This window comes from Cupriavidus sp. USMAHM13, assembly GCF_001854285.1.
Taxonomy (GTDB): Bacteria; Pseudomonadota; Gammaproteobacteria; order Burkholderiales; family Burkholderiaceae; genus Cupriavidus; species Cupriavidus malaysiensis.
Genome location: NZ_CP017751.1, coordinates 4,133,953 through 4,181,780 on the forward strand (window position 1 = coordinate 4,133,953; position 47,828 = coordinate 4,181,780).

A 47,828-nucleotide genomic window follows, 5' to 3' on the forward strand; every position below is an offset into this window, starting at 1 on the left:
AACCGGGCACAGACTGGATTGGAGCCCGGCCGGCCCGGGCGGTTCCTGAGCGGCACGGCCGGTCCGTTCCGGTGGCTCCGGCGGCATGTGGCCGCGGGCGCCGGAGGGGCGCTAGGCCGTCATGCGCAGCACCGCGTTGGCCAGTCCGGCCAGCACCGCCAGGAACAAGGCCCACAGCAGCAGGCGCGGCACGCGGCTGGGCGGCAGTTCGCGGCGGCCGGGCCGCGCGCGGGAGGCGTCCTGGCGCACCTCGTGGCGCGGGCCGCGCGTATGCCACACCATGTCGGGATCCGGCCGGGGCGGCGGGTCCTTCGCCTGCTTGCTGGGCGCGGGGCGTCCCGCCGGTCCTTGCGTGGCCATCTGTGCTCCCCGGTGAAGCGAAAGGCTGCCATCCGGCGCGGGCGGCGCCGTCGCGCGCACCGGACAGTGCGCCGGCGCGGGCCCATGGTAAGGCATCCGCCCATGCCCGCAACGGGCGCGGCACACGCTGCCGGGCAGGTGTTTGAACGCCGCCACACCTGGGCGCAGCACGCTCCACCCGGCGCCCGCTCAAGCCGGCGCGGCCTTGCGCTCCAGCCCCACCGCCTCGCGCCGGAAGGCATGGCCGACGTGGTGGTAGAAGGGATGAGGGCAGAACTGGCGGGCCAGGAAGGAGGCCAGCAGCGAGGCGGCCAGCAGGAACAGGGTCAGGTCCTGCGAGCGGGTCATTTCCATCACGATCACGCTGGCGGTGATCGGCGCCTGCGTGGCCGCCGCCAGGAAGGCGGCCATCGATACCAGCGCCAGCACGCGCGGCTCGGCCATGCCGGTGATGAAATGCGCGACGTTGGCGCCGATGCCGGCGCCGATGGCCAGCGACGGCGTGAAGATACCGCCGGGGATACCGGCGAAATACGACACCACGGTGGACACCAGCTTGGCCACGCCGAACCACAGCGTGGTCTCGTGCGGCACGCCGTTGATCAGGCCGGCGGCCTGGCCGTAGCCGGTGCCGAAAGTAGCGCCACCGGTGGCCCAGCCGATCGCGGCGGCCACCAGGCCGCAGCCGAAGGCCACCTGCACCGGGTGGCGCCCCGGCCAGCCGCGCCAGCGCGCCGGCAGCAGCGCGGGCACGCCGCCGATCAGCGCCTTGGCGAACAGGCCACCCAGCACGCCGTTGAGCACCGCGCACAGCAGCACCGGGCCCCAGGCGCTGTGCAGCGCCAGGATCGGCGTGCGCACGGTGAAGTACGGGTTGTTGCCGAAGATGGCCAGCGACAGGAAGCCGGCGGTCAGCACGCCGGTGAGCACCAGCCGGTCCCAGCGCACGGCCGTGCCCTTGCCCAGTTCCTCGATGGCGAACACCACGCCGGCCAGCGGCGTGTTGAAGGCCGCGGCCAGCCCGCCGGCGGCGCCGGCGGCGATCAGCGCATTGGGATGGAAGCCGATGCGGAACTGCAGCCGTTCGTGGCACCAGCGCCCCCACGCCAGCATGGCGGCCGCCCCCACCTGCACCGAGGGCCCCTCGCGGCCGATCGATGCGCCGGCCATCAGGCCGCCGGCGGTGAGCACCACCTTCCACATCGACTGGCGGAACGACACCAGGATGTTCTGCGCGGTGCCCGCCTCGGGCAGGTTGACCGCGGCGATCACCTGCGGGATGCCGCTGCCGCGCGCCTGCGGCGCGAAGCGGATGGTGAGCCAGCGCAGCGCCGCCAGCCCGCAGGGCAGCAGCAGGAAGGCCAGCCACGGCCTGGCCGTGGTGATGCGCTCGTTCCACTGCAGCGCCCATTCAGCGAGCCAGGCGAACACCATCGAGAACAGCGCGACGCAGCCGGCACCGCACATGAAGACGGTGTAGCGCATGGTGGTGCGCGACAGGCGCCCGACCTGGCGCGACTTGCGCGTGGCGGCCGAACGCGCGCGGCGGCCCAGCGCGCGCAAAAGGTCAGGGTCGTCCACGGCGGGGGCATCGTCCGGGTCAGCGTGATCGGGCCCCGCGGCGCGCCGCGCGGCAGTTGCGCCGGGCGCCGCGGCAGGACCGGAGGCAGGGGATGAGGAAGGCGGGGCGGCGGCAGAACCGGCGGGTTCAGCCGAACCGGTCCCGGGCGGGGCGGCGCCGGGACGGGACGCCGGGTTGGTCTCTTGGTCGTTCATGGGGCGGCAGGCGGTTGCAGGGACACCGCAGCCGCTCCCGGGCGCCGGAAACGTCGCGGCATCCCCGGCACTATACGCCCCTCGACGCGGCTCGTGCCGCATGGAATCGCGTGGAATCGCGTGGAATCGCGTTGCGTCGCGTTCGCCCGCACCGAGCCGTGCCGAGCCGCATCAAGCCGTGCCCCCGCCGGCAGCCGCTCAGTCCAGCGCGATGTGGTTGGCCTGGATCACCGCGCCCCAGCGGGCCCGGTCGGCATCGACGTAGCGCTGGATCTCAGCGCTGTCGCGCGGGCGCTGGATCACCAGGCCAAGCTCGGCGAAGGTGCGGCGGAAGCCCGGGTCGGCGGTGACGTGCGCGGCGGCCGCCTGCAGCCGCGCCACCACCTCGGGCGGCGTCTGCGCGGGCACCGCCAGGCCGAACCAGGTCGCAGCCTGGTAGTCGGGATGGCCGCTCTCGGCCACGGTGGGCACGTTGGGCAGCACCTCCAGGCGTTCGCGGCCGGTCACCGCCAGCGCCTTGAGCTTGCCGGCCTTGATGTGCGGCAGCGAGGTGCTCACCACGTCGATCATCAGCTGCACGTCGTTGGCCAGCAGCGCCGACAGCGCCGGCGCGCTGCCGTTGTAGGGCACGTGGGTCAACTGGATGCCCAGCTCCGTCTTCAGCATCTCGGTGGCGAGCTGCAGCGGGTTGCCGAGCCCGACCGAGGCGTAGTTGAGCTTGCCGGCGTTGGCCTTGGCATAGCTGGCGAAGTCACGGATATTGCCGGCCGGCACCTGTGTGTTGGTGACCACCACCAGCGGGATCTCGGCCGCCACCGAGACCACCTTGAAGTCCCGCCTGGCGTCGTAGTTGACCTTCTTGTACAGCATGGGGTTGAGCACCATGCTGGCGTTGCTGGCCAGCAGCATCGTGTAGCCGTCGGCGGACGCGCGTGCCACGGCAGTGGCGGCGATCATGGTGTTGGCGCCGGGCCGGTTCTCCACCACCACCGGCTGCTTGAGGTCGCGGCCCATGCCGTCGGCCAGCGCGCGGGCGAGCTGGTCGGCGGAGCCGCCGGGGGCGTAGGGCACCACCAGCTTGACGGGCCGCTCGGGAAAGGCGGCGGCCCGGGCGGCCGGGATGCCGGCGGGAATGCAGAACGGGGCGGCGCACAGGGCGGCGGCCAGTCCGGCGCGCCAACCCGCGGGAATACGGTGCAGCATGGTGTCTCCTGTTGCTCGTCTTTTTGCTTGTCTTTTGGCTCGCCTGCCGGCGTCCGCTCCGCGCATAGCCGATGCGGGCGGCCCGGTGCCGGCGGCGTCAGACCCGGCGCGTGCGCCCGGCCCAGTACTTGTCGCGCAGGCGGCGCTTGGCCAGCTTGCCGGTCTCGTCGCGTGGCAACTGCGGCTCGATCACGATGGTGCGCGGCACCTTGAAGCCGGACAGCCGGCCGCGCAGCCATTCGACCATGGCGCCCTCCTCCAGCTGCGCGCCGGGCACCGGCTGCACCATGGCCAGCAGGCGCTCGCCGTATTCGTCGTCGGGCACGCCGAACACCACGCAGTCGGCCACGCCGGGATAGCGCACCAGTTCATGCTCGATCTCGGCCGGGTAGATGTTGACCCCGCCCGAGATCACCATGTCCGAGGCGCGGTCGCAGATGAACAGGTAGCCGTCGGCGTCGAGGTAACCCATGTCGCCCAGGCTGACCATGCCGTCGCGGTCGATGGCCTGCCGCGCGGCCGCGTTGTGGCGGTAGGTGAAGTCGGGGTAGGCGGGCTGGCGCACGTAGACCAGGCCGACCTCGCCGGGCGCGCAGGGGCGGCCGGACTCGTCGAGGATGCGTACCTGCGCGGCGTCGACCGGCCGGCCGGCGGTGCCCGGGCGGGCCGCCGCATCGGCCGGCGTGGCGACGGTGATCATGCCGGCCTCGCTGGAAGCGTAGGTCTCATGGATGACCGGGCCGAACCACTCGATCATGGCGCGCTTGACCTCGGGCGCGCACGGCGCGCCGGTGGAGGCGACGAAGCGCAGCGAAGAGAGGTCGTAGCGCGCGCGCACCTCCGGCGGCACCTTGAGCATGCGCACGTACATGATGGGCACCAGGTAGAGCACGTCGATGCGGTGCTCCTGCACCAGCGCCAGCACCTGCTCCGGATCGAAGCGCGGCGTCAGCACCAGGCGCTCGGCCACCTGCAGCGCGTTCTGGATGAAGACGCCGGGGGCGCTGTGATACAGCGGCGCCGACATCAGCGCGCGGCAGCCGGCCACCACGCCCATGGTCTGCTCGACCACCGAGCGCATCTGCGCCAGCTGCGCGTCGAGCCGCTCCAGCGGGATGGGCGCGCGCAGCACGCCCTTGGGCCGGCCGGTGGTGCCCGAGGTATAGGCCATGTGGCCGCGCGGCGCCACGCGCGGGCCGTCGTAGGGCGGCTGCGCGCGCAGCCAGCTCTCGTAGTCGCGCACGCCGGGCGCGCCCGCCGCGCCGGCCTCGCCGTGGCGCCCCGGCGCCAGCGCCAGCACGGTCACGCCGGCCGGCACCGCGTCGCGCGCGGCGTCGAGCAGGTCGGCATGGGCGATCAGCACCTTGGCGCCGCTGTCGCTCAGCAGGAAGCGGATCTCCTCGGTAGTGAAATGCCAGTTGATCGGGCAGTAGTAGCAGCCGGCCGTGCGGCAGGCATGCACGATGTCGGCATAGATGGGATCGTTGCGCAGCAGCACGGCGACCACGTCGCCTTCCTGCACGCCCAGCGCGCGCAGACCGCCGGCCAGGCGCGCGCCGCGCTCGGCGAGCTGCGCGCCGCTGTAGTGGGTGCCTTCGAAGTAGAGATCGGCGGACATCGGTGCTCCTCCTGTTTGCGGTTGGCCTTTGGCTGTTAGCGCCTGGCTGTTTGTCGTGTCTGTCATGCTTGTCATGCCTGCGGTGCTGGCGGCGCCTGGCCGGCATCGGCGTCGGGCGCGCCGACCGTGCGCGCCGCGCGGTCGGCGGCATTGCGTGCCTGGATGCGCTCGCGCGCGGCCTGCCACTCGGCGTCGCCCCAGTCCAGGTACTGCTTGAAATAGGCGCCGTTGGCCAGCCAGTCGCCGCCATCGAGGGCGATGGTCTGGCCGTTGATCCAGCTGTTTTCGCGCGCCAGCAGGAAGGCGGCCAGGTTGCCGATGTCTTGCGGGCGGCCGAGCCGGCCGGTCGGGTTCTGCCCGCTCATCTCCTCCTGGCGCGCATCGGTCGGCCGCAGCCGCGCGCCGGCGCCCTCGGTGGGAATCACACCCGGGGCGATGGCGTTGCAGCGGATGCCGTGGCGCCCCCACTCCACCGCCAGCGACTTGGTCATGGCATCGACGCCTGCCTTGGACATGGCCGAGGGCACCACGAAGGGGGAGCCGGTCCAGACCCAGGTGACGACGATGGACAGCACCGCGCCGGGCAGGCCGTCGCGGATCCAGCGCTTGCCGACCGCCTGGGTGGTGTAGAAGGTGCCGCGGAAGACGATGTCGGAGATGGCATGGAAACCGTTGGGCGACAGGTCCTCGGTGCGGCTGATGAAGTTGCCCGCCGCGTTGTTGACCAGGCCGTCGAGCGGGCCGTGCGCCTGCCAGATCGACTCGACCATGGCGTCGACGGCGGCAGCGTCGCGGATGTCCACCGCATGGGTGGCGACCATGCCGCCGTGGGCCGCGCGCAGCCGCGCCGCGGCCTCGTCCAGCACCGGCAGGCGCCGCCCGCACAAGTGAAGTTCGGCGCCCAGCGCCGCCAGCTGGTCGGCCATGGCGAATCCCAGGCCGGTGCCGCCGCCGGTGACCAGCACGCGCTGGCCGGCGAACAGATCGCTCTTGAACATCGCTTGTCTCCTGCCGTCTTGCGGTCGTCGTTATCGTGCCTCGCCCGCCCCGCACGAGCGCGGCAGGCAGAAGCAGCCCACTGTAGCGGCGTGGCACCGCATCGACAATTGCCCAGGTCGGAATCACAATGTTGCGCAAGACGCGACAATCCCGCTGGCAATCCCGGATGGACCGGCCAGCCCGCACCATTCCGACCACGATGGACCTCAACCTCATCCAGGCCTTCGCCGACATCGTCGAGGCCGGCAACCTGGCCGAAGCCGGCCGCCGGCGCGGCGTGACGCGCTCGCAGGTCAGCCGCCAGCTGCGCGAACTGGAAACGCAGGCCGGCGCGCAGCTGATGCGCCGCACCACGCGCCGCCTCGAACTGACCGAAGCGGGCCACGCGCTGTACCAGCACGGGCTGCGCATCCTGCGCGAAGTCGCCGCGGCCCAGGCCGAGATCGACAGCCTGGGCAAGACACTGCGCGGCCACGTGCGCATGAGCGTGCCGACCGGGCTGGGCGACAGCTTCGTGGCGCCGCTGCTGCTGCGCTTCGCGGCGCGGCACCCGGGCATCACGCTGCGCGTGTTCTTCGCCAACCGCGTGGTCGACCTGATCTCGGCCGAGATCGACGTGGCGCTCAAGGTCACCTCCGAACCGCCGCTCGACCACGTGGCGCGCGAGGTCTGCGAGATCGGCTGGCAGCTCTTTGCCTCGCCCGACTACCTGGCACGCGCCGGCACCCCGCTCACGCCGGCCGACCTGGCCAGCTGCCAGTTCCTGTGCCCGCCCTACCCCGGCCGGCGCTTCGCACTGCGGCTGGAACGCGACGGCCAGCGCGAAGAGGTCTCCCTGAGCCCGCACCTGCAGTCGGAGCACTTCCCCTTCCTGCTGCGCGCCGTGCGCGAACACCATGGCGTGGCCCTGCTGCCGGCCTATGCCGGCTGGGAAGACGTGCATGCCGGGCGCCTGGTGCGGGTGCTGCCGGCGTGGCAGCCCGAGGGGCTGGGCAGCCGGCTCTACCTGATCACCACACCCAGCGTCCACCCCACCCTGGCCACGCGCGCGCTGATCGGCTTCCTGCGCGAGGAGATCCCGGCGCTGGACGTGTTCCGGGAAGCGGCAGCGGACTGACGCCGCCCGGGCATGGCCCCGCAAGCCATGCGGCAATCGGCACGGCCACCGAACTTGCAAATTGCAAGCTAAGATGCGGGCTTGCAGATCGCAAGTCGGAACACCACAGCACAACAGGCCGAGCCGGAGGAGACGACGATGGGCCATACCGATTTTGCCGCCATGGCCTGCCCCGTGGCCCGCTCGATGGCGGTGCTGGGCGAGCGCTGGGCCATGCTGGTGCTGCGCGAGGCCTTCTACGGCAGCACCCGCTTCGACGAATTCCAGCGCCACCTGGGCATCGCCCCCAACATCCTCAGCGCGCGGCTGAAGTCGCTGGTCGAGCACGGCCTGATGGCCCGCGTGCCGGGCACGGATGGTGTGCGCCACGTCTACCGACTGACCGCCAAGGGGCGCGACTTCTTCCCCGCCTTCGTGGCGCTCAAGGCCTGGGCCGACCGCTGGATGACCGACGCCGCCGGCCCCTATGTGGTGCTGCAGGATCGCGCCACAGGGGCAGCCATCGAGCCGCCGGCGCTGGCGCGCGCGGATGGCTCGCCGATCACGCTCGACGACCTGCGCGTGCGGCCGGGCCCCGCGGCTGGCACCTACCTGCAACGGCACTTCGGTGACGAGGCGGCGCATGCCGATGCTGCCGCGACAAACGAGCCGGGCGGGCTGGCCGCCGGCGTACCGGCGCGGGAGGACGGCGATGCGTGAATCCCCGACCGCCGCCGCCGCGCTGCCCCGCGCCGGCGCCGCCCGCGCGGCGCTGCCCACCCCGCAGCTGCTGCGCGGCATCCTGCGCCTGGCCGCGCCCACCAGCCTGATCGCACTGCTGCAGGCCAGCGCCCAGCTGATCGAGACCTGGCTGGCGGCACGCCAGGGCACCGCCGCGCTGGCCGGCTGGGCGGTGGTGCTGCCCTTCGCGCTGCTGCTGCAGCAGATGTCCACCGGCGCCATGGGCGGCGGCGTGGTCTCGGCCATCGCGCGCGCCCTGGGCGCGGGCCGGCGCGAGGAGGCCTCTTCCCTGGTGCTGCACGCGCTGATCATCGCCATCACCGCCGGGCTGGCCTTCGCCGTGGCGCTGGCGGGCTTCCCGCGCGGCGTGCTGGGCGCGGTGGCCGGCGCCACCGCGGCGGAGGCCGCCACCACCTATGCGATCTGGCTGTTCGGCGCCGGCGCGGTGCCGGCCTGGCTGGCCAATACGCTGGCCTCGGTGCTGCGCGGCGGCGGCCGCCACGCGCTGGCCGCGCGCGTGCTGTCGCTGATGTGGATCGCCTTCCCGCTGCTGGCCTGGCTGCTGGCGGAGCCCGCCGGCATGGGCCTGGCCGGCATCGGCGCGGCGCTGGCGGCAGTGTCGTGGGCGGCCGCGCTGGCCATGGCCGTCGTGGTGGCGCACGGCGGCGCCGGCTTCACGCCGGTGCTGCGCATGCGGCCCTCGCGCGCGCTCTTCGCGCGCATCCTGTCGGTCGGGCTGGTGGCCTGCGCGCTGGCCTCGGTGGCCAACCTGACCACCATCCTGGTCACCGCCCAGCTGCGCCACCACGGCACCGCCGCGGTGGCGGCCTACGGCATCTCGGCGCGCCTGGAATTCCTGATGATCCCGCTTGCCTTCGGCGTGGGTTCGGCGCTGACCGCGCTGGTCGGCCGCGCGGTCGGCGCCGGCGACTGGGCCACGGCGCGGCGCACGGCCTGGGCCGGCGCGCTGCTGGCACTGGCCGTGGCCGGACTGGTCGGCGCGGCGGTGGGCCTGGCGCCAGCGCGCTTCGCAGCGCTCTTCACCCACGATGCACAGGTGGCCGCCATCGCCGCGCGCGCGCTGTCCTGGGTCGGCCCGGCCTTCGGCGGTTTCGGCCTCGGCATGGCGCTCTACTTCGCCTCGATGGGCGCCGGCCGCATGCGCTGGCCGGTGGCAGCCGGCCTGGCCCGCATCGGCCTGGCCGCCGGCGGCGGCTGGCTGCTGGCCAACGTGGCCGGCATGGGGCTGGACGGGCATTTCCTGGGGGTGGCGCTGGGCATCAGCGCCTACGGCCTGGTCACCGCGCTCGGGGTGCGGCCGGGGGCCTGGTCGGCACGCTGAGCCTGCCCGGCGGCCGGATGCGTGCACGACGCGGCATCCGCCCCTCTTGAACTCGGCGCGCCGGGCCCAAAGTAGACTAGAGCGGCCGCCGCGGCACGGGATCCACGGCGCCGCGCCCGCCTCCCGTCCCCAACCGAGAAGGTGCCATGCCCCCTCGCACCACCATATTCATCGCCGCCCTGCTGATCGGCCTGCTGCACGCCTACGTCGGCGCGCGCGTGCTGCCGGACCTGCCCGTGCCCCTGCTGGCGAAGCTGCTGGGCGGCGCCTGGCTGCTGCTGTCGTGGCCGCTGATCCCCGCCGCGCTGCTGGCGCGCCGCCTCAGCCACCCGTGGTCCGATGCCATCAACTGGGTCGGCATGCTGGCCATGGGCCTGTTCTCCTCCCTGCTGGTGCTGACCGCCGCGCGCGACCTCGTGCTGCTGGGCTGCCGCATCGCCGGCTGGCAGCCACCCTGGCTGCTGCCGGGCAGCGCCGCCGCCGTGCTGCTGCTGGCGCTGGCGGTGACGGCGCTGGGCTTCCTCAACGCGCGCCGGGTGGCGCGCGTGGTCGAGGTGCAGGTGCCGGTGGAGGGGCTGCCGGCCGCGCTGGACGGCTTCACCATCGTGCAGATCAGCGACATCCACGTCGGGCCGACCATCAAGCACAGCTACCTGGCGCGCATCGTCGAGCGCGTCAACAGCCTGCAGCCCGACGCGGTGGCCATCACCGGCGACCTGGTCGATGGCACGGTGCGCGAACTGGCGCCCCACACCGAGCCGCTGGCCCGGCTGCGCGCGGGGCACGGCAGCTTCTTCGTCACCGGCAACCACGAGTACTACTCCGGCGCCGATCCCTGGATCGCCGAGCTGCGCCGCCTCGGCGTGCGCGTGCTGATGAACGAGCACGTGGTGATCGAGCGCGACGGCCACGCGCTGGTACTGGCCGGGGTCACGGACTATTCGGCGCACCGCTTCGACGAGGCGCACCGCAGCGACCCCGCGCGCGCCATCGACGGCGCGCCGGACCGGGCCGGCGTGCGCGTGCTGCTGGCCCACCAGCCGCGCACCGCGCCCGCCGCCGCCGCGGCCGGCTTCCACCTGCAGCTGTCGGGCCATACCCACGGCGGCCAGTTCTGGCCCTGGAACCTCTTCGTGCCGATGCAGCAGCCCTATGTGGCGGGGCTGGACCGCCACCAGGACATGTGGATCTACACCAGCCGCGGCACCGGCTACTGGGGCCCGCCCAAGCGCTTCGGCGCACCGTCGGAGATCACGCGGATCCGGCTGGTGCGGGCGGGCGCCGGGGCAACGTGACGGGCATCGAGCCGGCGGGTGCCTGCCCTCTCCCACGGCCCCTCTCCCACCAGTGGGAAAGGGGAGCCAACCATCGCTGGGGCGTGCGCATGCCGGGCCCACATCCGCGCCCACAACCGCGCCCACAACCGCGCCGCCCAATGAAAAACGCCCTCGCGTGAGCGAGGGCGTTTCCCTTTCCGGCCGGGGCCGCGCTCAGCGCGCGATCGGCTTGTAGCGGATGCGCTTCGGCTTGGCGGCCTCTTCGCCCAGGCGCTTCTTCTTGTCGGCCTCGTACTCCTGGTAGTTGCCGGGGAAGAACTCGACGTGCGAGTCGCCCTCGAAGGCCAGGATGTGGGTGGCGATGCGGTCCAGGAACCAGCGGTCGTGGGAGATCACCATCACGCAGCCGGCGAACTCCAGCAGCGCGTCTTCCAGCGCGCGCAGCGTTTCCACGTCGAGGTCGTTGGACGGTTCGTCCAGCAGCAGCACGTTGCCGCCGGCGATCAGCGTCTTGGCCATGTGCAGGCGGCCGCGCTCGCCGCCGGACAGCGAGCCCACCTGCTTCTGCTGGTCGCCGCCCTTGAAGTTGAAGCGGCCGATGTAGGCGCGCGACGGGGTCTCGTAGCGGCCCACGGTCAGCACGTCGGCACCGCCCGAGATTTCCTCGAACACGGTCTTGCTGCCGTCCAGCGCGTCGCGGCTCTGGTCGACATAGGCCAGCTTCACGGTCGGCCCGACCTTGATCTCGCCGCTGTCAGGCTGCTCCTTGCCGGTCAGCATCTTGAAGAAGGTCGACTTGCCGGCGCCGTTCGGGCCGATGATGCCGACGATCGCGCCCGGCGGCACGGTGAAGCTGAGATCGTCGATCAGCAGGCGGTCGCCGAAGCCCTTGGTGACGTTCTTGAACTCGATGACCTCGTTGCCCAGGCGCTCACCCACCGGGATGAAGATTTCCTGGGTCTCGTTGCGCTTCTGGTATTCCTGGCTGTTGAGCTCGTCGAAACGGGCCAGGCGCGCCTTGGACTTGGCCTGGCGGCCCTTGGGGTTCTGGCGCACCCACTCCAGTTCCTTCTTCAGCGCCTTCTGCCGCGCCGATTCGGTCGACTCTTCCTGCTTCAGGCGGTTTTCCTTCTGGTCCAGCCAGGAGCTGTAGTTGCCCTTCCAGGGGATGCCCTGGCCGCGGTCCAGTTCGAGGATCCACTCGGCGGCGTTGTCGAGGAAGTAGCGGTCGTGGGTGACGGCCACCACGGTGCCGGGGAAGCGCGTCAGGAACTGCTCCAGCCAATCCACCGACTCGGCGTCCAGGTGGTTGGTGGGTTCGTCCAGCAGCAGCATGTCGGGGCGCGACAGCAGCAGGCGGCACAGCGCCACGCGGCGCTTCTCGCCGCCCGACAGGTGGCCGACCTTGGCGTCCCACGGCGGCAGGCGCAGTGCGTCGGCGGCGATCTCCAGCTGCAGCTCGGCGTTGTTGCCGTCGCTGGCGGCCAGGATGGCCTCGTACTTGGCCTGCTCGGCGGCCAGGACGTCGAAGTCGGCATCCGGCTCGGCGTAGGCGGCGTAGATCTCGTCGAGCTTCTTGCGCGCCTCGAACACTTCGCCCAGGCCGCCTTCCACGGCCTCGCGCACGGTCTGCTCGGGGTCTAGCTGCGGTTCCTGCGACAGGTAGCCGATGTTCAGGTTGGGCATCGGCGTGGCTTCACCCTCGATGTCCTTGTCCAGGCCGGCCATGATCTTCAGCAGCGTGGACTTGCCCGAGCCGTTCAGGCCGAGCACGCCGATCTTGGCGCCGGGGAAGAAGGACAGCGAGATGTCCTTCAGGATGTGACGCTTGGGCGGAACGATCTTGCCCACGCGGTTCATGGTGAAAACGTACTGTGCCATGCGGATTCGCGGGTTGGGTGCTGGGGAATGGCGGCAGTGTAGCAAAGCCGGGCGGGCGCGCGGCCCGCGCGGCGGCCGGCGCGAGCCGGTACAATGCCGGCTGCGCGCACCGCGCCGCGGCAGCACCCGCCGGCCCGCGCCGCGCCAACCCAGACCCTTCCCGCAGCAACCCGCCCAGGCACGCCCCGAACCGGCCGCGCCGGGCCTGACGCCCGGCCCCCGCCGGGCCTCCGGATCTCCCGATGAGCAAACCCGCCCGCACCCTGACCTTCAAGTGCAAGAAGTGCACGAAGCCCGTGACCCTGTTCCTGCAGAAGGTCTCCGCCTGCTCGCATATCACGCCCTACCAGGGCTGGTGCAAGTGCGGCGAACTGATGCGCCACGCCACCGGCGACAAGGAGGCCGTCGAGTCCTTCGTCAACTCGCTCGACGCCAACTGGGCGCACCACCACCATCACCACCACTGACCGCCGCGCCAAGCCTGCCGTGAACGACACCTGGCGCCCGGCCGCGCGCGACCCGCTGCGCTTTCTCGCCGGCTATCCGCCCGACCTGCTCGACCAGGTGCGCGCGCTGGTCGGCGCCGGCCGCCTCGGCGAGCACCTGGCGCAGCGCTACCCGGCGCGCCACGCGGTGCAGACCGACCGCGCGCTCTACGCGTACGCCAACGACATCAAGCAGGAATACCTGCGCAGCGCGCCGCCGCTGCACAAGGTCGGCTACGACCCCCGCCTGGAAGCCGCGCATCGCGCACTCGGCCTGCACACCGCCATCTCGCGCGTGCAGGGCGGCAAGCTCAAGGCCAAGAAGGAAATCCGCGTGGCGGCCGTCTTCAAGGACGGCCCGCCCGAGTTCCTGCGCATGATCGTGGTGCACGAACTGGCGCACCTGAAGGAGGCCGACCACGACAAGGCCTTCTACCGCCTGTGCGAGCACATGGAGCCGCGCTACCACCAGTTCGAGTTCGACGCGCGGCTGTTCCTGGCCTGGCGCGAACTGGAGCGGGCGCAGGGCTGAGCCCGGCGGCCCACGCCATGCGGCTGGCCATTGCACGGCTAGGCTGGCGACACCAGGGTCTTGCGATAGGCTCCCGGCGCCACCGCCCGGTGCAGAACGCACACTTGCACCACTCCCTGCGGTGCCGCCGCACGAACCGCTGCCTCGAAGTGGCGCAGCACCAGGGCGGCCAGTTCGGCCTGCACCGGCTCCGGCCTGGGCCGCGTCATCAGCAGATGGACCACCAGGAAGCCGTCGGCCGGCGTGTTGCCGGTCAGGGCGGCCTCGGCAACCAGCAAGCGGCTCTTCAGGTCATCCAGGCGCACATGCCCGGTCGCGGCCAGCGCGCCGTGCAGGGTGGCGCAGACCTCGCCGAAATCCAGGCTGCCGGCCAGCTCGCGCGTGGTTTCCACGATCAGGTGGGGCATGCTCAGTCGGGCCTCACGTTCGCCGCGGTGACCGCTGCGGTCCAGCGCGCCTGGGCCTGCGCCAGGAAGCGGCGGAAAGCCGGAACATCGAGCGCCTGCGCTTCGACCCCCAGGGCCAGCAGGCGCTGGCGCACCTGCGGCTCGGCCAGCACGGCATCGAGCTCGCGATTGAGCCGGACCACGATGTCGGCCGGCACGGCCGCCGGCACCATGATGCCGTACCAGGGCGCGGCGTCGAATCCGCGCATGCCCTGCTCGGCAAGCGTAGGCACGTCGGGCAAGGAGGCGGAGCGGCGCGCGCCGGTCTGCGCCAGCGGCACCACGCTGCCGGCGCGGATGTGGGGCAGCAGCGGCACCGGGCTGTCGAACATGAGCGCAATCTGCCCGCCCAGCAGGTCGTTGATGGCAGGCCCCGAGCCCTTGTAGGGCGAATGCAGCAGGCGCACGCCGCTCGCCTGCGCGAACATGGCGCCGATGATGTGCTGCGGCGTGCCGTTGCCGGCCGATCCATAGGCGATGGTGTCCGGCGCAGCGCGTGCGGCGCTCAGCAGCGCCGGCAGGGAAGCCAGGCGCTGGCCGCGCTTGCCCGCCACCAGGATGAAAGGTACCGAGCCGACCAGGCCGACGCCGGCCAGATCGCGCTGCGGGTCATATGGCAGCGATGGATACAGGGCGCGCCCCACCGACACCGGGCCCACCGCACCCAGCAGCAGCGTATAGCCGTCGGCCGGCGCCTTGGCCGCATAGTCCGTGCCGATGGTGCCTCCGGCACCCGGCCGGTTCTCCACCACGACCGGCTGCCCGAGCCGCGCCTGCAAGGACTGGCCCACCAGCCGGGCCAGCGCGTCGGTGGTGGCACCTGGCGCATACGGCACCACCAGGCGGATGGGCCGCTCGGGATAGGCCGCCGCTGCCGGCGCTGCGGCGGCAAGGGCGGCGGCGCAGACGGCAAGTGCCTGGACGGCCGCGCGAGCGGGTGGAACGGCTCGGCGCCGGATCGGGGTGGCAGTCAATTCTGGTCTCCTTGCCTGCGGGCTTGTGCGGGCTTGTGCGGGGTCGCAGTCTGCAAGCCCCTTCGTCGAGCAGCATTTCACCAGCACCGCCTCGGCACGTAAAATGATCAATTGATTTTCAATCCATCATCAATTCTTATGATTCAGCGCACGGCCCATCCGGCACTCGACCTGCGTCTGCTGCGCAGCCTGATGGCGGTGGCGCGCCATGGCGGCGTGACCGCGGCCGCCGATGCGCTCGGCCTGACGCAGCCGGCCCTGTCCCAGCACCTGCGCGAGCTGGCGGCACAGCTCGGCGTTCCGCTGTTCGCACGCGTCGGCCGCACCCTGGAGTTGACCGAAGCGGGGCGGCAACTGGTGCAGGCGCTCGAGCCGGTGCTCGAGCAACTGGAGCGGGTGGTGGCCGGCGCGGCTGCGCCGCGCCGGCAGGTGACGGGCATACTGCGCGTCGGCGCCATCCACACCTATCTGTCCGCGCTGGTCATGCCCGCCGTGCAGGCCTTGCTGGCCGCGCACCCGGAACTGGAAGTGCAGGTGTCGGAGTTCTCGGCCGCCGAGGTCGACCGTGCGCTGCTGGATGGCCAGATCGATCTCGGCCTCGCCTTCCGCGAACACCCCGGCCCCCGCCTGGCCGATGCGGTACCGAAACGCATCGCCCGCACAGCCCTGTTCCGCGAAACATTGGCGCTGATCGCTCCCGCACCACGCCTGCCGGCGCCCGAGCCCGCCATGTCGCCGCGCGAGCTGGCCGCACTGCCGCTCGCGCTGCTGCCGCGACGCTTCGCCATGCGGCGCCAGCTCGACGCCGCCGCGGCTGCCGCCGGTGTCCAGCTGCACCCGCGGCTCGAAGGCCCCAGCGTCGACGCGCTGCTGCGTGCCGTGCTCGGCGGCAATCTTTACACAGTGGCCAGTCCGCTGGCGCTGCATGTCGCGGGGTCGCGCGGCGGCGGCTTCGCCGGACTGGCGCATCTGCCACTCGCACTGCCGGGATTTACGCGTACGGCGGCGCTGCACCGCCGGCACGGCCGCCCGGACGGCGCTGCCGCATCTGCCTTTGTCGAGATGCTGGGCACGGCGGTGGCGGGTGCCGCCGCCGGCGGATTCGTGACATCTTGCTGAGCGGGCCGCGTATCGCAGCGCCAGCGCACCTGCACGTCAATGCCGGTGGTTGCGCCGCGCTTTCAAACCTGATTTGAAAAATATCCTTTTTTAACGATCTTTATCCAACAGGGATTGAAATCTACAGTGCGCACTCGATCGGCTGCCATCCCGGCGGCCAGCCAACAGGACGTGCGCCATGCCTACCACTCCTTCTCATCCCGAAGCCCCCGCCCGCCGGCGCTTTCTCGGCCAGGCCGCGCTGCTGGGCGCCGCCTTGCCTGGGCTGGCCGCCGCCCAGGCACAGGACGCCGGCGGCGGATCGCCGCATCGCGCCACCGCGCCAGCCGACCGTGGGCCGTTCTGGCCCGGCGGCTCGCGCCTGGTGATCTCGATCTCCATGCAGTTCGAGGCCGGCGCCCAGCCGGAGCGCGGTGCCAGCGGACCGTTCCCGCCACTGGACCCCAGATATCCCGACTACCCCATGCAGACCTGGTACGCCTATGGCGTGCGCGAAGGCATTCCACGCCTGCTGGACCTGTGGGAACGCACGGGGGTCAAGGTGACGTCCCACATGGTCGGCCAGGCGGTGGAACGCCACCCCGAGCTGGCAGGCGAGATCGTGGCGCGCGGGCATGAGGCCGCCGGCCATGGCCAGACCTGGGAACCGCAGTACAGCATGTCCGCCGCGCAGGAGCGGGCCAGTTACGTGCAGAGCATCGCCAGCATCGAGCGCGCCACCGGCGTGCGGCCGGTCGGTTTCAATGCGTTCTGGATGCGCGGCTCGCCCCATACCCTGTCCATCCTGCAGTCGCTCGGCTTCCTCTATCACATCGACGACCTCAGCCGCGATGAACCGTCGCGACTGCAGGTCGGTGGCAAGCCCTTCGTAGTGGTGCCGTACACGGTGCGCAACAACGATATCGTCCGCTTCGATTCGCCGGCCACCAGCGTGGACGATTTTCTCGGCGAACTGAAGGCCGATTTCGACTTGCTCTACGCGGAAGGCGCGACGCGCCGCCGCATGATGTCCATCAGCGCGCACGACCGCATTTCCGGCACCCCGGCGCGGGTGCAGGCGCTGGAACGCTTCATCCGCTACGCGCAGGGGCACCCTGGCGTGGCGTTCCTGCGCAAGGATGAGATCGCACGCTTCATCCTCGGCGCGCGCGATGTACCTGCCGCTTGAACCCTCCCCTGCCCTCCCCGCCTACCGGAATCCATCATGTCCCTTAGCCATCTGCATCCCGCCCGCGTCGCCGCGCACTGCGCCCTGGCCGTCCTTACCCTGTGCGGAACCGCCCCCGCGCCGGCATTGGCCGGCGTGGACGACCACCTGGTCCTGCCGCTGCACGTCGCAGGCGCCGACCTCGAAGCGGCGAACCCGGCCCTGCTCGCCGCGCGCCGCTACGCCACCTTCTGGCACACCGGCGAGCCGCGCTATGCCGAGGCCGCACTGGCCCCGGACTTCCTCGACCGCACGCTGCCCCCCGGACGCACGCAGGGAAGGCAGGGCCCGCTGCAGGCGTCGCTCGCGTTCCGCGCTGCCGTGCCCGACCTGAGCGCCGAACTGGAAGATGTCGTGATTGCCGGCGACCGCGTGTCCGTGCGCCTGCGCTTCCACGGGCATTTCACCGGCCACTTCGGCACGGCCGCCGGCGCGGGCCAGGCCATCGACTTCCAGGCCTTCGACCTGTATCGGATCGCGGAAGGCCGCATCGCGGAAAACTGGCACCTGGAAGACAACCTCGGCCTGATGCAGCAGATGGGACTGGCTGCGCGGCAATAGGGTCGGCGGCAATACGTTGCACGGCAATCGGGCAGTGGCATCTGGGCGGCAGCCTGATGGTCCCGGACACCTGGTATGCCAAGGGCAGCGCCTACGACGGCAATTGCGTGGCCGGCGCACCGCGCGTGGTGGCCGCCGCGCGGCTGGGCTACCGCGTGCCTTTCGTGCCGGGGCTGCGCGTCGGCGTCGACGGCAAGTTCCCCGGCAGCACCCAGCTGCGCCAGGCCAGCAACCTGTCGGTGCCGGGCTATATGGTGTTCCATCTCGGCGCGAGCTACACCACGCGCTTGTCCGGCTACGACGTGACGCCGCGCGCCGCCGTCAACAACCTGGCCGACCGCCGTTACGGGGAGTTCCAGTATGCCGACTACATCAAGCCGGGCGATCCGCGCAGCGTCAGCCTGAACGCCAGGATCGACTTCTGAACCGAGGCCGGCGGGCGCTGCCGCCGGCCGGAGCCGCCAGCCCCGCCATCACCCCCTCACGCCAGCCGCAGCACCACCGCCCCCAGCAGGATCGCCAGCGCCGCCGCGTGGCGGCTGCGGCCGAAGCGCTCCTTCAGCACCAGCGCCGACAGGCCCATGCCGAACACGATCGCGGTCTCGCGCAGCGCCGCCACCATCGCCACCGGCGCGTGCGCCATGGCGAGCAGCACCATGGCGTAGCCGCCGGCGGTGCAGGCGCCGCCCAGCAGGCCGACGCGCCAGCGCTGGCGCAGGTGGCGGCCCAGGTCGGCCGGGCGCCGCAGCAGGGCCCAGCCCAGCAGCGGCAGCGCGCACAGCACGAAGACCCAGCCGGTATAGGCGGCGGCGCTGCCCGCCAGGCGCACGCCGGTGCCGTCGACGAAGGTATAGCCGGCGATCACCACCGCATTGGCCAGCGCGAAAGCGGTCGCGGCGCGCGCCTTGGGCGACGCGGCGGCACTGCGCCGGGACACCAGCATCAGGCTGAGGATGCCCCCGCAGATCAGCAGCACGCCGCCCCAGGCGCCCGCCGGCAGGTGCTCGCCGATCAGCGCGCCGCTGGCCAGTGCCACCAGCAGCGGCGGCAGGCCCCGCATCAACGGGTACGCATAGCTCATGTCGCCGTGGCGGTAGGCCGCGCCCACCAGCGCGAAATAGACCACGTGGATGCCTGCCGAGGCGGCCAGGTGGGGCCAGCTCTGGGGCTGCGGCGCCGGCAGCCAGGGCAGCGCGAAGGCCGACAGCAGCGCCGCGCCGCCGGTCACCAGCACGATGTCCAGCGCCTTGTCGGCGCTGGCCTTGACGGCGGCGTTCCAGCCGGCGTGCAGCAGGGCGGCGCACAAGACCAGCAGGACGATGGGGGTGGACATCCAGGCTCTCCTCGGGTTTCGCTGCAGTATCCCTGCTTGAAGCCGGCCCGGCAAACCAGTAAATTTGGCCCTCCACAGTAGAAAAACTAATACGAGGCTGCGGCCTCTACCCCCTGCCCTCCCCGCCACCGACTGCACGACGACCCCGATGTCCCGCACCCTGCCTCCGCTCAATGCGCTGCGCGCCTTCGAGGCCGCGGCCCGCCTGGGCAGCTTCAAGGCTGCCGCCACCGAGCTGCACGTGTCCCAGGGCGCCATCAGCCAGCATGTGCGGCAGTTGGAGGACTGGTTCGGCCAGCCCCTGTTCGAACGCCACAACCGGCGCGTGGCGCTGACGCCGGCGGCCACCGCCTACCTCGCCGAGATCGGCCCGGCCTTCGACCGCATCGCCTCGGCCACCAGCCGCTACGGCCGCGGCGCAGCGCGCACGCGCACCGTGCTGCGCGTCAGCAGCGTGGCCACCTTCGCGCTGCGCTGGCTGGTGCCCCGGCTGGAGCGTTTCCGCCAGCGCCATCCGCAGGCGGACGTGCGCGTCGACACCTCGAACGAGCCGGTCGACGCGCTGCGCGAAGCCTATGACGTGATCATCCGCGGCGGGCCGGACACCTTCTACGGCTACACCATGCAGCCCTTCCTGGCCGAGCAGCGCTTGCCGGTATGCAGCCCCGCGCTGCCGGCGCACGTGCCGCTGGCGGTGCCCGCCGACCTGTGCCGGCACACGCTGCTGCACGCCTCCACGCTGCCGCGCGCCTGGGACGACTGGCTGGCCGCGGCCGGCGTGCCGGAGCTGGCGCCGGCCGCCGCGCTGACGCTGGACCATTTCTACCTGACGCTGCAGGCCGCGCTCGACGGCATCGGCGTGGCCATGGGCCCTACCGCGCTGGTGGCCGACGACCTGGCCGCGGGGCGGCTGGTGGCACCGTTCCCGGACCTGCGCCTGCCCTCGCGCAGCTATTGCTGCTACCTGCCGCAGCACAAGGCCGGCGACGCCATCGTGCAAGCCTTCGCGCAGTGGCTGGTGGAGGAAGGCGATGCCGCCGGGGAAAGCCGGGGCAGCTAGGCATTCCGCTCAGCGCGGCGGCGCCAGCTGCTCGCGCAGGAAGTCCAGGAAGGCGCGCACGCCCTCCGGCAAGGTGCGCCCGTTCAGGGTCTGCAGCTCGATGGCGCGGCCGCGCATGCCGCGCTCGCGGATCTCGGCCGCGTGCAACTCGCCGCGGCGCACGCGATCGCGCACGGTGACCTCGCCGGAGATCGACAGGCCGCCGCCATGCACCACGAAGTTGGTCAGGGTCTCGAAATGGTTGGTCACCAGCACCGGCTCGAAGACGATGCCGCGCTCGCCGCAGGCGAGGTCGAACAGCTGGCGCACGGTGTTGTCGCCCTCCGGCAGCGCCAGCGGGTAGGCCTGCATCTGCGCCAGCGACACCGAGCGAAAGCGCGCCAGCGCATGGTCGGGCCGCATGATGGCGATCACCGGGGCCGGCTGGCGGTGCTCGACGCGGATGCCCTGCTCGGTGGCGCGGCTGTAGGTGATGCCGATATCGGCCTCGCCGCGCAGCACGATGGCGGTGGCCTCGGCGGGACTCGCCACCCGCACGTGGAACTGCAGACCCGGAAAGCGCTCGCGGAAGACCGCGATGGCGCGCGGCAGGAACTCGATGGCGAAGCCCGCCGAACTCGCCACGCGCACCCGCCCGCGCCGCAGCCCCTGCAGGGCCTGGATCTCCGCCACCACGCGGTCGGCCTCCAGCGCTCCGCGCAGGGCGAAGGCGGCCAGCAGTTCGCCGGCCGCGCTGGCCACCATGCCGCGCGGCCGGCGCTCGAACAGCGGCACGCCCAGCAAGGCCTCCAGCGCCGCCACCTGGCGGCTGACGGCCGAGGCCGTCACGTTCAGGCGCAGCGCGGCCTCGCTCAGCGAGCCGCTGCGCACCACCTCGAGGAAGTAGCGCAGGGCGGTGTCCTGCAGTTGGTTCGAGAGCATGGCGCGGCCACGTCCAGGTTTGCGTGAAATGCAATGATATTTGGAAAAATCCTCGATTGTCGAAACCCTCGGCCGTCCCTATGCTGTTCTGCATCGCCACGCGCACCGCACCCTGACCGCATGACCGCCACCGCCCCCGCCGCCACCGCAGCACACGCCCGCCCGACCCCGAATGCCGCTCCGGAAGGTGGCACCGGAAGCACCATCGTCGCCCTCGACGCCGTCGCCCTGTCGCACGCCATCCACGCGCGCGAGGTGTCGTGCGCCGAGGTGCTCGACGCCTACCTGGCGCAGATCGACCGCCTGAACCCGCTGGTCAACGCCATCGTCGCGCCGGCCGCGCGCGAGGCGCTGGCGGCCCAGGCCGCCGAACGCGACGCCGAGCTGGCGCGCGGCCACAGCCGCGGCCCGCTGCACGGTTTCCCGCAGGCGCCCAAGGACATCATGCCGGTGGCCGGCATGGTCACCACCAAGGGCTCGCCGGTGTTCCGCGACCATGTGCCCACCGCCGATGCCGTGGTGTTCGAGCGCATGCGCGCCGGCGGCGCGCTCTTCGTCGGCCGCACCAACTCGCCCGAGTTCGGCCTCGGCGGCCATACCTACAACCCCATCTACGGCGCCACCCGCAATGCCTTCGACCTCGGCCGCTCGGCCGGCGGCAGCAGCGGCGGCGCCGGCGTGGCGGTGGCGCTGCGCATGCTGCCGGTGGCCGACGGCTCCGACATGATGGGCTCGCTGCGCACGCCGGCCGCCTTCAACAACGTCTACGGCCTGCGCACCTCGTTCGGCTGCGTGCCGCACGGCCCCACCGAAGAAGTGTTCTTCCAGCAGTTCAGCGTGGCCGGCCCGATGGCGCGCAACATCCCCGACCTGGCGCTGCTGCTGTCGGTGCAGGCCGGCTTCGACGCACGCCTGCCGCTGACGCGCCGCGCCGAGACCCCCGGCAGCTTCGCGCCCGCGCTGGAGCGCGACCTGCGCGGCACCCGCATCGGCTGGCTGGGCGACCTCGGCGGCCACCTGCCGACGGAACCCGGCCTGCTCGACACCTGCGCGGCGGCGCTGGCCCACTTCCGTACCATCGGCTGCCACGTCGAGCCGGTGCAGCCAGCCTTCGACCTGGACAGCCTGTGGCGCGCCTGGATCGACCTGCGCAGCTTCTCGGTGGCGGGCGCCAACGCGGCGCTGTACCACGACCCGGCCAAGCGCGCCCTGCTCAAGCCGGAAGCGGTCTGGGAGATCGAGCGCGGCCTCGCCCTGGGCGCCATGCAGGTCTACGACGCGGCGCGCGTGCGCAGCGCCTGGTACCAGGCGCTGCGCACGCTGTTCGAGCGCGTCGACTTCCTGGTCATGCCGGCCACCCAGGTCTTCCCCTTCCCGGTGGACTGGGACTGGCCCAAGGCCATCGACGGGCGCGCCATGGATACCTACCACCGCTGGATGCAGGCCGTGGTGCCGGCCACCATGGCAGGACTGCCGGTGCTGTCCGCACCGGCGGGCTTCGGCCCCGGCGGCCTGCCCTGCGGGCTGCAGATCATCGGCCCGGCGCAGGCCGACGCCGCGGTGCTGCAGCTCGGCCACGCCTACGACCAGGCCAGCGGCTACGCGCGCGTCGCCAGCCCGCTGCTGGGCTGAGCACGGGCAGGGACGGGTGGCGGCAAGCACGCCGGCGACCGTCCCGCCCCCGCCGATACCGACTGCTTTCGCTTCCCCCATCCCCCGCCGGCAGGAGTCCGACATGACGAAGATGACGACCGCAGTACCCCGCCCCCGCCTGCGCGCACTGGCCGTCCTGTGCACGCTGGGCGCCCTGTGCGCCGCAGTCCCGCTCGGCGCGCGCGCCGACGCCGCCTACCCGACGCGGCCGATCAAGCTGCTGATCCCCTTCGCCGCCGGCGGCGCCACCGATGTGCTGGGCCGCCTGCTGGCGGTCGGCCTGGGCGAGAAACTGGGGCAGACGGTGGTGGTGGAAAACAAACCCGGCGCCAGCACCGTGGTCGGCGCCACCGTGCTGGCCAAGTCGCCGCCCGATGGCTACACCCTGCTGCTGGCCGCCAGCACCACGCTGACGCTGAACCCCGCCATCCGCCAGAACCTGGCCTACGACCCCGTCAAGAGCTTCACCCCGCTGGGCCTGGTGGCCGACATGGCGCTGGTGCTGGTGGCCAATCCCGCGGTACCCGTCAACTCGCTCAAGGATCTCGTCGCCCAGGCCAGGGCCGAACCGGACAAGTTCTCCTACGGCTCCTTCGGCACCGGCTCCTCGGTCCACTTCGGCGGCGAAATGCTCAAATCCGCCGCCGGCATCCGCATGGTGCACGTGCCCTTCAACGGCAGCGCACCCAGCCTTACCGCGCTGGCCGGCGGCCAGGTGCCGGTGGCGGTCGATACCATCGTCGCCACCCAGCCCCTGATCCAGAGCGGCAAGATCAAGCCGCTGGCGGTGCTGTCATCCCAGCGCCTGCCATCGCTGCCGCAAGTACCCACGGTGGCCGAAAGCGGCTACCCCGGCTTCGAGATGGGCACCTGGTTCGCGCTGCTGGCGCCGGCGGGACTGCCCCAGCCGGTACAGCAGAAACTGGAGAAGGCGCTGGCCGACGTCGCCACCGCGCCGCAGACCAGGCAACGCATGGTCGAACTGGGCCTGAGCCCGGCCTACGGCGACGGCGCGGCCGTGCGCCAGCGCGTCGAGCGCGAACTGCCGCAGATGCGGGCGGTGGCGGCGCGGGCGGCGATACGGGTGGATTGAACGACGGCGGCGCCACTGCTCGCCGGTGCGCGCCGTTCAGCCCCCGCGCCGATACACCACGCCGCGCGGCGTGACGGAGGTCAGGGGCGGCTGCGTTGCCGGCGCGGCTTGCGGAGCCGGCACGGCCTGGGAGGCCTGCGCTGCCTGCGCGGCTTCCGCACGCTGCACCGCGCGCTTGGCATCGCGCCCCTTCTCGATGATGTAGAAGTCGGGGCCGGCCACGGCGGAGAACGAGACGGAAGCGGCGGCCAATGCGGCGCCGATCAGAAGAAAGGATTTCACGATGAGGTCTTGGCTAAGGTAAAGGGAAACGGACGCGCCGGACGCGCGTCACCCCGGAGGCCGGCCACGCCCGCGCGCGCCATGCTGCTGGCGCACGGTCCGGACACGTTGCCGCGGGCCGGCGGTGAAGCGGGATCAGGCGGAGCCGGTTCGGCCCGGCGCAGTGCGACGGGTGCCGGGCCCCAGCGCGACGGCTGAGCGGAACGAGACCGCGTGCGGGAAAGAAGACGGAACGACGGGGCGAACTGCGGGGGCGGTGCGGGCTGCGGGAAGAGCCTCGGCCACTGCCATCACGACGGAGCGTTGCGGATGCATGATGTAGGCTTGGCGCTCGGGGCGGGCCTGGGCTGATCGACTTCAGCGCGCCATGCCGCCTCCGATGCAGGCAGTGTAGGACGTCGCGTGCACGACAAGAAACGACGAATACGCATACGCTCCAGTCGCTGCGCGCATGCACCGGTTGGGGACATGGCGCATGGGCCCACGTGGTGCATGACGGCAGCTACAGCGTGGCGCGCCTGCCGTCTCGGCTGCCGTCGCACCTGCCGCGGCCTATGGCGCATGCCATGGCAGGCACGCCAGGCGCGCGCATCGCCTGCGTCCGGCAGGGTCTCCGCGTGGCGGCGTCAAGCGATGAAATCGCATGGATGGCAGTCGTTTAAATCCGCCTGCCCGGCAAGCCAGGCGGGGCGCGGCACGGCAGGCTGAGCGATGATCACGGTGTCCGCCAATGGCACGACGCTTGCGCCGCCGCGGGGATCCGCACCAGCCCGGTGCGCCTGCACACGCCGCGGCGAACCTCGCCACCGGCGTGGTGCAAGCCGCGCCGCAGCCGCTGCCATCACGAAGGAAGCCATCCATGAAGATCCCTCTTACCTCCTCCTGCGCCGCAACCGCCGTCGCGCTGGCCATCCTGGGCGCCAGCCCGGCGGCCCGCGCGCAGGACGCCACCATGCCCACCGCACAGCCCGCAACGGCAGAACCCGCGCCCACCGAGCCCACCGCGCCAGCCACGCCCGCGCTGCAACCGTCGATCGCCAGCACGCTGAGCGCCGCGCCGGTCCGGGTCGACGCCGGCCCGCTGGGCCCGCTCTGGTTCGGCGGCATCGTCAGCGGCCTGGTCCAGGGACAGAGCCACGCCGCCGCCAACGACCACACCTGGCAAGCCGACCTGGGCAATGCCCAGGTCTTCGTCAACAAGGCCGACGGCATGCTGCAGTTCTTCCTGCAGGCCGGCTACTACTCGGTGCCCGTGCTCGGCGTGCCCTACCAGCGCGCGGACCGCGCCACGCCCGCCCTGTTCAACGCCGTGCCGCAGGGCTACCTCAAGCTCGCACTGAGCGACAGCCTGTCGATCCAGGCCGGCAAGCTGCCGACGCTGATCGGTGCGGAAAGCACCTTCACCTTCCAGAATCTCAACATCCAGCGTGGCCTGCTGTGGAACCAGGAGAACGCCGTCAATCGCGGCGTACAGGTCAACTACGCCTCGGGCCCGCTGACCCTGTCGGCGTCCGTCAACGACGGCTTCTACTCGCAGCGCTACAACTGGGTCTCGGCCCTGGCCAGCTACGCCTTCGACGACAGCAATACCCTCACCTTCAGCGGCGGCGCCAGCACCCGCCGCAGCGATGTCTCCACCACCGCCACCCCGGTGCTGCAGAACAACCAGCAGATCTACAACCTGATCTATGCGCACACCCAGGGGGCCTGGACGCTGCAGCCCTATGTGCAGTTCACCCACGTGCCCAGCCTGCCCACGCAAGGCACCGGCGCCGCCTCCACCTACGGTGCCGCGCTGCTGATGAGCTACGACTTCGGCAACGCCGCCACGCCTGCCGCCCTGCGCCTGCCCGGCTTCAAGCTGCCGCTGCGGCTGGAGTACATCGCCTCCACCGGCGATGCCGCAAGCGGCGCCGCCAACCTGCTGTACGGCCCGGGCAGCGCGGCGTGGTCGCTGACGCTGACGCCGACCTACCAGTACCAGCGCTTCTTCGCGCGGGTCGAACTGTCCTACGTGGGCGCGCGCAAGACGGCGCCCGGACTGGCGTTCGGCGCGGACGGCAACCGGCGCGGGCAGGTGCGGGGGGTGCTGGAGGTGGGGATGTTGATGTAGCGCCTGCAGCGGCTCGGTTCGCCGGCGTCATGCGCCGGGCCAGGAAAGCAAAACGGCCCCGAGAAACTCGGGGCCGCTTCGGAATTGGTGCCGGCTGCAGGACTCGAACCCGCCACCTGATGATTACAAATCAACTGCTCTACCTGATGAGCTAAGCCGGCAAATGTGGTGCAGCCCGCCATTCTACTGCATGCCGGGCGGCTTGTGAGGAAGGCTGGCTTACTTCACCACCTTCAAGGCAGGCTTCTTGCCGCCGATGCGGGGCACGGGCGGGTTGGGATCGTCGTCGCCGTTGCCATCGCCGCTGCCTTGCGGGGCGGGCGCGCTGTCGCTGCCGACCGGAGCCAGCTTGGGCGGCGGGTTGTTTTCACGCTCCGTGGCGGCCTGGGTCTCGGGCACGCTGCGCTCCACCGGGAAGGCCATGCCCTGGCCGTTCTCGCGGGCGTAGATGGCGAGCACGTTCTCGACCGGCACGTCGATCTTGCGCGAGACACCGCCGAAGCGGGCGCTGAAGGTGATCCACTCGTTGCCCATGTCGAGGCCGCTGGTGGCGTCGAAGCTGACGTTGAGCACGATCTCGTTGTTCTTGACGAACTCGCGCGGCACGTTGGTGTTGGCGTCGACGAAGACCGCGATGTACGGCGTGAAGCCGTTGTCGGTGCACCATTCGTAGATGGCGCGGACCAGGTAGGGCTTGGTGGAGGTTTCAGGCATGGTGCTTCCAGTGGCGCGGGCCGGGCGGGCCGTCCGGCATGAGGCCGGACGGCGCTCCGCTGCTTAGCGGCGCATCACCTTTTCCGACGGGGTGAGTGCTTCGATGTAGGCCGGACGGCTGAAGATACGCTCGGCGTACTTCAGCAGCGGCGCGGCGTTCTTCGACAGTTCGATGCCGTAGTGGTCCAGGCGCCACAGCAGCGGCGCGATGGCGACGTCGAGCATCGAGAACTCTTCGCCCAGCATGTACTTGTTCTTGACGAAGATCGGGGCGAGTTGCGTCAGGCGGTCGCGGATGGCCGCGCGGGCGCGCTCGTGGTTCTTCTCGGCGGCCTTGCCCTTCTCATTCTCGAGGGCGTAGACGTGCGTGAAGAGTTCCTTCTCGAAGTTGAACAGGAACAGGCGGGCGCGGGCTCGCTGCACCGGGTCGGCCGGCATCAGCTGCGGGTGCGGGAAGCGCTCGTCGATATACTCGTTGATGATGTTCGACTCATACAGGATGAGGTCGCGCTCGACCAGGATGGGCACCTGGCCGTAGGGGTTCATCACCGAGATGTCTTCCGGCTTGTTGAACAGGTCGACGTCGCGGATCTCGAAATCCATGCCCTTTTCGAACAGGACGAGGCGGCAACGTTGAGAGAACGGGCAGGTGGTGCCCGAATACAACACCATCATGGTTGGATTCCTTGCGTGCGGGGTCGGTGGACTGGGCCCAGTATTCTGGCAGAAGCGACCAATAGAAAGCAAATTTATGGCATTTGAATCACATTAATGCAATCCAACGCGGCACTTCCCGCCAGCGAAGTGCCGCCAGGCCGACAATGAAAAAGGCTGGACCGGCGGCGCCGGTCCAGCCCCTGCAGCGCTGGCCTGCCTTACTTGATGTCTTTCCAGTAGGCCGCGTTCAGGCGCCAGGCGAAGATGGTGAACATGCCCAGGAACAGCAGCACCCACACGCCCAGGCGCTTGCGCTGGTTCTGCGCCGGCTCAGACATCCAGTCGAGGAAGCCGACCAGGTCGGCCACGGCCTGGTCATACTCGACCGTGCTCAGCTTGCCGGGCGTGAGTTGCTCGAAGCCGGCGAACTTGTGCACGGTCTCGCCATGCTCTTCCACTTCCTTGAACTTGGCGGCGCGCTGGCCCTGCAGTTCCCACAGCACGTGCGGCATGCCGACGCTGGGGAACACGAGGTTGTTCCAGCCGGTGGCGCGGTTGTCGTCGCGGTAGAAGGTGCGCAGATAGGTGTAGAGCCAATCGTCGCCGCGGGCGCGGGCGATCACCGACAGGTCCGGCGGGGTCGCGCCGAAGAAGGACTTGGCGTCCTTGGGGTGCATGGCGATGGTCATGGTCTCGCCGACCTTGTCCGCGGAGAACAGCAGGTTTTCGCGGATCTGGTCGTCGGTGAGGCCGATATCCTTGAGGCGGTTGTACCGCATCAGGGAGGCGCCGTGGCAGTTCAGGCAGTAGTTGACGAACAGCTTCGCGCCGCGCTGCAGCGACGACAGGTCGCTGGTCTGCACGGGCGCCGGCTCCAGGGGATAGCCCCCTTCGCTGGCGATGGCGGGAGCGGCGGCAAAGCAGGCGCCCGCGAGTGCGAAGATCGAAAGCAGCTTTTTCATCTTGTGTCCTTGTCCTCTGGTGGGCCTTCGGTCAGTGCGGGGTGAAGGTCACGCGGTCCGGCACCGGCTTGAAGGTGCCGGCGCGGCTCCACAGCGGCATGGTCAGGAAGAAGGCGAAGTACAGCAGGGTGCCGAGCTGCGACACCTTTTCGCCCACCGGCGACGGCGGCTGCACGCCCAGGTAGCCGAGCACCAGGAACACCACCACGAAGACGATCAGGATCGACTTGTGGAAGGCAGGACGGTAGCGGATCGACTTGACCGGCGAGTGGTCCAGCCAGGGCAGGAAGAACAGCACGATGACCGAGCCGCCCATCACCAGCACGCCCCAGAACTTGGCGTCGATGAAGTAGAAGCCGACCGCCAGGATCACGGCGATGGCCAATGCGCCGATCTTGATACGCGCATCCTTGCTGCGCAGGAAGACCAGGCCCAGCAGCAGCGCGAAGAACACCCACAGGATCGGCAGGAAGTTCGAGGTGGTGGCGCGCAGCATCGAGTAGAACGGCGTGAAGTACCAGACCGGGGCAATGTGCGGCGGGGTCTTCAGCGGATCGGCCTGGAAGAAGTTGTTCGATTCCAGGAAGTAGCCGCCGACCTCGGGGAAGAAGAAGATCACCGCCGAGAACACCATCAGGAAGCCGCCCACGCCCAGCAGGTCATGCACCGAGTAGTAGGGGTGGAAGGGGATGCCGTCCAGCGGGATGCCGTTCTCGTCCTTCTTGGCCTTGATCTCGACGCCGTCGGGGTTGTTCGAGCCCACTTCGTGCAGCGCGATGATATGCGCCACCACCAGGCCAAGCAGCACCAGCGGCACGGCGATCACGTGGAAGGAGAAGAAGCGGTTCAGCGTGGCGTCGCTGACCACGTAGTCGCCGCGGATGAACAGTGACAGGTCCTGGCCGATCACCGGGATGGCCGAGAACAGGTTGACGATCACCTGCGCGCCCCAGTAGGACATCTGGCCCCAGGGCAGCAGGTAGCCCATGAAGGCCTCGGCCATCAGGCACAGGAAGATCAGGCAGCCGAAGATCCACACCAGCTCGCGCGGCTTGCGGTAGGAACCATACAGCAGGCCGCGGAACATGTGCAGGTAGACCACGACGAAGAAGGCCGAGGCGCCGGTCGAGTGCATGTAGCGCACCAGCCAGCCCCAGGGCACCTCGCGCATGATGAACTCGACGCTGGCGAAGGCGACCGGGATGCCGGCCGCATTCAGCGTGCCGTCCGGCTTGTAGTTCATCACCAGGAAGATGCCGGTGACGATCTGGATCACTAGCACCAGCAGCGCCAGCGAACCGAAGAAGTACCAGAAGTTGAAGTTCTTTGGCGCGTAGTACTTGGAGAGGTGGTCTTCCCACAGCTGGGTGGCGGGGAAGCGCGCGTCGATCCAGCCCAGCAGGCCGGTCGTCTTGACTTCTTTCTCGGCTGCCATGATCAGGCCTCTCCTTTCTCGTCCTTGCCGATCACGATCTTGGTGTCGGTCAGGAACTGGTATGGGGGAACGTCAAGGTTCTGCGGGGCCGGCTTGTTCTTGAACACGCGCCCGGCGAGATCGAAGGTCGAGCCGTGGCAGGGGCAGAGGAAGCCGGGATCGCTGCCGAGCTGGGGATTGGCGCCGGCGGGGAACGGGCCGGAAGGCGAGCAGCCCAGGTGGGAACAGATGCCGACCACGACCAGGACGTCCTTGTGGTCGGCGCGTGAACGGGTTTCGTTCTTGCAGTACTCGGGCGTCTTCATGGTGAAGGGCACATCCGAGTTCGGATCGGCCACTTCGACGTCGGTCTTCTTGAGAGACGCCAGCATCTCATCGGTGCGCCGCAGGATCCACACAGGCTTGCCGCGCCACTCCACCGTCATCATCTCGCCAGGCTTGAGGGCACCGATGTCGGCCTCGACCGGGGCGCCGGCCGCTTTGGCCTTCTCCGATGGCGCAAACGTACTGACAAACGGCACCGCCACTGCCACTCCTCCGATGCCGCCAGCCACGGACGTCGCGATCAACCAAGTGCGACGCCCCTTATCCACGCTTTTCACGCTTTGCTGGTCACTCATTCCAAACCCCAGGGGAAGTCAATTTAGATTTTGCGTCAACCGCAAATTGTACCTTAGGCACATTGTTCGACGAAAGGCGCATGACACGCCACCGCCGTACGATAATCGGACGATGCAACAGGGTTCCCTGCTTCACACTTGCGTTCCTGGCGGTGATGCGGCAGGCTTTTGGCATGCGTATAGTACGATACGCGCAACAAATCGGGAGAATGCAATGGGAATGGTTTCGGAATTCAAAACTTTCGCGATGCGCGGCAACGTCATCGACCTCGCGGTCGGTGTGATCATCGGCGCTGCCTTCGGGAAAATCGTGGATTCGGTGGTCAACGACCTGATCATGCCCATCGTGGGCCGCATCATCGGCAAGCTGGACTTCTCCAACCTGTTCGTCACCTTATCGGAGCCACCAGCAGGAACACCGATGACACTGGACGCCCTGAAGAAGGCCGGCGTCCCGGTGTTCGCCTACGGGAATTTCCTGACCATCGTCGTGAATTTCGTCATTCTCGCGTTCATCATTTTCCTGATGGTGCGCGGTTTCAATAAACTGCGCGCCCAGGAGCCGCCTCCCGCACCGGCCCCGACGCCGGAAGAAGTGGTGCTGCTGCGCGAAATCCGCGACAGCCTGAAAGCCAAGTAAGGATTTACCCGTAGGACACGGCCCACAGCCGGTAAAAATATTGCGGCGCCGCATGTTATTGCGGCGCCGCAATATTTAAACACCCGTTCCGACCCGGTTTTCTTGCGCCAGATCAAATGGGATGGATTCTTCGCCCGGCAAGCGACAAACCGGGGCCGCGGGTCGCCGCGCTCAGACCGGATTCGGGATGTCGATGAAGGTGTGGCTGAGGCCGAAGCGGTCGGCCAGGTGCTCACCCAGCGCACGGATGCCGAAGCGCTCGGTGGCATGGTGGCCGGCGGCCAGATAGGCCACGCCGCTCTCGCGCGCCAGGTGCGTGGTCTGCTCGGAGGCCTCGCCGCTCAGGTAAGCGTCGACCCCCGCCGCCACTGCGGCATCGAAATAGCCCTGGGCCCCGCCGGTGCACCAGCCGATGCTGCGGACCATCTGCCCAGGCTCGCCCAGCACCAGCGGCTCGCGCCCCAGCACGCCGCCGACATGGGCAGCGAAGGTCGCGAGCGGCATCGCTTGCGGCAGCGAGCCGGACCAGCACAAGTCGTTGTCGCCGAAACGGCCATGCGGCGTGAGCCCGAGCTGCAGCCCGAGCTGGACGTTGTTGCCCAGTTCCGGATGGCCGTCCAGCGGCAGGTGGTAGGCGAACAGGTTCAGGTCGGCACCGAGCAGGCGTTTGAGACGGGCGTGTTTCTGCCCGATCACGCGGGCATCCTCGTTCTTCCAGAAGTAACCGTGATGGACCAGCAGGGCATCGGCGCCGGCCTCGATGGCAGCCTCCACCAGCGCCAGGCTGGCAGTCACGCCCGTGACGATATGCCGCACTTCGGCACGCCCTTGCACTTGCAGGCCGTTGGGGCAATAGTCCTTGTAGCGAGACGCCTCGAGCAGATCGTTCAAGTACAATTCCAGCTCTCTGTTTTTCATTTTCCGCTCAAATTCCCAATATGTTGCGCCGATTTTGGCTGTTTTTCGCCCAGGCTGTCACGGTCGTGCTGGCGGTCTGGTTCGTCGTGGCCACGTTGAAGCCGGACTGGCTGCAGCGCGGCCGGGTCGCGGTCCAATCCGGCTCTCCGATCGTCGCGCTGAAGGAAGTCGTGCCCAATGTGAGCGGCGGGTCCGCGGAGGGCTCCTATAGCGAGGCCGCGCAGCAGGCGATGCCGGCGGTGGTGAACATCTTCACCAGCAAGAACGGCCGCAAGCGCAGCCAGAACCCGCAGCAGCAGGAAGATCCCTGGTTCCGCTTCTTCTTCGGCGACCGCCTGCCCGAGCGGCAGGAACCCGTGTCGAGCCTCGGCTCCGGCGTGATCGTCAGTTCCGAAGGTTACATTCTAACCAACCACCATGTGGTGGACGGCGCCGACGAGATCGAGGTGGCGCTGACGGATGGGCGCAAGGCCAATGCCAAGGTGGTGGGCTCCGATCCGGAAACCGACCTGGCGGTGCTGAAGGTGGGCCTGAAGGACCTGCCGGCCATCACGCTGGGACGGATCGAAAACGTCAAGGTGGGCGACATCGTGCTGGCCATCGGCAACCCGTTCGGCGTCGGCCAGACGGTGACGATGGGCATCGTCTCGGCGCTGGGCCGCAGCCATCTGGGTATCAATACCTTCGAGAACTTCATCCAGACCGATGCGGCCATCAACCCGGGCAATTCGGGCGGCGCATTGGTCGATGCGCGCGGCAACCTGCTCGGCATCAATACGGCGATCTATTCGCGCTCGGGCGGCTCGCTGGGGATCGGCTTCGCCATCCCGGTATCGACTGCCAAGCAGGTGATGGAATCGATCATCTCCACCGGCTCGGTCACGCGCGGCTGGATCGGCGTGGAGCCGCAGGACATGACCCCGGAGATCGCCGAATCCTTCGGCCTGGAAGCCAAGGAAGGCGCCCTGATCGCCGCCGTGGTGCAGGGTGGCCCGGCCGACAAGGCAGGGGTGCGTCCCGGCGATATCCTGGTCACGGTCGATGGCCAGCACATTGCCGACAGCACCGCGCTGCTCAATGCGGTGGCCCAGCTCAAGCCGGGGGCGGCGGCCAAGATGCAGGTCATGCGACGCGGCAAGCAGGCCGAGCTGACCGTGATGATCGGCAAGCGCCCGCCGCCGCCGCGCCGAGCCATGCAGCTCGACGAAGAAGAGGAATAAGCGGTACGCCATACGGTCCGCGCGCAGACCTCCGCGCCGGAAATACAGAAGCCCGCTGCCATGGCGGGCTTCTTTCTTGGGCGTCGGGAGCGCGTCGGCGGGAAAACCGCGCCCCCAGGGAAGCTTTGCCCTGAGGGGGCTGCCGACCGGCATTGGCTCATGCCGATCATGGCGGCCGGCGAAGCGGACATCGACGCAGCCGGAACGCCCCGTGGCGACGCCGGCAGGACCGCAGTTGCCACATCGCCGCCCTGCCCTCTGCCCAAGGCCTTCCATAGGCCATCCACGCTCAGGCATGTTGATGCGTTTGCGCGGCTCCAAAGGAACTCGCCACGCGCCAAAAACCTGCCTCCCCTCCCTGCTTCGACGACCCGAGAGGCGGCGCCCTCGGGCAGGCAGCTATGCGCTGCGGTGGGCTGCATCGGCCCCGCCGCACGCCAGGGCAATTACCAGAGGAAGGGTCAGGCCACATCCGGAATGGGCGCTGCACGATAGCCGTGGCGCCTCCACGCAACGCCGGCGGCAGATGCGGGCCGCAGATGGGGCCGCAGAAATGGGAAAAGCCGGCTTCCTTGCGGAAGCCGGCTTTCGCCTGCAAGTCGATTCGAAGCGGGCTTACACCCGCGTCAAATTAGAACTTGTGACGGACACCAACCACGGCACCGAATTGGTTGCCGCCGGAGATGACGTTCGAAGCCGTGCTGCTGTTGTAACCATCGACGCCCAGCGACGAGCCGCTCTTGTTCTTGGTGTACGAGACCGAGGTGTACAGGTCGGTACGCTTCGACAGAGCGTAGTCGGCGGTCGCGACGAATTGCCACGGATCAGCCGAGGTGTTGCGGAAGTCTTGGTAGTAAGCGGCGCCGGTCAGCGACAGAGCCGGGGTCAGTTGGTAACCCAGACCCAGCCAGTACAGGTTGGCGGTGCTCACGACGCTGCCCGGGGCGGAAGCCACTGCGCCCGGCAGGGTTGCGCCGTTGTAGCCCTTCGCCCAGCGGTAGCCAGCGTAGACCTTGGCCGGACCGAAAGCGTAGGTACCGGCAACGCTTGCGCGGCGGATCGATTGGCCAGCCGAAGCAGCGGTGCTGCCGTTCGATTGGTCATAGGTCGCACCAACCGAGAACGGGCCAGCGCCGTACATGGCGGTGAAGCCGTACTCACGGCCAGCCGAGAACACGCCCGGGATTTCGTTGCCGTTGTTCTGGAAGCTGTACAGAGCGGCGACGGTCAGGCCACCGAAGGTACCAACGTACTTGGCGGCGTTGTCAGCACGCGAAGCGTATTCCGGAGCGATCGAGGTGATCGAGTAGCGGGTCGAGATCGCCATCGGATCGTAGACCAGGCCGAAATCATAGAACAGGGTCTGTTGGCGACCCAGGGTCAGGGTGCCCCACTGGTTCTGCAGGCCGACGTAGGCGTTACGGTTGAACAGACGGCTGGAGTCCGACTGGCCACCGGTGTCAACGTTGAAACCGCTTTCCAGGGTGAAGATGCCCTTCAGGCCGCCGCCCAGGTCTTCCACGCCACGCAGGCCCCAACGCGAACCGGACTGGTTGCCCGAGGTCATGCGCCATGCGTTCGACGATTGGCCGTTCGGACCCGGGGTGCGGTTGGTGTACTCGAGGCCAACGTCAGCCACGCCGTAAAGGGTCACGCTCGACTGGGCATACGCACCGCCGGCGGCCAGAGCGGCGACGGCAGCTGCAAACAGTTTCATCTTCATATCGACACTTTCCTTGTCAACTGATTGGGAAATCTTGGCTTGCCCAAGTGCTTGGGCGACGCACTTACTTAACGTCTGCTGCGTATTATGGGCCAGGCCCCCAGAGGCTCAGAAGGCTTTTTCGCGGTAAACACTGCGAATCAGCCCGATTTGTTGCGAGGGAGCAACAGACAAGTCTCCAATTTTCACCAAAGTGGTGCAAAAAATAGAGGTAAACCGAGGTACCCGTGGCCCTCCCATAGTCGGCTGCCGGCACGGTGGCCAGCGCCTCAGCGAGGGCCGCCGGCGGCTCAATCGGCCGTCGTGCCGCCCACGGCCTCCGGCGATTCCTCCGGCTTCAGGAAGAAGCGCGCCATCAGCAGGCCCAGTTCATACAGGGCGATCAGGGGCACGGCCAGCAGGAGCTGGGAGAGCACGTCGGGCGGCGTCACCACGGCGGCAATGATGAATGCGCCGACGATGACGTAGGGACGCACCTGCTTGAGCTTGTCGAGTTCCACCACGCCGAAGCGCACCAGCACGATCACCACCACCGGCACCTCGAAGGTGATGCCGAAGGCAAGGAACATGGTCATGGCGAAGCTGAGGTACTTGTCGATGTCGGTCGACATGTCCGCCCCGAGCGGCGCGTTGTAGTGCGCCATGAAGTGGAAGACCGTGGGGAAGACCAGGAAGTAGGCAAAGGTGACGCCGCACAGGAACAGCACATAGCTGCTGCTGACCAGCGGCAGGATCAGCCGCTTCTCATGCTGGTACAGGCCCGGCGCGACGAATTTCCAGATCTGGTACAGCACCCAGGGCAGTGCGATCAGGAAGGCGACCAGCAGTGTGACCTTCATCGGCACGAAGAAGGAACCGGTGACGTCGGTGACGATCATCCTGCCCCCCTTGGGCAGGGAGACCATCAGCGGCCGCGCGAAGAGGTTGAAGATTTCGGGCGCCCAGTAGACGAGGCCGAGGAAGATGATCAGCACGCCGGCCACCGCCTTGACCAGCCGCTCGCGCAGTTCGATCAGATGGGAGATGAAGGTTTCCTGCTGGTCGTCCTGCGGATCCGGCTCGGGAGAATGGGAGGAACGCGTATCGCTCATGGCGTGGATCGCTCAGCCGCGCGGGCCGGTAACGAGTAAGACTTGGCGGCGCGGGGCGCCGGGCTGTGGCGTGCCACTCGGGCCGGCCACGTCAATCGAAGAAAGAGCGGCCGGGGCCCGCCGCCGGCCGGTGGCGTTTGACGCGCGCCGCACCCGACTGTGCCCACATGCGCACATTCTGCTGCCGCTTGAACCACAGCGGCCGAGCGCCCTGCTTGACGCGCCAGCTCTTGCGGCCAGTGCGGACCTTGTGCGCCGCGTCCCACGAGGGCACGTAGCCAGTGCCGCCGCCGGGCTCGGCATGGCTTTCGCCGGACAGGGCCTCGTTCAGCGCCTGCGTCTGTTCGCTCACTTCCTTGTGGATGGTCCGCTCGACATCGCGCGCGGCTTCCTCGAACTCGGTGCGCATCTTGCGCAGTTCCTCGAGCTCGACCTCGCGGCTGACCTCGGCCTTCACATCATTGATATAGCGCTGGGCGCGCCCGACCAGCGCGCCGACCGTACGCGCCACCTTCGGCAGCCGCTCAGGGCCGATCACGATCAGCGCCACGGCACCGATCAGCGCGAGCTTGGAAATACCGAGGTCGATCATGCGGGCTTCGGGACAGGAAGAGGGACCGGCGCCGTGGCGCCGGAAGCGGAAAGGATCACGTGCGCCGCCGCGCGAACGTGGGCGGAACGCGCATCACTTCTGCTGCGACGACTTGTCCTTGGCCTCGACATCGATGGTGGTCGAGTCGCGCAGTTCCTTGGGCTGGGCGGACTGGGCCGGCTTATCGGCAGCGTCGCCTTCGCGCATGCCGTCCTTGAAGCCCTTGACCGCGCCACCCAGATCCTGGCCGATGTTGCGCAGCTTCTTGGTGCCGAATACCAGCATCACGATCAGCAGCACGATCAGCCAGTGCCAAATGCTCAACGAACCCATTTTCTATCGCTCCTGATGGCGCCGCGGACAGCCCTCCGGCCGTCCCGCCCCGTTTGTTCCGTCCTCACAAGCCTGCGCCGGGCGACGGTTGCCGGCGCGGCACCCGGCCGCCGTCAAACGGACCGCGGCCTGTACCTCCTTCTCCTGCTCGCTCCCGGCCGGCGCAGCGGCATCTTCCACTGCACGCATGGACCACCCTCGCCTGCGGGTACGGTTGAAGGACGGCTTGTCCGTCTTCCGGCCCCGCGCCGATCATGGTACGGCACCGCCGACACTGCGCCAGCCCATGCCGGTCCGGGCACTCTCTACACCATTTTAGCAAGCAAGCCGCCTTCGCCGGGGCCGCAATTGGCCGGCGAGGCGGGATGCCTCCCCGGACCATGCAGGAAGTGTACCGGCGCCTTGAGATGAAGCCACCGGACGTCGGGCATCGCCCCATCCCTGCTGCGCCCTGGCGCCTGGTCCGCCCCGCGCCGGCCGGCTGCGGCCTAGCAGAAGTGACGATTATCCCGCGTGTTCATGAAAATCTCGTGGTTCGGGTGGAGTCGGATCAGGCGGACCGGGGAAGCGAAGCCACGTGGGCAGGCAGGCAGCTCAGAACGAGCCGTCCGGGTACATCGGCTTGCCATCGTTCAGGTAGAGCCAGCCCTTGACGATGCGGTACAACATCCACAGCGACAGCACGCCCCAGACGGCGAAGGCTGCCGGAATCAGCACCACGGTGAAGAACAAGGCCCCACCCAGCACCGCCCAGGCGATCGACCACCAGAAGGAGCGGATCTGCCAGGCGAAATGCGAGGCATAGAGGCTGCCGCGCGCGTCGTCGCGCTTGACGTAGTCGACGATGATGGCGACCAGCGCGGTGATGCCGCCGGTCAGCCAGAAGATGGCGTACAGGGCATACAGGATGTGCAGCAGCTTGCGCAGGCTGTCGAGCTGCGCGCCGGAAGGCAGGACCTGGCCGCTGGATTCGTTGCTCATGTGCGTCCTTCTCCTTGTTGTGCGGGGCAAGTGCCGGCCGGCGCGCGGCTCTCCGCGCGACCAGCGGCGTGGGTCTCGCCGTGGGCCTTATTGCGACCGGCTCGCCTTCTCTTCCAGCCCCGACAGGCCTTCGCGGCGCGCCAGTTCGCGCACCACGTCGTCCGGGGACAGGCCGAAGCGCGCCAGCAGCACCATGGTGTGGAACCACAGGTCGGCCACTTCGTAGACCACCTTGCTCTTGGCCTCGTCCGACAGGCCGGCGGCGCGTGCGTCCTTGGCCGCCATCACGGTCTCGGTCGCTTCCTCGCCGATCTTCTTCAGAATGGCATCGTCGCCCTTGTGGAACAGGCGCGCCACGTAGGACTTGTCGGGATCGCCGCCCAGTTCGGGCTTGCGCGACTCCAGCGTGGCGGCGATGCGCGCCAGGATATCGGCGCCGCTCGGGGATGTGCTCATGGCTTGGCCGCGTAGATCTGGGTGGGGTCCTTCAGGACCGGCTCGACCGTCTGCCAGTCGCCGTTCTCGGCGTCACCCTCGAACTTCTGGAAGAAGCAGGCGTGCCGTCCGGTGTGGCAGGCAATGCCGTCGATCTGGGTGACCTTGAGCAGGACCACGTCCTCGTCGCAGTCGAGACGGATCTCATGCACCTTCTGCACGTGGCCGGACTCCTCGCCCTTGTGCCACAGGCGCTTGCGCGAACGCGACCAGAACACCGCCTCGCCCAGTTCCACGGTGCGCTGCAGCGCCTCGCGGTTCATGAAGGCAAACATCAGCACGTCATTCGAGCCGACTTCCTGCACGATCACCGGCACCAGGCCGTTGTCGTCCCATTTAACCTTGTTGAGCCACTTCTTTGCCATCTTGCTTCGCCGTGATCAGATCCGCACCGGAATGCCCTCGCGGGCCATGAACGCCTTCGCCTCGCCTACGGTGTGCTGCCGTAGTGGAAGATGCTGGCCGCCAGCACCGCATCGGCATGGCCCAGGCGGATGCCGTCGGCCAGGTCCTGCAGGCTGCCCACGCCCCCCGATGCGATCACCGGCACCGGCACGGCATCGCTGACGGCACGCGTCAGTTCGAGGTCGAAGCCGCTCTTGGTACCATCGCGGTCCATGCTGGTCAACAACAGTTCGCCCGCGCCACGCTCGGCCATTTCGCGTGCCCACTGCACCGCGTCCAGGCCGGTGGCCTTGCGCCCGCCGTGGGTGAAGACCTCCCAACGCGGCGGCTCACCCGGCGCCGAGCTACGCTTGGCGTCGATGGCGACCACGATGCACTGCGAAGCCGTACCTGGCCGTGGCGTCCGACACCAGTTGCGGATTGGCGATGGCGACGAATTGACACTGATCTTGTCCGCGCCAGCATTGAGCAGCCGGCGTACGTCCTCGACGGCGCGCACACCGCCGCCCACAGTCAGCGGGATGAAGACCTGGGAGGCCACGGCCTCGATGATGTGCAGGATCAGGTCGCGGCCGTCGCTGGTCGCGGTAATGTCAGAAATGTGATTTCATCGGCACCCTGCTCGTCGTAGCGGCGCGCGATTTCGACCGGGTCGCCCTGCGTCGCGCAATTCGACGAAGTTGACCCCCTTGACCACCGCCCGTGGTCACGTCCAGGCAGGGGGATGATACGTTTGGCTAGCATGAGATTCCTTGTCCGGCCCTGCCCCGGCTCGCAACCGGGGCGGCCGGCACGGCGCGCCGTGCGCGCGTTGCCTATTGCTCCGCGCCCAGCTTGTCGGCGCGGGCCTGCGCGTCGGAGAAGTTCAGGTCACCCGAGTAGATCGCGCGGCCGCAGATCACGCCTTCCACGCCTCGCCCTCGACCGCGCACAGGTGATCGATGTCGGCCAGGTTGGAGAGGCCCGCCGCTTGGCGATCACCGGGATCGACATCGACTGGGCCAGCTTGACGGTCGCCTCGATGTTGATGCCCTGCAGCATGCCCATCGCGACCGATGTCGGTATAGATGATGGCTTCGACGCCATTCCTCGTACTTTGCGGGCCAGGTCCACCACTTCGTGGCCGGTCAGCTTGCTCCAGCCGTCAGTGGCGACCTTGCCGTCCTTGGCATCCGAGGCCGACGATGATATGGCCGCCGAAGGCCGAGCAGGCATCCTTCAGGAAGCCGGGATTCTTCACTGCCGCGGTGCGATGATGACGTAGGACAACCCGTCGTCGAGCCAGCGCTCCGATCGTGTTCAGGTCGCGAATGCCGCCGCCCAGCTGGACGGGGATTTCGCCCCCCACCTCGGCGATGGATCGCCTTGATCGCGGCTTCGTTGCGCGGCTTGCCCACGAAGGCGCCATTCAAGTCGACCAGGTTGCAGGCGACGGAGCGCCCTGCTCCACCCAGTGACGTGCCATGGCGGCGGGATCCTCGGAAAAGACGGTGGCCTGGTCCATGTCGCCTTGTTTGAGGCGTACACATGACCGTCCTTCAGGGTCGATGGCCGGATGAGCAACATATGCGTGACGAGCGTGGTTGAGTAGAAAAAAGGGAACAAGACCGGCGGACCGGGTCGAGTCAGGTCAGGTCAGTTCGGGTCGATTCAAGTCGAACAGGTCGATCGGGTCAAGGGGCCGGATCCTCACGGATTCCAATGCACGAAGTTCCTGTACAGCTGCAGACCCATCGCGGCGCTCTTTTCCCGGATGGAACTGCGTGGCAAAAATATTATCGGCGCGCCACGGCACTGGTAAACACGACGCCATAACTGCGTTTCGCCTGCCGTATGGGCCGGGTTGTGCGGCCGCACGTAGTAGCTGTGGACGAAATAGAACCAGCTGTCGTCCGGGATCCCCTCCCACGCGGGGTGGGCACCGACCTGCCGGACCCGGTTTCGCATCCCATCTGGGGAACTTTGAAGCGGGAAGCCGTCCGGCTGTGTTCATGCCGTCCAGCTCGAAGCGGACCACTTCGCGGGCATCAGTCCGAGGCAGGGCGGTGTCCGCCCTGTCCGGCGCGGCGCTCGGTACTGCTGTCGAACAGCATCTGCTCGCCCACGCACACGCCCAGCATCGGGCTTGCTGGCCGCCCGCCTCCAGCACGGCCTGCTGCAGGCCCGAGGCTCCCAGCGCGCCCATGCCAGTCCGGCATCGGCGCCTGGCCGGGGCAGACCACCCGGTCCGCGGCGCGGATACCCTCGGGAGCATCCCACCACCGCACATCCGCTTCCGGGCGCCCGCGCACGCAGTGCCTGCCGCGACCGAGCGCAGTTTGCCCATGCCGTAATCCACAATTGCTATGGTAGTCATGATTTCAAAACAGGCAAAGTGTCTTCAGCCCGTCCACCATGATTCCCACGGTCCAGCGCCGACAGGTTCAGGCCCATCAGGCGCGTGGCCGATATTGATGCCCGGTGCGGCCGATCACCCTGGAAATGGGGTCCGGCCGCGCGGATACCAGATACACCACCGCCCCCAGCACCACGCCGATGGCGACCAGCACCAGCAACTGGTACCCAGTGCTGAGTCTTGCCGGCATAGACGATCACCCGTGCTGATCGAGCCCGGCCCGGTCAGCAGCGGCCGTGCCAGCCGGCACCACCGCCACGCTGGCCTTGGCCTCGGCCTCGTCCTCCTCCTCGGCGTGGCCTTGGTGCGGCTGGTCTGGGCGTTGAGGCATGTTCATGGCCATCATGATCATGATCAGGCCGCCACCGACCTGCAGGGACGCCACCGAGATATTGAAGAACTCGATGATCTGCTGCCCCAGCAGCGCCCGACACCGCCACCACCCCACCGCCACCGAGAATCGATGCGATCTTGATCGTGTGCAGCTTCTCGGTCTCGGACTGCTGGTCCCGTCAGGCTGATGAAGAACGGGATCGCCCCGATCGGGTTGATCAGCGCCAGCAGCGAGATGAACGACTTGAGGGTATCCATCGGTTGCGTGCGGCCGGCTTGCCGGCCAATCCAGGCGCCTCGCGGCCGGTTCCGCCCCCCCGGCGCGCCGGGGGGCGGTTCTGCTTACAGCGTACCCTTGGTGGACGGCACGGTGCCCGCTGCGCGCGGATCCAGTTCCACCGCCATCGCAGCGCCCGGCCGAAGGCCTTGAACACGGTTTCGCCACTGGTGGTGGGCATTGATGCCGCGCAGGTTGTCGATATGCAGCGTGACCGCCGGCATGGTTGACGAAACCGCGGAAGAACTCGATGGTCAGGTCGACATCGAAGCTGCCCACGCGGCGCGCGTGAACGGCACGTGGAATTCCAGGCCCGGGCGGCCCGAGAAATCGATCACCACGCGCGACAGGCATTCGTCCAGCGGCACATAGCTGTGCCCGTAGCGGGTGATGCCTTCTTGTCGCCGATGGCACGTGCCACGGCCTGGCCGAGCGTGATGCCGACGTCCTCGACCGTATGGTGGTCGTCGATATGCGTATCGCCCTTTGGCCTCGACCTCCAGGTCGAACATGCCATGCCGGGCGATCTGGTCCAGCATGTGGTCGAGGAAGGGCACGCCGGAGGCCAGCTTCTGGCGTCCGGTGCCGTCGAGATTGAGCGAAACGCGGATCTGCGTTTCGGAGGTATTGCGGGTGACCTCTGCAACACGCATGGTGTTAATCCTGCAACGAGGCACGGAAGGCCTCGAGAAACTGCGCGTTCTCTTCGGGGGTGCTGACCGTGACGCGCAAACAGTTGGCCAGCAACGGGTGCATTTTACCCACGTTCTTGATCAGCACCTTGCGCGCCAGCACTCGGTCGAAGATCTGTGCGCCATCGGGCACGCGCAGCAGCAGGAAATTGGCCGCGCTGGGGAAGACGGTGACCCCGGGCAGCGCCTGCAACGCCGCCACCAGGTTCGCGCGTTCCGCGCGCAACCGGGCCGCCTGCTCGTCGAGCACGGCGACATGCTCCAGCGCGAACAGCGCGGCGGCCTCGGTCAGCACATTGACGTTGTATGGCGGACGCACCTTGTCGAGCTGCGCCAGCCATTCCGGCGCGCCGGCCACGTAGCCCAGGCGGATGCCCGCCAGGCCCAGCTTGGACACGGTGCGCATCACCAGCAGGTTGCCGAAGTCCGCCAGGCGCGGCATCCAGCTCTGCTGGGCGAAGGGCTGGTAGGCCTCGTCGACCACCACCAGGCTCTGGCAGACGGCGCCGTCGGCGGCGCGCAGGATGGCCTCCATGTCGGCTTCGTCGAACAGGTTACCGGTGGGATTGTTCGGATAAGCCAGGTAGATGATGGCGGGCTGGTGCTCGGCCATGGCCGCCAGCATGGCGTCGCGGTCGAGCGTGAAATCCGCGCGCAGCGGCACGCCGACGAAGCCCAGGCCGGCGAACTGCGCCGACATCGCGTACATGACGAAGCCCGGCACCGGCGCCAGCACCTTGGCGCCCGGCTTGGCGGCGGCCAGCGACAGCATGCTGATGATTTCGTCGGAGCCGTTGCCGAGCAGCACATCCATGCCGGCCGGCACCTGCATCACCGCCTGGAGCCTGGCGCGCAGCGCGTCGCTGCTCGGCACCGGGTAGCGGTTGAGCGCGACCTCGCCCAGGCGGGCGGACAGTTCGGCGCGCAGCGCGGCGGCAGCAGGTAGGGGTTTCTCCATGGCGTCGAGCTTCACCAGACCATGCGCGTCCGGCACGTGGTAGGCGCCCATGGCGCGCACGTCGTCACGGATGATGCGTTCGATCAGGGAAGGCTTTACGGCAGACATGGAAGGTCCTCTCGGGTGGGTTGCCGCCGCCCGGCAGGGCGGCGGCGGGTGGAATCAACTGCGCTTGATACGGTACTCGGCGCTGCGTGCGTGGGCCTGCAACCCCTCGCCGTAGGCCAGTTCGGCGGCGATCTGGCCCAGCATCTGCGCACCGCCCTCGCTGACCTCGATCAGGCTGGAGCGCTTCTGGAAATCGTAGACGCCCAGCGGGGAAGAGAAGCGCGCGGTGCGCGAGGTCGGCAGCACGTGGTTGGGGCCGGCGCAATAGTCACCGAGCGACTCGCTGGTGAAGCGGCCGAGGAAGATGGCGCCGGCATGGCGGATCTTCTCCGCCCACTGGCGCGGATTCTCCGCGGAGATCTCCAGGTGCTCCGGCGCGATCGCGTTGGCGATCTCGCAGGCCTCGTCCATGTCGCGCACCTTGATCAGCGCGCCGCGTCCGGACAGCGAGGCGGCAATGACGTCGCGGCGCGGCATCACGTCGAGCTGGCGCTGGATGCTGGCCTCCACCGCGGCGATGTAGCGGGCGTCCGGGCACAGCAGGATCGATTGCGCCAGTTCATCGTGCTCGGCCTGCGAGAACAGGTCCATGGCCACCCAGTCGGGATCGGTGGTGCCGTCGCAGATCACCAGGATCTCGGACGGCCCGGCGATCATGTCGATGCCCACCGTGCCGAACACGCGGCGCTTGGCGGCCGCGACATAGGCATTGCCCGGACCGACGATCTTGTCCACCTGCGGCAGCGTGGCGGTGCCGTAGGCCAGCGCCCCGACCGCCTGCGCGCCACCGATGGTGAACACGCGGTCGACGCCGGCGATCTGCGCGGCGGCCAGCACCAGCGGGTTGCGCACGCCGCCCGGCGTCGGCACCACCATGATCACTTCCTTGACGCCGGCCACGCGCGCGGGAATCGCGTTCATCAGCACCGACGAGGGATAGGCGGCCTTGCCGCCCGGCACGTAGAGGCCGACGCGGTCGAGCGGCGTGACCTTCTGGCCGAGCACCGTGCCGTCGGACTCGGTGTACTCCCAGCTGTGGCTGCCGCATTCGATCTTCTGCTTCTCGTGGTAGGCGCGCACGCGCGCCGCCGCCGCCTCCAGCGCCGCGCGGCGCTTGGGCTCGAGCTCGTCGAGCGCGGCTTCCAGCTCCGCCTGCGACAGTTCGAGCGCGCCCAGCGAGGCGGCCTCGACGCGGTCGAAACGCTGCGTGTATTCCAGCACCGCGGCATCGCCGCGCGCCTTCACGTCGGCCAGGATCTGCGCCGCGGCGCGGTCGATGGCTTCGTCTTCCGAAGCCTCGAACGCCAGCACCTCGCGCAACGCGGCGGCGAAGCCCGCCTCGCTCGAATCGAGCTGGCGGATCACCACGTGTTCGGTACGGTTTTCAGTCATGATGGCTATCCCCTGGGGCAAGCGGCGGCTTCAGGCCAGCGCCGCCGAGGCCCGTTCGAATGCGTCGAGAATCGGCGTGAGCCGCTCGCGCTTGAGCTTGAGCGCGGCCTGGTTGACCACCAGCCGCGACGAAATCTGCACGATCTCCTCCACCTCGACGAGGTTGTTGGCGCGCAGCGTGCCGCCGGTGCTGACCAGGTCGACGATGGCGTCGGCCAGGCCCACCAGCGGACCCAGTTCCATCGAGCCGTAGAGCTTGATCAGGTCGACGTGCACGCCCTTCTTGGCGAAGTGCTCGCGCGCGGTCTGCACGTACTTGGTGGCGACCGCAGGCGCGCGCCCTGGTGCACGGCACTGGCATAGTCGAAACCGGCCGGCACCGCCACCGACATGCGGCACTTGGCGATATTGAGGTCGATCGGTGCATAGAGGCCCGCCATGCGTGCTCCATCAGCACGTCCTTGCCGGCCACGCCGAAATCGGCGGCACCGTACTGCACGTAGGTCGGCACGTCGGGAGGCGCGCACGATGATGACGCGCACGTCCGGATCCGTGGTCGGCAGGATCAGCTTGCGCGACGTCTCCGGATTCTCGGTGACGCGGATGCCTGCAGCCTCCAGCAGCGGCATCGTCTCGGTGAAGATGCGGCCCTTGGACAGAGCCAGCGTCAGCTGGTTGGCGGGCGGATGGCGAGATTCATGGGTGTCCTCGGGATACTCAGGCGATGCGGCGGATCTTGGCGCCCACCGCCGACAGCTTGTCTTCGATGCGGTCGTAACCGCGGTCCAGATGATAGATACGGTCGATGACGGTCTCGCCTTCGGCCACCAGCCCGGCGATCACCAGGCTGGCCGAAGCGCGCAGGTCGGTGGCCATCACCTTGGCACCGGACAGGCGCGGCACGCCGGTCACCACCGCCGTATTGCCCTCCACCGAGATATTCGCACCCAGCCGGCTCAGTTCCTGCACATGCATGAAGCGGTTCTCGAAGATGGTCTCGGTGACGCGCGACGTACCTTCGGCAACCGCGTCCAGGCCATGAACTGCGCCTGCATGTCGGTCGGGAAGGCCGGGTACTCCGAGGTACGGAAGCTGACCGCGCGCGGGCGCTGCGGCATCGCCAGGCGGATCCAGTCCTCGCCGCTGTCGATGCGCGCGCCGGCTTCGCGCAGCTTGTCCAGCACCGCGTTTCATGCCTCAGTCAGCGTCAGGTCGCCGAGCGTGGCGGCAGCCGCGCACAGGAAGGTGCCGGCCTCGATGCGGTCGGCAACCACGTCATGGCTGGCGCCGTGCAGGCGCTCGACGCCCGCACCACCAGCCGGTCGGTGCGATGCCCTCGCTGCGCTCTTGACCAGCAGACCACAGCACGGTCTCGCCGTCGGCCAGTGCGTGCACGCATCAGGCCTCATCGGTGAGGCGCGGCCCACGCGTGCGCCCTGAGCACACATTCGGGTCCAGCCCCATCGTTGGCGGGCGTGCAGCGAGGCGCCGCCTCGCGCGCGCCGCCGGAGGATGGACGGCGCGAGCGGGGATGGCACAGCGCGGCACGGCCGTGCCGTCTGGCGCCTGGAGCCGTCCTTGGCGGCGCCCTGCTGCCCGGTCCGCGGGCCGTTGCCCTGGATCTCAAGGTCCAACATCAAGGGACGCTCGCGTTGCGGCGGCACATGCCGCCCCGTCGCTCACTTGCCGTCGGCCGCCTGCCATTCGGCGGGCGTCAGGGTCTTCATCGACAGCGCGTGGATCTCGGCCTTCATGCGGTCGCCCAGCGCCGCGTAGACGCGCTGGTGCCGCTGGATGAGGCGCTTGCCCTCGAACTCCCCGCTGACGATGGTGGCGAAGAAGTGCTGACCGTCGCCCTCCACCTGCAGGTGTTCGCATGGCAGACCTTGGGCGATATAGTCCCTGACTTGTTCCGGTGTAGGCAGCATGTCTTTCTCTTTGTTTCGTCTCGTTACGTCTGATCGCTTGGCTTGCGGTATAGGAATCGGCAGCGGCGCGGGGGAGCGCCTCAGCCTCAATGCCGCAGCTTGTAGCCCGACTTCAGCAGCCGCAGCGCCAGCGCCGCCAGCACCAGGAAGGCGGTGCCGACCACGGCCAGGCTGAAGACCGGGTCGGCGTCGGACACGCCGAAGAAGCCGTAGCGGAAGCCGTCGATCATGTAGAAGAACGGGTTCGCATGCGACACCCCTTGCCAGAAGGGGGGCAGCGAGTGGATGGAATAGAACACGCCGGACAGGAAGGTGGCCGGCATGATCAGGAAGTTCTGGAACGCCGCGAGCTGGTCGAATTTCTCCGCCCAGATGCCGGCGATCAGGCCGAGCGTGCCGAGGATGGCGGCGCCCAGCACGGCAAAGGCCAGGATCCAGCCCAGGTGGGCGAAATTCAGGTGCGCGAACCAGGCGGTGACCAGCAGCACGCCGAGCCCGACCGACAGGCCCCGCACCACGGACGCCAGCACGTAGGCACTGAACATCTCCCAGTGCGACAGCGGCGGCAGCAGCACGAACACCAGGTTGCCGGTGATCTTGGACTGGATCAGCGAGGACGAACTGTTGGCGAAGGCGTTCTGCAGCACGCTCATCATTACCAGGCCGGGCACCAGGAAGGCCGTATAGCTGATCTGGTCGTAGACCTTGACGCGGTCTTCCAACACGTGACCGAAGATCAGCAGGTAAAGGATGGCCGTCAGCACGGGCGCGGCCACGGTCTGGAAGCTGACCTTCCAGAAACGCAGCACTTCCTTGTAGAACAGCGTGCGGAAACCCACCAGGCCGCCGGGCGCCGAGACGGCGGCCGGCAGGCGGCGCGCGGCGTC

At 69.0% G+C, this 47,828-nt stretch carries 49 protein-coding genes, 1 tRNA gene and 6 pseudogenes; 16 read left to right on the forward strand and 40 right to left on the reverse strand.

Features of this window, described 5'->3' with window-relative positions; translation table 11 throughout:
* Window positions 1-111: 111 nt before the first annotated feature.
* The 5 genes from BKK81_RS18265 to BKK81_RS18285 form a co-directional block, all read right to left on the reverse strand.
* Entirely contained in the window at window positions 112-360 is a 249-nt protein-coding gene (locus BKK81_RS18265; protein ID WP_071015815.1) for a hypothetical protein, read from the reverse strand.
* Window positions 361-549: 189 nt separating this feature from the next.
* Window positions 550-2,136 carry a chloride channel protein gene (locus tag BKK81_RS18270; RefSeq protein WP_071015817.1) on the reverse strand — a complete coding sequence of 529 codons (1,587 nt, stop codon included), beginning with the start codon at window positions 2,134-2,136 and terminating at the stop codon, window positions 550-552.
* A 198-nt stretch (window positions 2,137-2,334) separates the two neighbouring features.
* Entirely contained in the window at window positions 2,335-3,339 is a 1,005-nt protein-coding gene (locus BKK81_RS18275) for a Bug family tripartite tricarboxylate transporter substrate binding protein (RefSeq protein ID WP_083384169.1), read from the reverse strand.
* A 97-nt stretch (window positions 3,340-3,436) separates the two neighbouring features.
* A complete protein-coding gene (locus tag BKK81_RS18280) occupies window positions 3,437-4,957 on the reverse strand; it encodes an acyl-CoA synthetase (protein ID WP_071015819.1) in 1,521 nt (506 codons plus the stop codon).
* A gap of 71 nt (window positions 4,958-5,028) precedes the next feature.
* A complete protein-coding gene (locus BKK81_RS18285) occupies window positions 5,029-5,955 on the reverse strand; it encodes an SDR family oxidoreductase (RefSeq protein WP_071015820.1) in 927 nt (308 codons plus the stop codon).
* Window positions 5,956-6,155: 200 nt separating this feature from the next.
* Between BKK81_RS18285 and BKK81_RS18290 the strand changes: the two genes are divergently transcribed.
* From BKK81_RS18290 to BKK81_RS18305, 4 genes are all read left to right on the forward strand, one after another.
* Window positions 6,156-7,073, forward strand: coding sequence for a LysR family transcriptional regulator (locus BKK81_RS18290; RefSeq protein WP_071016622.1), 918 nt, complete (start codon window positions 6,156-6,158; stop codon window positions 7,071-7,073).
* A 138-nt stretch (window positions 7,074-7,211) separates the two neighbouring features.
* A complete protein-coding gene (locus BKK81_RS18295; protein ID WP_071015822.1) occupies window positions 7,212-7,772 on the forward strand; it encodes a winged helix-turn-helix transcriptional regulator in 561 nt (186 codons plus the stop codon).
* A complete protein-coding gene (locus BKK81_RS18300; RefSeq protein WP_071015824.1) occupies window positions 7,765-9,135 on the forward strand; it encodes an MATE family efflux transporter in 1,371 nt (456 codons plus the stop codon). The genes BKK81_RS18295 and BKK81_RS18300 overlap by 8 nt, the downstream gene beginning before the upstream one ends.
* Window positions 9,136-9,281: 146 nt before the next feature.
* Window positions 9,282-10,430 (forward strand): metallophosphoesterase, encoded by a 1,149-nt coding sequence (locus tag BKK81_RS18305; protein WP_071015826.1) that lies wholly within the window; start codon window positions 9,282-9,284, stop codon window positions 10,428-10,430.
* Window positions 10,431-10,625: 195 nt separating this feature from the next.
* Here the strand turns inward: BKK81_RS18305 and ettA are convergent, their stop codons facing one another.
* On the reverse strand, window positions 10,626-12,293 hold the full coding sequence (ettA, locus tag BKK81_RS18310) for an energy-dependent translational throttle protein EttA (RefSeq protein WP_071015828.1): 1,668 nt from the start codon (window positions 12,291-12,293) through the stop codon (window positions 10,626-10,628).
* A 242-nt stretch (window positions 12,294-12,535) separates the two neighbouring features.
* Between ettA and BKK81_RS18315 the strand changes: the two genes are divergently transcribed.
* Entirely contained in the window at window positions 12,536-12,760 is a 225-nt protein-coding gene (locus BKK81_RS18315; RefSeq protein WP_071015829.1) for a hypothetical protein, read from the forward strand.
* A gap of 55 nt (window positions 12,761-12,815) precedes the next feature.
* On the forward strand, window positions 12,816-13,310 hold the full coding sequence (locus BKK81_RS18320; RefSeq protein ID WP_071016624.1) for a M48 family metallopeptidase: 495 nt from the start codon (window positions 12,816-12,818) through the stop codon (window positions 13,308-13,310).
* A 38-nt stretch (window positions 13,311-13,348) separates the two neighbouring features.
* On the opposite strand, the gene BKK81_RS18325 is transcribed toward BKK81_RS18320, so the two are convergent.
* Window positions 13,349-13,717: a hypothetical protein gene (locus BKK81_RS18325; protein WP_071015831.1), complete on the reverse strand. Its 369-nt coding sequence runs from the start codon at window positions 13,715-13,717 to the stop codon at window positions 13,349-13,351.
* Window positions 13,718-13,719: 2 nt separating this feature from the next.
* Window positions 13,720-14,730, reverse strand: a complete 1,011-nt coding sequence (locus BKK81_RS18330; RefSeq protein ID WP_197523938.1) for a tripartite tricarboxylate transporter substrate binding protein — start codon at window positions 14,728-14,730, stop codon at window positions 13,720-13,722.
* A gap of 138 nt (window positions 14,731-14,868) precedes the next feature.
* Between BKK81_RS18330 and BKK81_RS18335 the strand changes: the two genes are divergently transcribed.
* The 4 genes from BKK81_RS18335 (at window position 14,869) to BKK81_RS18350 (ending at window position 18,042) form a co-directional block, all read left to right on the forward strand.
* The gene (locus BKK81_RS18335; protein WP_071015833.1) at window positions 14,869-15,849 is read left to right on the forward strand and encodes a LysR family transcriptional regulator; all 981 of its coding nucleotides are present in this window, start codon (window positions 14,869-14,871) and stop codon (window positions 15,847-15,849) included.
* Window positions 15,850-16,027: 178 nt separating this feature from the next.
* Complete coding sequence (locus BKK81_RS18340) at window positions 16,028-17,017, forward strand: polysaccharide deacetylase family protein (protein WP_071015835.1); 990 nt, start codon at window positions 16,028-16,030, stop codon at window positions 17,015-17,017.
* 36 nt (window positions 17,018-17,053) lie between these two features.
* On the forward strand, window positions 17,054-17,617 hold the full coding sequence (locus BKK81_RS18345) for an ester cyclase (protein WP_071015836.1): 564 nt from the start codon (window positions 17,054-17,056) through the stop codon (window positions 17,615-17,617).
* A gap of 56 nt (window positions 17,618-17,673) precedes the next feature.
* Window positions 17,674-18,042 carry a TonB-dependent receptor gene (locus BKK81_RS18350; protein ID WP_071015838.1) on the forward strand — a complete coding sequence of 123 codons (369 nt, stop codon included), beginning with the start codon at window positions 17,674-17,676 and terminating at the stop codon, window positions 18,040-18,042.
* Between the two features lie 56 nt (window positions 18,043-18,098).
* On the opposite strand, the gene BKK81_RS18355 is transcribed toward BKK81_RS18350, so the two are convergent.
* Window positions 18,099-18,950 carry an EamA family transporter gene (locus BKK81_RS18355; RefSeq protein ID WP_071015840.1) on the reverse strand — a complete coding sequence of 284 codons (852 nt, stop codon included), beginning with the start codon at window positions 18,948-18,950 and terminating at the stop codon, window positions 18,099-18,101.
* A gap of 148 nt (window positions 18,951-19,098) precedes the next feature.
* Here BKK81_RS18355 and gcvA point away from each other — a divergent pair, with 148 nt between their 5' ends.
* Window positions 19,099-20,010 (forward strand): transcriptional regulator GcvA, encoded by a 912-nt coding sequence (gcvA, locus tag BKK81_RS18360; protein WP_071015842.1) that lies wholly within the window; start codon window positions 19,099-19,101, stop codon window positions 20,008-20,010.
* Window positions 20,011-20,019: 9 nt separating this feature from the next.
* Here the strand turns inward: gcvA and BKK81_RS18365 are convergent, their stop codons facing one another.
* The gene (locus BKK81_RS18365) at window positions 20,020-20,931 is read right to left on the reverse strand and encodes a LysR substrate-binding domain-containing protein (protein ID WP_071015843.1); all 912 of its coding nucleotides are present in this window, start codon (window positions 20,929-20,931) and stop codon (window positions 20,020-20,022) included.
* A 120-nt stretch (window positions 20,932-21,051) separates the two neighbouring features.
* Between BKK81_RS18365 and BKK81_RS18370 the strand changes: the two genes are divergently transcribed.
* Together BKK81_RS18370 and BKK81_RS18375 are read left to right on the forward strand one after the other, a co-directional pair.
* Window positions 21,052-22,563 (forward strand): amidase, encoded by a 1,512-nt coding sequence (locus BKK81_RS18370; RefSeq protein WP_071015845.1) that lies wholly within the window; start codon window positions 21,052-21,054, stop codon window positions 22,561-22,563.
* 112 nt (window positions 22,564-22,675) lie between these two features.
* Entirely contained in the window at window positions 22,676-23,677 is a 1,002-nt protein-coding gene (locus BKK81_RS18375; RefSeq protein ID WP_418235899.1) for a Bug family tripartite tricarboxylate transporter substrate binding protein, read from the forward strand.
* Window positions 23,678-23,713: 36 nt separating this feature from the next.
* Here BKK81_RS18375 and BKK81_RS18380 read toward each other — a convergent pair whose 3' ends face one another.
* Window positions 23,714-23,959 (reverse strand): hypothetical protein, encoded by a 246-nt coding sequence (locus tag BKK81_RS18380; protein ID WP_071015849.1) that lies wholly within the window; start codon window positions 23,957-23,959, stop codon window positions 23,714-23,716.
* Between the two features lie 859 nt (window positions 23,960-24,818).
* On the opposite strand from BKK81_RS18380, the gene BKK81_RS18385 reads away from it, so the two are divergent.
* Window positions 24,819-26,072 carry an outer membrane beta-barrel protein gene (locus tag BKK81_RS18385; RefSeq protein ID WP_231907949.1) on the forward strand — a complete coding sequence of 418 codons (1,254 nt, stop codon included), beginning with the start codon at window positions 24,819-24,821 and terminating at the stop codon, window positions 26,070-26,072.
* Window positions 26,073-26,157: 85 nt separating this feature from the next.
* Here BKK81_RS18385 and BKK81_RS18390 read toward each other — a convergent pair.
* The 6 genes from BKK81_RS18390 to petA form a co-directional block, all read right to left on the reverse strand.
* Window positions 26,158-26,233, reverse strand: a tRNA-Thr gene (locus tag BKK81_RS18390).
* Between the two features lie 58 nt (window positions 26,234-26,291).
* A complete protein-coding gene (locus BKK81_RS18395) occupies window positions 26,292-26,786 on the reverse strand; it encodes a ClpXP protease specificity-enhancing factor (protein ID WP_071015851.1) in 495 nt (164 codons plus the stop codon).
* 63 nt (window positions 26,787-26,849) lie between these two features.
* Window positions 26,850-27,461, reverse strand: coding sequence for a glutathione S-transferase N-terminal domain-containing protein (locus tag BKK81_RS18400; RefSeq protein WP_035870642.1), 612 nt, complete (start codon window positions 27,459-27,461; stop codon window positions 26,850-26,852).
* A gap of 200 nt (window positions 27,462-27,661) precedes the next feature.
* A complete protein-coding gene (locus BKK81_RS18405) occupies window positions 27,662-28,405 on the reverse strand; it encodes a cytochrome c1 (protein WP_071009998.1) in 744 nt (247 codons plus the stop codon).
* Between the two features lie 31 nt (window positions 28,406-28,436).
* Complete coding sequence (locus BKK81_RS18410; protein WP_071010000.1) at window positions 28,437-29,840, reverse strand: cytochrome b; 1,404 nt, start codon at window positions 29,838-29,840, stop codon at window positions 28,437-28,439.
* Between the two features lie 2 nt (window positions 29,841-29,842).
* The gene (petA, locus tag BKK81_RS18415; protein WP_071010002.1) at window positions 29,843-30,460 is read right to left on the reverse strand and encodes a ubiquinol-cytochrome c reductase iron-sulfur subunit; all 618 of its coding nucleotides are present in this window, start codon (window positions 30,458-30,460) and stop codon (window positions 29,843-29,845) included.
* 214 nt (window positions 30,461-30,674) lie between these two features.
* Between petA and mscL the strand changes: the two genes are divergently transcribed.
* Window positions 30,675-31,100 (forward strand): large conductance mechanosensitive channel protein MscL, encoded by a 426-nt coding sequence (gene mscL, locus BKK81_RS18420; RefSeq protein WP_071010004.1) that lies wholly within the window; start codon window positions 30,675-30,677, stop codon window positions 31,098-31,100.
* A 171-nt stretch (window positions 31,101-31,271) separates the two neighbouring features.
* Here the strand turns inward: mscL and BKK81_RS18425 are convergent, their stop codons facing one another.
* The gene (locus BKK81_RS18425; protein WP_071010007.1) at window positions 31,272-32,018 is read right to left on the reverse strand and encodes a Nif3-like dinuclear metal center hexameric protein; all 747 of its coding nucleotides are present in this window, start codon (window positions 32,016-32,018) and stop codon (window positions 31,272-31,274) included.
* Window positions 32,019-32,038: 20 nt separating this feature from the next.
* Between BKK81_RS18425 and BKK81_RS18430 the strand changes: the two genes are divergently transcribed.
* Window positions 32,039-33,238 carry a Do family serine endopeptidase gene (locus BKK81_RS18430; RefSeq protein ID WP_071010008.1) on the forward strand — a complete coding sequence of 400 codons (1,200 nt, stop codon included), beginning with the start codon at window positions 32,039-32,041 and terminating at the stop codon, window positions 33,236-33,238.
* A 631-nt stretch (window positions 33,239-33,869) separates the two neighbouring features.
* On the opposite strand, the gene BKK81_RS18435 is transcribed toward BKK81_RS18430, so the two are convergent.
* From BKK81_RS18435 to BKK81_RS18515, 22 genes and pseudogenes are all read right to left on the reverse strand, one after another.
* Complete coding sequence (locus BKK81_RS18435) at window positions 33,870-34,961, reverse strand: porin (protein WP_071010010.1); 1,092 nt, start codon at window positions 34,959-34,961, stop codon at window positions 33,870-33,872.
* Between the two features lie 290 nt (window positions 34,962-35,251).
* Entirely contained in the window at window positions 35,252-36,052 is an 801-nt protein-coding gene (tatC, locus tag BKK81_RS18440; RefSeq protein ID WP_071010012.1) for a twin-arginine translocase subunit TatC, read from the reverse strand.
* Window positions 36,053-36,143: 91 nt separating this feature from the next.
* Window positions 36,144-36,644 (reverse strand): Sec-independent protein translocase protein TatB, encoded by a 501-nt coding sequence (gene tatB / locus BKK81_RS18445; protein ID WP_071010014.1) that lies wholly within the window; start codon window positions 36,642-36,644, stop codon window positions 36,144-36,146.
* Window positions 36,645-36,737: 93 nt separating this feature from the next.
* Window positions 36,738-36,977, reverse strand: coding sequence for a Sec-independent protein translocase subunit TatA (tatA, locus tag BKK81_RS18450; RefSeq protein ID WP_071010016.1), 240 nt, complete (start codon window positions 36,975-36,977; stop codon window positions 36,738-36,740).
* Between the two features lie 594 nt (window positions 36,978-37,571).
* Entirely contained in the window at window positions 37,572-37,958 is a 387-nt protein-coding gene (locus BKK81_RS18455; protein ID WP_071010017.1) for a DUF4870 family protein, read from the reverse strand.
* A gap of 87 nt (window positions 37,959-38,045) precedes the next feature.
* Window positions 38,046-38,414: a phosphoribosyl-ATP diphosphatase gene (locus BKK81_RS18460; protein ID WP_071010019.1), complete on the reverse strand. Its 369-nt coding sequence runs from the start codon at window positions 38,412-38,414 to the stop codon at window positions 38,046-38,048.
* Window positions 38,411-38,818 (reverse strand): phosphoribosyl-AMP cyclohydrolase, encoded by a 408-nt coding sequence (gene hisI, locus BKK81_RS18465; protein ID WP_071010021.1) that lies wholly within the window; start codon window positions 38,816-38,818, stop codon window positions 38,411-38,413. The genes BKK81_RS18460 and hisI overlap by 4 nt, the downstream gene beginning before the upstream one ends.
* Window positions 38,819-38,883: 65 nt before the next feature.
* Entirely contained in the window at window positions 38,884-39,459 is a 576-nt protein-coding gene (hisF, locus tag BKK81_RS18470; protein ID WP_442873399.1) for an imidazole glycerol phosphate synthase subunit HisF, read from the reverse strand.
* 269 nt (window positions 39,460-39,728) lie between these two features.
* The gene (locus BKK81_RS37040; RefSeq protein ID WP_442873386.1) at window positions 39,729-40,073 is read right to left on the reverse strand and encodes a HisA/HisF-related TIM barrel protein; all 345 of its coding nucleotides are present in this window, start codon (window positions 40,071-40,073) and stop codon (window positions 39,729-39,731) included.
* Window positions 40,003-40,362 (reverse strand): annotated as a pseudogene (locus BKK81_RS37045) (HisA/HisF-related TIM barrel protein). Before BKK81_RS37045 ends, BKK81_RS37040 begins: the two are co-directional and overlap by 71 nt.
* A gap of 185 nt (window positions 40,363-40,547) precedes the next feature.
* A pseudogene (gene hisH, locus BKK81_RS37050) lies at window positions 40,548-41,184 on the reverse strand (imidazole glycerol phosphate synthase subunit HisH).
* Window positions 41,185-41,290: 106 nt separating this feature from the next.
* Window positions 41,291-41,443, reverse strand: coding sequence for a hypothetical protein (locus BKK81_RS37055; protein ID WP_442873387.1), 153 nt, complete (start codon window positions 41,441-41,443; stop codon window positions 41,291-41,293).
* A gap of 6 nt (window positions 41,444-41,449) precedes the next feature.
* The gene (locus tag BKK81_RS37060) at window positions 41,450-41,707 is read right to left on the reverse strand and encodes a MarC family protein (protein ID WP_442873400.1); all 258 of its coding nucleotides are present in this window, start codon (window positions 41,705-41,707) and stop codon (window positions 41,450-41,452) included.
* Between the two features lie 221 nt (window positions 41,708-41,928).
* Entirely contained in the window at window positions 41,929-42,087 is a 159-nt protein-coding gene (locus BKK81_RS37065) for a hypothetical protein (RefSeq protein ID WP_442873388.1), read from the reverse strand.
* Between the two features lie 30 nt (window positions 42,088-42,117).
* Window positions 42,118-42,380 (reverse strand): annotated as a pseudogene (locus BKK81_RS37070) (hypothetical protein).
* Window positions 42,379-42,516: pseudogene (locus BKK81_RS37075) on the reverse strand (imidazoleglycerol-phosphate dehydratase); the annotation flags it as partial. The pseudogenes BKK81_RS37075 and BKK81_RS37070, both read right to left, overlap by 2 nt.
* 4 nt (window positions 42,517-42,520) lie before the next feature.
* A complete protein-coding gene (hisC, locus tag BKK81_RS18490) occupies window positions 42,521-43,621 on the reverse strand; it encodes a histidinol-phosphate transaminase (RefSeq protein WP_071015853.1) in 1,101 nt (366 codons plus the stop codon).
* Between the two features lie 54 nt (window positions 43,622-43,675).
* A complete protein-coding gene (gene hisD, locus BKK81_RS18495; RefSeq protein WP_071010032.1) occupies window positions 43,676-45,013 on the reverse strand; it encodes a histidinol dehydrogenase in 1,338 nt (445 codons plus the stop codon).
* Between the two features lie 30 nt (window positions 45,014-45,043).
* Window positions 45,044-45,642 (reverse strand): annotated as a pseudogene (gene hisG / locus BKK81_RS18500) (ATP phosphoribosyltransferase).
* A gap of 88 nt (window positions 45,643-45,730) precedes the next feature.
* A pseudogene (locus tag BKK81_RS18505) lies at window positions 45,731-46,354 on the reverse strand (UDP-N-acetylglucosamine 1-carboxyvinyltransferase); the annotation flags it as partial.
* 338 nt (window positions 46,355-46,692) lie between these two features.
* Window positions 46,693-46,941: a BolA family protein gene (locus BKK81_RS18510; RefSeq protein ID WP_071010038.1), complete on the reverse strand. Its 249-nt coding sequence runs from the start codon at window positions 46,939-46,941 to the stop codon at window positions 46,693-46,695.
* An 86-nt stretch (window positions 46,942-47,027) separates the two neighbouring features.
* Window positions 47,028-47,813, reverse strand: coding sequence for an ABC transporter permease (locus BKK81_RS18515; RefSeq protein WP_083384245.1), 786 nt, complete (start codon window positions 47,811-47,813; stop codon window positions 47,028-47,030).
* Window positions 47,814-47,828 lie beyond the last annotated feature (15 nt).

Bases quoted from the DNA above. Each gene is read 5' to 3' on its own strand.
- BKK81_RS18265 (WP_071015815.1), bottom strand. From the start codon at position 360: ATGGCCACGCAAGGACCGGCGGGACGCCCCGCGCCCAGCAAGCAGGCG.
- BKK81_RS18270 (WP_071015817.1), bottom strand. From the start codon at position 2,136: ATGAACGACCAAGAGACCAACCCGGCGTCCCGTCCCGGCGCCGCCCCG.
- BKK81_RS18275 (WP_083384169.1), bottom strand. From the start codon at position 3,339: ATGCTGCACCGTATTCCCGCGGGTTGGCGCGCCGGACTGGCCGCCGCC.
- BKK81_RS18280 (WP_071015819.1), bottom strand. From the start codon at position 4,957: ATGTCCGCCGATCTCTACTTCGAAGGCACCCACTACAGCGGCGCGCAG.
- BKK81_RS18285 (WP_071015820.1), bottom strand. From the start codon at position 5,955: ATGTTCAAGAGCGATCTGTTCGCCGGCCAGCGCGTGCTGGTCACCGGC.
- BKK81_RS18290 (WP_071016622.1), top strand. From the start codon at position 6,156: ATGGACCTCAACCTCATCCAGGCCTTCGCCGACATCGTCGAGGCCGGC.
- BKK81_RS18295 (WP_071015822.1), top strand. From the start codon at position 7,212: ATGGGCCATACCGATTTTGCCGCCATGGCCTGCCCCGTGGCCCGCTCG.
- BKK81_RS18300 (WP_071015824.1), top strand. From the start codon at position 7,765: ATGCGTGAATCCCCGACCGCCGCCGCCGCGCTGCCCCGCGCCGGCGCC.
- BKK81_RS18305 (WP_071015826.1), top strand. From the start codon at position 9,282: ATGCCCCCTCGCACCACCATATTCATCGCCGCCCTGCTGATCGGCCTG.
- ettA (WP_071015828.1), bottom strand. From the start codon at position 12,293: ATGGCACAGTACGTTTTCACCATGAACCGCGTGGGCAAGATCGTTCCG.
- BKK81_RS18315 (WP_071015829.1), top strand. From the start codon at position 12,536: ATGAGCAAACCCGCCCGCACCCTGACCTTCAAGTGCAAGAAGTGCACG.
- BKK81_RS18325 (WP_071015831.1), bottom strand. From the start codon at position 13,717: ATGCCCCACCTGATCGTGGAAACCACGCGCGAGCTGGCCGGCAGCCTG.
- BKK81_RS18335 (WP_071015833.1), top strand. From the start codon at position 14,869: ATGATTCAGCGCACGGCCCATCCGGCACTCGACCTGCGTCTGCTGCGC.
- BKK81_RS18340 (WP_071015835.1), top strand. From the start codon at position 16,028: ATGCCTACCACTCCTTCTCATCCCGAAGCCCCCGCCCGCCGGCGCTTT.
- BKK81_RS18345 (WP_071015836.1), top strand. From the start codon at position 17,054: ATGTCCCTTAGCCATCTGCATCCCGCCCGCGTCGCCGCGCACTGCGCC.
- BKK81_RS18350 (WP_071015838.1), top strand. From the start codon at position 17,674: ATGGTCCCGGACACCTGGTATGCCAAGGGCAGCGCCTACGACGGCAAT.
- BKK81_RS18355 (WP_071015840.1), bottom strand. From the start codon at position 18,950: ATGTCCACCCCCATCGTCCTGCTGGTCTTGTGCGCCGCCCTGCTGCAC.
- gcvA (WP_071015842.1), top strand. From the start codon at position 19,099: ATGTCCCGCACCCTGCCTCCGCTCAATGCGCTGCGCGCCTTCGAGGCC.
- BKK81_RS18365 (WP_071015843.1), bottom strand. From the start codon at position 20,931: ATGCTCTCGAACCAACTGCAGGACACCGCCCTGCGCTACTTCCTCGAG.
- BKK81_RS18370 (WP_071015845.1), top strand. From the start codon at position 21,052: ATGACCGCCACCGCCCCCGCCGCCACCGCAGCACACGCCCGCCCGACC.
- BKK81_RS18375 (WP_418235899.1), top strand. From the start codon at position 22,676: ATGACGACCGCAGTACCCCGCCCCCGCCTGCGCGCACTGGCCGTCCTG.
- BKK81_RS18385 (WP_231907949.1), top strand. From the start codon at position 24,819: ATGAAGATCCCTCTTACCTCCTCCTGCGCCGCAACCGCCGTCGCGCTG.
- BKK81_RS18395 (WP_071015851.1), bottom strand. From the start codon at position 26,786: ATGCCTGAAACCTCCACCAAGCCCTACCTGGTCCGCGCCATCTACGAA.
- BKK81_RS18400 (WP_035870642.1), bottom strand. From the start codon at position 27,461: ATGATGGTGTTGTATTCGGGCACCACCTGCCCGTTCTCTCAACGTTGC.
- BKK81_RS18405 (WP_071009998.1), bottom strand. From the start codon at position 28,405: ATGAAAAAGCTGCTTTCGATCTTCGCACTCGCGGGCGCCTGCTTTGCC.
- BKK81_RS18410 (WP_071010000.1), bottom strand. From the start codon at position 29,840: ATGGCAGCCGAGAAAGAAGTCAAGACGACCGGCCTGCTGGGCTGGATC.
- petA (WP_071010002.1), bottom strand. From the start codon at position 30,460: ATGAGTGACCAGCAAAGCGTGAAAAGCGTGGATAAGGGGCGTCGCACT.
- mscL (WP_071010004.1), top strand. From the start codon at position 30,675: ATGGGAATGGTTTCGGAATTCAAAACTTTCGCGATGCGCGGCAACGTC.
- BKK81_RS18425 (WP_071010007.1), bottom strand. From the start codon at position 32,018: ATGAAAAACAGAGAGCTGGAATTGTACTTGAACGATCTGCTCGAGGCG.
- BKK81_RS18430 (WP_071010008.1), top strand. From the start codon at position 32,039: ATGTTGCGCCGATTTTGGCTGTTTTTCGCCCAGGCTGTCACGGTCGTG.
- BKK81_RS18435 (WP_071010010.1), bottom strand. From the start codon at position 34,961: ATGAAGATGAAACTGTTTGCAGCTGCCGTCGCCGCTCTGGCCGCCGGC.
- tatC (WP_071010012.1), bottom strand. From the start codon at position 36,052: ATGAGCGATACGCGTTCCTCCCATTCTCCCGAGCCGGATCCGCAGGAC.
- tatB (WP_071010014.1), bottom strand. From the start codon at position 36,644: ATGATCGACCTCGGTATTTCCAAGCTCGCGCTGATCGGTGCCGTGGCG.
- tatA (WP_071010016.1), bottom strand. From the start codon at position 36,977: ATGGGTTCGTTGAGCATTTGGCACTGGCTGATCGTGCTGCTGATCGTG.
- BKK81_RS18455 (WP_071010017.1), bottom strand. From the start codon at position 37,958: ATGAGCAACGAATCCAGCGGCCAGGTCCTGCCTTCCGGCGCGCAGCTC.
- BKK81_RS18460 (WP_071010019.1), bottom strand. From the start codon at position 38,414: ATGAGCACATCCCCGAGCGGCGCCGATATCCTGGCGCGCATCGCCGCC.
- hisI (WP_071010021.1), bottom strand. From the start codon at position 38,818: ATGGCAAAGAAGTGGCTCAACAAGGTTAAATGGGACGACAACGGCCTG.
- BKK81_RS37040 (WP_442873386.1), bottom strand. From the start codon at position 40,073: ATGCCTGCTCGGCCTTCGGCGGCCATATCATCGTCGGCCTCGGATGCC.
- BKK81_RS37055 (WP_442873387.1), bottom strand. From the start codon at position 41,443: ATGCCGGCAAGACTCAGCACTGGGTACCAGTTGCTGGTGCTGGTCGCC.
- BKK81_RS37065 (WP_442873388.1), bottom strand. From the start codon at position 42,087: ATGCCGGCGGTCACGCTGCATATCGACAACCTGCGCGGCATCAATGCC.
- hisC (WP_071015853.1), bottom strand. From the start codon at position 43,621: ATGTCTGCCGTAAAGCCTTCCCTGATCGAACGCATCATCCGTGACGAC.
- hisD (WP_071010032.1), bottom strand. From the start codon at position 45,013: ATGACTGAAAACCGTACCGAACACGTGGTGATCCGCCAGCTCGATTCG.
- BKK81_RS18510 (WP_071010038.1), bottom strand. From the start codon at position 46,941: ATGCTGCCTACACCGGAACAAGTCAGGGACTATATCGCCCAAGGTCTG.